Genomic DNA, 54,314 nt, shown 5'->3' on the forward strand with positions numbered 1-54,314 from the left:
ATGGGTCCTGGCTTTCGCCAGGACGACACCGATTATCCAGCGGCATTCCGCCTTTAGTTGCTGGCCGTCGCGATGATGCTCTTGACCTGGCTCAATGTGTAGCTGGCGCCGTCGATGGTCAGCAGCGGCGGCGACTGGGTCAGGTCGACGGACGACACCGTGCCCTGCACCTGCGCGGCGATACCGACATTGTTGTTGGCGACGTCCTTACCCGTGGCCGAGATCGTGTACTTGCCGTCGGGCCATTGCGTGCCGTCATTGCCCATTCCGTTCCAGGTGAACGGCACGTCGGTGCCCGCGCCGGCGGTGTATTTGCCGGTGAACACGGTCTGGCCGCTGGCATTGGCGATGGTGATGTCGACGGTGGCGTCGCTGGGCACGTTGAGATGCCAGGTCGCCGACGAATTCGTCATGGTCCCGGTCGTGCCGTCGACCAGGGCGGTCTTGCCGACGAAGCCGAGCGCCTGGGTCGCCTGCGTGGTCTGTTGCAGGGTGACGAGTTGGGACAGCGAGTCGTTGGTCTTGAGCTGCTGCTCAACGCCGGCGAACTGTACCAGCTGCTGGGTGAACTGGTTGGTGTCGAGCGGATCGAGCGGGTTCTGGTTCTGCAGCTGCGTCGTCAGCAGCGTCAGGAAGGTCTGGAAGTTGCCGGCCAGCGTCGCGCCGGTGTTCGAGCCCAGGCTCGTGTTCGACGAGGATTTCGGCAGGTCGGTCGTGCCCGAGACGACCGAGGGAGCGGTGGTGCCAGTCGTGGTGGTCATGTCTCGATACTCCTCACACTCTGATGTCGACGCCGCTGCTCGATCCGAGCATGCGGCCGTAGCTGCGCCCGACCGGGGCCGCGGGAACTGCGTCCTCGTCGCTGATGATCAGCCGGCGGGCATTGCCGCCATTGTCGTTGTTCTGGCCGGAGTTCTGGCCCGATGAATTCTGGTCGCGCAGGCTGAAGGACAGCCCGTTGCTGCCGGTCTTGAGGCCGGCATCGTCGAGCGCGCGCTGCAATTGCGGCGCGTCCTGCCGCAGCATCTGCAGCGTCTCCGGCTTCTCGACGGTGAGATGCGAGGTGACCTGGCCGTTGCGGTCGACATTGATGCGGACGTCGATGCGGCCGAGGTCGAGCGGATCGAGGCTGATGTCGAACCGGGTCTTGCCCACGCGTGCGGCGGCCGCGATCTCGATCGGCACGCCGCTGAGCGGTATGGCGTTGGCATTTGCCGCGGTCGCCGTGAGCGTCGCGGTCGATGCGGTCGCGGCCGAAGTCGTATTGGTCAGCGGCGCTTGAATGGCGGAGGCCGCCTGCGCGCTGCTGTCGGTGGTGGGGACAGCGGCCTGCGTGCCCGCATGGGCATGCGGTGTTGCCGTCGCCGGTGCCGCATCGGCGGTGCGGTCGGAAGTCCCAGCCTTGGCCTCGGCCTCGGCCGCGTTCGCGTCGATTGTCGGCTTGTCGGCTTGCGGATGCGCCGTGCTGGCGGACGCAGCCGTCGCCGAGGTCTGCGCGGCGTTCGCCTTGCCGGTGTCCTGGCCGATATTGGAGACGTCGCTCCCGCCTTGCGCGAGGGCTGCGGCCTTGAACGAGGTTTTTGGCGTGCCCTGGTCGACGGCGGCGATCAGGCCGCCATTGGTCTTCGCATCCGCCGCGGTCGAATCGGTCGCCCCGGTCGCGGCATCGGCCAGCGTTGCCGAGGTGTCGGCATCGACCTTGGCGCTTGCGGTCTTGGCGCTCTTGTCGCCCGGCGTCGCGGTATCGATCTTGGTGCCGGCGATCTGCGCTGCGATCGACGCACTGGCAGCGATGCCGGCGGCGGCGATCGTCAGCGGCGAGGAGGCGGCGCCGGCGGCCTGGTTCGCAGCCGCGTTCGGATCGACCGGGACGGCCACCACGAGTGCATTCGGATCGGGTAAGGCGGCCAGCGTCGCGTCAATCTGCGCGGCGGCGGCGGTATCGACGGCGGCGGCGGCGAGGCCATCGGTGCCGCCGGCCTCGTCCCCCTTGGTCTCGTCGGACTTGTCCGCAGACTTGTCGGCCGATTTGGCGTCGGACGCCTCCGGCTTGTCCTTGGTCTTGCTATCAGCCTTGGCCGCATCAGCCGTGGCATCGCTCTTGGTGTCGTTTTTGGCGGACGCGGAATTGTCGGCGTCGTCGCTGGCCTTGCTCTGCGAGGACTTGTCGGTCGCCGAACGATCGCGCGGGCCCTTGTCCGAGGCCGAGGACGATGAATCGGTCCGGCGCGGGGAGTCCTGCGCGGCGGACGCCGCGCTGTCGCTGATCGCCTGGGTATTGCTGTCCACTAGCGAGCCGAAGGAATCGTTGGCGGAGCTCTCTTTCGGTGCTTGCGACCGGGCAGGCTTTTGCTGCGCGCTCTGGACTTGCACGCTTGCCACGACATCTGACGTACGACCGACCACAGGCAACCCCTTGGAAACATCTTCGCCATGAGAGGTAGCAAGGAGCGGGCCACCCTCGCGCGCAGCAATTTTATCGAGTAAAATCAAAGTCTTGATGATTTGGCGCTCCGCCGCTGGCCCTTCCCGAGCCCCGCCATTTCTGCCTCCCCGGCAAGAATTGCCGTAAACCTTGCGGGGTCCGTGATTGCTTCACCGGAAGGCCGCCTATATTAAAGAGACAGCTCTCAGCCGCTTTCGACCGGGCAGGCCGCGCCCTTCGGGAACTCTAGGTTCCCGGGGATCGCTTTTGTCCCGCCGGAAGCATCCAAGCGGATCGCCCAACGCGCCGTCCACAACGCTTTAAGGCCCATGCTCAACAGTCTGGATCTCGAAGGCCGTCCTGAGGATACCAGGGTCGTCGTTGCCATGTCGGGCGGCGTCGATTCATCGACGACGGCTGCGCTTTTGAAGGCGGAAGGCTACGACGTCGTCGGCATCACGCTGCAGCTATACGACCATGGTGCTGCGACCCATCGCAAGGGCGCCTGCTGCGCCGGCCAGGACATCCACGACGCCCGCGATGTCGCCGCCAAACTCGGCATTCCCCATTACGTGCTCGACTACGAGGACCGCTTTCGCGAATCCGTCATCGACAATTTCGCCGACAGCTACGCGCTCGGCGAGACGCCGGTGCCGTGCATCGAGTGCAACCGCTCGGTCAAGTTTCGCGACCTCTTGAAGACGGCGCGCGAGCTCGGCGCCACCGCGCTCGCCACCGGCCATTACGTCGCCTCGCGCCGCCGCGACGACGGCTCGCGCGCGCTGGTGTGTGCCGCCGACTCCGATCGCGACCAGAGCTACTTCCTGTTCGCGACCACGCAGGAGCAGCTGGATTATCTGCGCTTTCCGCTCGGCGACATGACCAAGCCCGAGACGCGCGAGCTGGCGCGGCGCTTCGGTCTTGCGGTCGCCGACAAGCACGACAGCCAGGACATCTGCTTCGTGCCCACCGGACGCTACACCGACATCATCACCCGCCTGCGGCCGAACGCGATGGACCCCGGCGACATCGTCGATCTCGACGGCCGCGTGCTCGGCCGTCACAACGGCATCGCCAATTTCACCATCGGCCAGCGCCGCGGCCTCGGCATCGCTGCCGCCGCGCCGCTGTTCGTGGTGCGGCTGGAGGCCGCCAACCGCCGCGTCGTCGTCGGCCCGCGCGAGGCGCTGAAGATGCACCGCATCAGCTTGCGCGACGTCAACTGGATCGGCGGTGGCGACATCGACCGCGCCATCGGCAATGGACTCGAGATGTTCGTGCGCGTGCGCTCGACCCGCGCGCCCCAGCCGGCGTGGCTGCGCGGCCCGAACGGCCATTACGAGGTCGAGCTCGTCGCCGGCGAAGAGGGCGTTTCGCCGGGACAGGCCTGCGTGTTCTACGACGCAGCCGGTGGCCAGGCCCGCGTGCTCGGCGGCGGCTTCATTCAAAGCGCCGCCGCGAAGGCCGCAAGCAGCACGACGAGGCCGCTCGCAGAAGCGGTCCGCGGCTAAAAAATATAATAGGGCAGGGGGCATGGCAGCAGACATCTCGCGGGCCGGGGTCGAGAAGGCCTATGGCCGCTGGGCGCCGGTCTACGATCTCGTGTTCGGCAAGGTGTTCGACGCCGGAAGGCAGTCGACCATCGCGGAGGCCGACCGCATCGGCGGCCGCATCCTCGACGTCGGTGTCGGCACCGGGCTCTCGCTGTCCGATTATGCGCGCACCACCAGGATCTGCGGCGTCGACATCTCCGAGCCGATGCTGCGCAAGGCGCAATCGCGCGTGCGGAGCTTGCGGCTCTCCAATGTCGAAGTGCTCTCGGTGATGGACGCGAAAAACCTCGCCTTCCCCGAAAACTTCTTCGACGCGGTGGTCGCGCAATACGTCATCACCGCCGTGCCCGATCCCGAAGGCACGCTCGACGAGTTCGTGCGCGTTTTGAAGCCCGGCGGCGAGCTGATCCTGGTCAACCACATCGGTGCCGAAAAGGGTTTTCGCAAACTTTCAGAGCTCGCGTTTGCGCCCTTGGCGCGCCGTCTCGGCTGGCGCCCGGAGTTTCCGTGGCAGCGCCTGGTCGACTGGGCCGCCAAACACGGCGGCGTCACGCTGGCCGAGCGCCGCCCGATGCCGCCGATGGGACACTTTTCGCTGATCCGCTACCTCAAATCGTGATCGGGGTCGCGGAACACGCGGCGGCGCCCGCGCGTTTCCCTCCCATGCGCACCACATCAAACATCATTCTGGCCAGCCTCCTGATCGCCGCCTCCGGCAGCGCGATCGCGCAGGCTCCGCCCGCCCCGGCGACGCCGCCGCAACAAACCGCACCGCCGTCCCCGCAACACGCCACCGGTTGCACGCCGCAGGACCGCCCGAACCGCTCCGCCGACGGCACCACCACCGGCCAGTCCCGGGAACCTCTCGGCGACAAACTGGCAAAATCGGACGGCGTGCTTTGCCCGCCCTCCGGCGTCGACCCCGAGATGCACGCCCCGGCGCCTAGCACGAACGGCGCCATGCCCGTGATCCCGCCCCCCGGCAGCCCCGGCGGTGACCCGACGGTGCGGCCGAAATAGCTTGTCGCGCCGAAGCCTTGGCGTAGGCGGAAGCCCTGTTCCGCATCCCCAATCTCGTCGTCATGCCCGGGCTCGTCCCGGGCATCCACGTTCTTGTGGCCGCCTGCAAAGGTCGTGGATGGCCGAGACAAGCCCGGCCATGACGAATGTGGCCCGAGATTCGGCCCAAACACACCCATCCATTCCTGCCCGCGGACTTGTCGCGCCGTAGCCTTGGCGAAGGCGGAAGCTTTAGCCAAAGCGGAAGCAAACTCGGATTGACAGGCCGCCGCCCCCTTCCTTATATGCCGCGCGTTCGCGAGATCGGCTTGTTTCGGCCCTCGCGACCCTGTGGCGGGGTAGCTCAGCTGGTTAGAGCACGGGAATCATAATCCTGGGGTCGGGGGTTCGAGTCCCTCTCCCGCTACCAAAAAATCAGGCACTTCCTGCTAATCTGGGATCCTCGAACTTTCATGGTACCACATTAGTATCAGGAGTTTTTCGCGAAGGCGCGGTGGTACAGCGTTTGACGGTTCGGCGCCCTGAGTTGAAGCGTGGGCGCGCCTCAGCGGGCAGAACCCTTGCGATCTATTCTAAGGATGGGCCAGACCCACCAAGCACCGGGAAGCCAAGCGGGACAGCTATTGGTCCGAGTGTAGGATTTCCGGGAGTTTACGAACTGATCGAAACTTTCCGCGGCCTCTTCGGCCGAGCCGTGCTGCAGCCGAACGCGATCGTGCCAGAGCGCGGAACACGGGACAAACCTCAGCTCTGCCGATTGCGAATCCCTGCTGCGTGCTAACCGCTCGGAACGAGAAGACGGGCAAAAGGATTCGTCCGGGCAGGAGCAGGTTCGATGCTGATGACGAAGGAAAGGCGGCCAGCGATCCGAACGCTGCGCGGATGGGCGCTCAGCGTGCTGCAGGAGGCGGGCGCCATCCACGAATGCGAGGAGCACGGCTGGGCGAAGGACCGGGCCGACCCGCATGCGCGCGAGCACGCATTGGATATCGCCAGGCAGGAACCACCCGAGGGCTTGTCTCCGGATCAGGCCGTCGGGCAAGTGCGCGAGGTTTTGCATTCGATTGGCGATACGTGCCCGGAGTGCCCGCCACGTTCCGATTAGGTCGCCTGCGCTGTCGCGCCGCTCGGATGGCAACGGATGCGTGCGAGCCTCAAAGCCTTCGACGAAGTTGGAGGACGTGAGGGATATCAATTGGCCGCTGCAAAGCCCTTCAAGCGAGCAAGTCTAGTGCGTTCTCGAGTGCTGCCCCGGCGGCGGTGTTGTCGAAGATGCACCAGGTCTCACTCGACAAAGACGCAGCACCGAGCCGCCGCTTCAGGGTTCGAAGGAACGCGCTGTCGTACGCGGAGTAGTAGATGCGCGGCGCTCCATGCAGTCGAAAATAGCACAGGCACGGCCACCCGCCCGGCAGGTCGGCATCGGGCACCCGCGCCGGATCCGCGGCGACGCGGCCAATCTGACGTTCCCTGAGCCAAGCGCCGACCTCGGGCGTGAACCAGCTGACGTGACGCGGCTCGCAAGCGAGAGCGGCTGAGGTCCTTTCCTGCAGTGCGCGGAACAGGAACTCCGCATCGGACTCAACGAACATTCTGCGAGGCGCAAACTGAACGAGCAAAACCCCGAGCTTCGCGCCAAGTCCGGCGCTCTCTTCGATGAATCGATCGAGTTCACCCCGCGCAAGCTGTGACGAATGAGTAACAGACTTCGGCACCTTTACCGAAAAGCGGAAATCATCTGGCGTCGCGTTCGCCCACTTCTCATAGGTCGAACGCCGGTGCGGCTTATGAAATGATGAGTTGATCTCCGTGGCATTCAACACCCGCGCGTAGCGTTCAAGTTGGCTACCTACCCCGCCAACTCTTTCCTTCGAGACTCGCGGAACATTCCATCCCGCTGTGCCGAGCCGCAACTCAGCCCTGACATGCGCGACCTCTTCCATGTCAGTCCGTAACTGCCATCGGGCATCACCGGATGTTCACAAACTCACGCCGACCTCCTCCGCGCGCCTGCTGTCGGCTTCTTCGCCGCTTCCTTACCCGGCTTCTTACCGGCGATCGGCATCAGCATCTCCTTCTGAGCGGCGGCAGCCTTCTTCTTCTTCTTGGCAAACTTTTTCGGAGCCTCGGTCTTGGCTGCTGCCCCGCCGACGCTCTTGCGTAGCGCGTCCATCAGATCGACGACGTTCTCGCCTTTCGGCCGATCCTTCGGCACGATCGGCTTGCCGGCACGCTTCTGGTTTATGAGCTCGATCAGCGCGGTCTCGTAGTGGTCCTCGAACTTCTCCGGCTCGAACGATCCGGCCTTCTGGTTCACGATGTGCTTGGCCAGATCGAGCATGTCCTTGGTGACTTTGACGTCCTGGATCTCTTCGAAGTATTCTTGCTCGCTACGGACCTCGTAGGGATACCGCAGCAAGGTGCCGACCAGGCCCTTGTCCATCGGCTCGAGCGCAATGATGTGCTCTCGGTTGGTGAGCACCACGCGCCCGATCGCAACCTTGTTCATCTCGCGGATGGTCTCGCGGATGACCGCGAAGGCGTCGTGGCCGACTTTTCCGTCCGGACGGATGTAGTAGGGGCGGATTAGGTAGCGCGGATCGATATCGGCCTTGTCCACGAACTCGTCTATCTCGATGGTCCGCGTGGATTCCAGCGCGATCTCCTCAAGCTCCTCCTTGGTCACCTCGATGAACTGGTCCTTCTCGAGCTGGTAGCCCTTGACGATGTCCTCGTTGGACACCTCGTCCCCGGTGTCGGCGTCGACTTTCACGTACTTGATCCGATGACCGGTCTGACGGTTGAGCTGGTTGAAGGAGATCTTCTCACTCTCCGACGTAGCCGGGTAGAGCGCCACGGGACAGGTGACCAACGAGAGACGCAAAAAGCCTTTCCAGTTCGCGCGGGGGGCCATGCTACGCAACACTCCATTACGGGGACTTGGACTCAAGACGAACGGCGCGGCACAGTTCCGACACCGCCCGCAGGTGTCCACCGCAAATTGATGCCACGTCCCGGTCAGGCGCTCGGAATACATGGCGGGCAGCCTTGACCGGCACGAACGAAATAAGAACATACAGCGGTGACCAACCCATGGCAGATCCCTCGGTCATTAGACCTCCGTGGAAATCAGCCAATCCGTTGCTCTAAGGGGAGCGGCACCAGCCCCGTCGGGCAACACACCCCCGTCAACCCCTCTCCATAAAATATTCCACTTTACCGAAATTCGGAATTGGCGTATGTGTCGCTCATCCCGGCTCATTCTTGAGGGGCGATCTTGTGTCGTCACGTTCGCGAGCCGGGCTTGCGGTGGACGCGGCAGCGTTCGGGTGCGAGAGGCGTGGGCAGGGCGGATTGCTCTCCGTGAGCCCAAGGCTTCGTTCCGACGAGCGGCGCTGCTAGGCTTCGTCTCGTCATCAGGTCGGCGGCAACGTGCACAACGTCGTCGAAACCGGTGGCGAAATGACGGGCCGTGCGTACGGCAAAACCGTGTGGTCCTGGCCGTCGTTGCTACGGTCAAGCCCTGGCGAATGCGGCATCCGCGTCAACCGGCGCGATGCCGGTGAATTTCGTTGGGGCGAGGGAGGCCAGCAGGAACTCGGCTCCCGGGAGAGCACGGCATAAGCCGTCCAACCATCGCGCAGGGAAGGCCGAGTGATTGGCTACACCTGTATGCTGCTGTGCGGTTTCCTTGCGCTACATCTTCGCGCAGCGGACCGCGGGTGCCAGCCGGCACCCGGCCTTCCCTGCGCCCTCTTGGCTTTGAGGGCGGAATGACCAGGCAAAGCTCGGGCGAAACGCGCCGCGAGAACGAGAGCTCATGTCCACTGTTGGAAAGGTCGCTCGATCATTTGCAACGTGATTTCCTTTTGGGAAAGTGGTTCGTTCTGCGCCATACCGCTCGTGGATCGCCCCAGCAGCCGGAGACCCGACCAAAGGCGACGGGTGGCCAGGCCAGCAAATTTTCAGATCATTAACAATGTTGAATCACAGGCCGGAGCGGTTGCCCTACCGTGAACCTTTCCGCTGGGGCTTTCCATGATCGATACCGCGACCAAGGCGTTGTTGCGCACCGTTCTCGACGAGGTGTGTGAAGGTGTTCCACGCTGTGAGATTGGCGCCCGGACGCGCGTCGCATCGAAGCTTCTGGAGACTGCAAGCAGGGGTGACATCTGTGCGGATCGCCTCAAACAGGCGGCCCGCAATGCCCTCTCTGAAATCCCGACGATGTGACGATGGTCATGTGGGGGCGGGGGTGAATTTCCACGTGACGGTCCTCAAGATCCTGGTGAGCTACCCGGATGGGTTCGCCGCAATGGAGGATCTCAAGCGGGATATGGCCATTCTGGCGACCAGCGGTCGCGACTGGACGGAGCGTACCCGGCGGCTGGGCGCGCGGGTGCCCGGCCTGGACATCTTTTCGCAAGGGCTGATCGACCGGACAAATGGCGGGTGGCGCATCACGGCCAAGGGCCGCGCGGTGCTCGATCTGATGGAAGCTCGTCCGGACCAAGCCCCTATTGCGGCCGAACAACGCCACTCAGAGCCGGAGCTTGCCCCGGCAATCTCGCGGCACATTCCGGCGGAGAGGGTCCGAGGACGACTCGCGGCGCGCCGTCGCCGACGCAATGCCCGCAAGCAGGCTCGGGCTTCCTAGCGAGGAACGAGCGTCGCTCCCGAAGCTTGAGCAAACGCCTTGTGATGGAAGACGCTCATGCAAAGTTCCGACGCCACCTTGTCGACCGCCCGTCTGTCGCGCGCGACGGACGATATCTGGGTCGTGGACGACGCCCCGATCAGCGCCGCCGGTCTGAAACTCCTGGTGCGCATGACCGTCATTCGGCTGTCGAACGGCGATCTCGTGCTGCATTCGCCGGTGAGATATTCGCCGGCCCTCCGCGGTGAGCTGGAGCGGCTTGGGACGATAAGGTACTTGCTCGCGCCGAATATCGCGCACTGGATGTTCCTGTCCGACTGGCAGAAGGAGCTGCCACAGGTGACGATTTTCGCGGCGCGGGGCCTTTCGGCGCGCAGGCAAGTTCGAGCAGCACGCATCCGCATCGACCGCGAGCTCGGAGACACGACGCCTGAGGAATGGAGGGCCGACCTCGAAGCCGTCTCGGTGAACGCTCCGATGTTCTCCGAGATCGAGCTGTTCGACAAGCGCAGCCGGACACTGATCCTGACGGATCTCGTGCAAAATCTCGATCCCAATGATCTCAGCGCGCCAAACGAGGCCGCGGCGAACCTCCTCGGCATTTCCAAGCCGAACGGCACGGCGCCGGTCTATCTGCGGCTGCTGCTGCGCCTCGGCGGCCGTTCCGTGCGGTCCGCAGCGGAGCGGCTTATTCGGCTGTCTCCGGAGCGGGTGATTTTCGCGCATGGCGACTGGTTCGAAACGCATGGGGGCGAGCGCCTCCGACGATCCCTGAACTGGCTGCTTCCCGCGGGCGGCTCCGGATCTGAGCCGCGCCAAATGACCGGCACGCGCGTCGTCATAACCGGTGCCTCGAGCGGAATCGGGCGTGCTGCGGCCCTGGCCTTCGCCGGCAAGGGCGCAAGCGTGGTCCTGGCGGCACGCCGTGCTGAAGTCCTGACGAGCCTTGCTGCGGAATGCGAGGCGCTCGGAGGCCGCGCGTTGGCGATCGCGACCGATGTCACCGATGCCGAGGCGGTGCAGCGACTGGCCCGAGAGGCCGCCGACGCGTTCGGTGGCATCGACGTCTGGATCAACAACGCCGGTACCGGCGTTTTCGGGGCCTACCAGGATGCGGATATCGCGCTTCATCGCCGAACGATCGAGGTCAATCTCCTCGGCACAATGCATGGCGCTTTCGCGGTGCTTCCGATCTTCCTGCGCCAGAACCGCGGCATCCTGATCAACAACATCTCGCTCGGCGGCTGGGCGCCGACGCCCTTTGCTGCGGCCTATACGGCCAGCAAGTTCGGCCTGCGGGGCTTCACCGCGAGCCTGCGTCAGGAGCTCAGTGCTCACCGCAACATTCACGTCTGCGGCGTCTTCCCGGCCATGGTCGACACGCCGGGCTTCGTCCACGGCGCCAACATGTCCGGCCGGACGCTCGATCCCGGTCCGCTGCTGTATCAGGCGGAGGATGTTGCCGAGACGTTTGTGAGCCTCGTTCGCGCACCCCGAGACGAGGTCGCCGTGGGCTGGCCGGCTCGTGCCGGCCAGATTGCCTATGCGATGGCTCCGCAGATCACCGAGAACATCGTGGGAGCTGCCTTCCGCTACCTGCTGTCGCGCGCGCACCCCGCAAAGAGCAGCGAGGGCACCATGATCGAAGCTGGTCCGCAAGGCACGTCGATCGACGGCGGTTGGCTGTCGCGCAAGCAGCTTCCACCTGCCGGGGTCATCAGTCAGGGGCTCGCGGCGCTGGGACTGGCTGCGGGCGTGGCTCTCCTGGCTTCAGCAGTTGCGCGTCGCGCCGGCAGACCGGGACAAGGCGTGGGCAAGTACAAGCAAGTCCTGCCGAGGCAGATCACGGCAGCGCGTAAGCCCGCACGTAATCGCCGAGTTTAGTTCCGAACGAGCCGTGGCCGCCGTCGACCGTGACGACGTATTGCTTGCCGCCGGCCTCATAGGTCATCGGCGTCGACTGGCCGCCGGCAGGAAGGCGGTCCTGCCAAAGCTGTCGGCCATCGCGAACGTCGAACGCGCGGATGTAGTCGTCCATCGTTCCCGTGATGAAGATGATGCCGCCCGCGGTGACGATCGGACCGCCCAGCATGGGAACGCCGAGCTTGAATGGCAGCGGCAACGGGGCCTGATCGCGGATCGTGCCGATGCGATGCTGCCAGACCACCTTGTGCGTTTTGAGATCGATCGCTGCGATGTTGCCCCATGGCGGCGCAAGGCAGGGGATGCCGAGCGGCGAGAGGAAAATGCCGAGGTCGACGCCGTAGGGCGCGCCGTACATCGGCTGCACGCCAAGCTCGGTTCCCGGCGGATGCGCCGCATTCGGCGCGGTCGGATTGTCCTTCCCGCGCGGCACGAGGCGCGAGACGAAGGGAATCGATTGAGGGTTTGCGATCGCAATCTGGCGCTGCGGATCGACGGCAATGCCGCCCCATTCGAACATGCCGAAGTCTCCGGGAAACACCAGCGTGCCTTGTTCAGACGGCGGCGTGAACGGCCCCTCATAGCGCAGGCGCTTGAACTTGATCCGGCAGGCGAGCTGGTCGAACATCGTGCTGCCCCACATCTGCGCGTCCGTCAGCATGCCGGAGGGGCGGAAGCTCAATTCCGAAAAAGGCTGGGTTGGCGACAGCCGGTCTCCCTTCGCGGCGCCCTGAGGCACCGGCTTCTCCGGTGCGGGCACCAACTGACGCCCATCGCGGCGGTCGAGCACGAAGATGTCGCCGGTCTTTGCGGGGATGTAGATCGCAGGCGTCACGCCGCCGTCAGAGCGCAAATCGACCAGACTGGGCTGCGACGGCATATCCATGTCCCAGAGATCGTGGTGCACGTTCTGGAACGACCAACGCAGTTTTCCGGTCGAGACATCGAGCGCAATCAATGCGGAATCGTAGCGCTCGTTTTCGGGCGAACGGCCGCCGCCCCAGATATCCGGAGAACTCGAGCCGAGCGGCACGTAGACGAGTCCGAGCTTCTCGTCGACCGCCGAAATGCTCCACGAATTGGGTGAACCGGCTGTAAAATAGTGCGAGGCGGATGGCATCTCGTTCGGATCGGAATTGCCGGCATCGAACGCCCAGATCAACCGTCCCGAATAGATATCGAAGCCGCGGATCACGCCCGACGGGACGCGATCGGAATAGTTGTCGATCACCGCTCCGCCGACGATCAGCACCTTATCCGTGACGATGGGCGGCGAGGTGCCCTCGTAGAAGCCGAGTGTCTGGATCTCGCTGCCTTGCTTGAGGTCGATCTGTCCCCGGTTGCCGAAACTCTGGCAAGGCACACCGCTCTGGGCATCGAGCGCGAACATCCGCCCGTCGTTGGTCGGGACGAAGATGCGCCCCGCACAATCGCTCGGCGCCGGCGTGCCGTCGGCAGTGACCGCGCCGGGCCTGGTCGCGTGATAGGACACGCCGCGGCAGGTCATGTGCTGGAACGCCTTGTTGTGCTGGACCTGCGGATCGAACTTCCAGCGCAGCTTTCCGGTCGCAGCTTCGAGCGCGAACACGATCTGGTGCGGCGAGCAAGTGTAGAGCAGATCACCCACCTTGAGCGGCGTTGCCTGGTTGGTGATCTCGTCGGGATCATCAGGGCCCTTGTGGTCGCCGGTGCGGAATTCCCAGGCGAGCTTGAGGTCCTTGACGTTGTCCTTGGTGATCTGGCTCAGCGACGAGAAGCGCGTGCCGAAGCCGCTGCCGCCGTAGGCCGTCCAGTTCTCGCCGGCGTCGGGCCGGGTCGGCTCGGACCAGGCAACAGCGCCCGTCGTTTCGATCTCCGGTATCGTGCCGGCGATATCATGCCGGTCCCTCGTCAGGGAAACGCCGAGCACGACCACGGCTACGATCAGCACGAGGCCGAGCGCCCAACGTGCGGTCCGCATGCGCGGTGCCAGTCGACGCACAATGAAGGGCAACAGCAGCCAGACGCCGAGTGGTGCCAATACGTCGCCCCGCGGGGCGAGCGACCAGAAATCGAATCCGGCTTCCCAGATCGCCCACGCCATCGTCCCGCCCAGCAGCGCCGCATAAATCCAGAGCGCCTCGGCACGACGGCGCGCGAGCAGCCAGCTCGTGAGCAGAAGCATGATGCCCGCGATCAGATAGTAGATGGAGCCACCGAGGGCCACGAGCCAGGCGCCGCCGGCGAGGAGGCCCAGTCCCATGATAGCGACGACCACGACGGTGACGGCCAGCAATGGTGCCTCGCGGAACCAGTTCGTCGAACGGTGTGTCGATGTCATGATGATCACTTCAGCGTATAGAGAAACGCCGCGATGTCCCGCGCGTCCTTCTGCGAAATGCCCATTCGCGGCATGGCATTGCCCGGCAACGCCCGCTGTGGATCCTCGATCCAGTCAGCCATGTTGTCCGGCGAATTGTGGATGTAGCCGGCGATGTAGGTCCGCGTGCCGATCCGATGCAGGGGTGGGCCGACGTTACCTTCGGCGCCGGCAATACCGGGAATATCGTGACAGCCGCCGCACTGGTACTGCTTGACGAGGTCGGCGCCACGACGCGCGTCGCCGATGAAGTTATCCGGGCCCGCAGCCTCGCAGGCGGCGGTAGCGGTAGCCAGGAGTGCGGTGACTAGCAATCTCGTGATCGGATTCACCATCGCTGCTCCGCTCGGCCGATCAGGGCTTCTGGCCGAAATTGAAAGACTTGGTGGCAGACCAGGGATCGGTCGTGGAGACCTGCTCGCTCGGGACCTGCTCGACCTCGGGCGACGGCAGACTCGCCGAAAAGGTGCGGCCCCATTGGTGGCTCGGCTCGTTGCTGATCTTGCCGATATAGGTGACCAGGTCCCAGATCACGCTGTCGGGCAGCACGCCGCCCCAGGCCGGCATTCCGTTTGGCCGCCCCTGGTAGATCGACAGAAAGATGTTCTCGGGCTGCGCGCCGTAAATAAAGATGTTGTTGCTCAGCGCCGGCCCCATGCCGCCACCGCCATTGGGCGCGTGGCAGCCGACGCAGTTGAAGTTGACATAGTAGGTCATCCCACGCTGCTGCGCGTTGGGATCGCCTTGCACGGGATTCTTGATTTGCGGCGGGTCCGGCTGCGCGCCGGGATGGAGGTGGCTGACCGGGACCTGCATGAAGACGCCGGGCCGGCCGTTGCCGACGCTGCCACCGAAATTCAGGCGCGGGGACAGCGTCGGCATCTGCGCCTCCTGGGATTGCGGCAGGGTCTGCTGGGCCAGCGCCGCGCCATTCGGCACGGCCGCCAGCAGCAACGACAGGGCGCTCGCGCGCAGCACTGGAGCAGACATCATTCATGTCCTCCCGACACCGTAACCGGTTGGTCCACCAGCGGAACGCCGTAACTGCGCAGCAGCGACCTGATCTCGGACCGATGCTCGTCGATGAAGGCGTTGAGTCGGTCGCGCAAAACGTCGTCGCCTTTGCGCACGCCCATCGCGATGGCGAACTGGAATTGCTGAGATGGAAAGCGTTCGTAATCCCGGATCGGCGTGACCGTCAGGGGGACGGGAGAGCGCTGGGCGAAATATCCGCCGAGCGGACCCCAGGCTGCGGCGACATCGATCTTGCCGCTTTCGACGGCTTCGATCAGGCGTGCCGGCGGATCGGCCTGGCGATAGTCACCGTAGATGGAGTAGCCGCGGACGTTGTCGACGATGCCTTGGTCGCCGAGCGCCTGCGCGGGCGGCGGATTGTTGCCGTCATCGCCGATCAGATGCACGCCGATCACGAGGTGATGCAAGCGCGGGTCGAGCAGGGACGAAAGCTCGAGGTGCTGGTCCTGCCGCGTGACGAACACGTAGCTCGAGCGATAATAGGGCCTGGTCGTCTCGACGAGTTCATAGCCGGACGGCACGCCCATGACGACGTCGCATCTGCCGGCTTTCAGCGTGTTGCGGATGAAGCCGCGGCGCTGCGCCCACCAGGTGTAGGAGACCTGCTGGCTGAAATGCTCGGCCACCATGGCCGCGAGCCTGTTCTCGAATCCTGCTTCGGCGCTGTTCGAGAACGGCAGATTGTTGGGATCGGCACAGACGCGAAGCTCACCCTCCGACGCCGCCGCTGCTGTTGTCGCGAGCGCGAGGAGAATGCCAAGGGATATGCCGGGACGCTTATTTAGAAGGCGCATGGCTGGTGTCCTCACCATTTGCGCCGCCGAGCTTGAAGACCAGCAGCTCGCTCCCGCCGGCGGTGTAGAACGGCAAATCCTGCGTCGCGCCGGTAAAGCCAAGGGCGCCGTTGCGCACCCGCGGATCGACCTCGGCATTGGCCACCACCCCCGGCCAGCCGCCGACGCCCGACAGGATCGCGATGTATTGCTGTCCGTCGGAGCCGCGATACGAGATCGGCTGGCCGATGAACCCGGATCCGGCGCGGAATTGCCAGAGCACGCGCCCATCCTTGGCGTCGACCACTTTGAAAAGCCGATCCATGGTGCCGTAGAACGCGACGTCGCCAGCCGTCACCAGCGCGCCGCTCCAAACCGGCAGCTTCTCGTGAATCTCCCAGACCTTCTTGCGCGCGATGGGGTCCCACGCCATGAACTCGCCGCGATAGCCGCCGGGGCCGGCATACATGTCGACGTCTGCGCCGACATAGGGCGTGCCGGCGATATAGCCGACTTGAGAAGCCTTGAAGTTCATACAGAGATGCTGATGGGGCACATAGAGGAGTTTTGTGCGCGGTGACCACGCGCTCGGCTGCCAATCCTTGGCGCCCGGCGCGCTCGGGCAGATGTTCTCGACTGTCTTGCCGACAAGCGGAGTCTTCTCCTCGTTCGGGATGATCTTGCCTGTCTTCAGATCGACGCCCTTGTAGCTGTTGACGAAATCATACGCGTCCGCCGAAATCACCTCGCCGGTGGCGCGATCCATCACGTACATGTAGCCGTTGCGGCCGGGGTGGATCAGCACCTTGCGCGGCTGTCCATTCAGCTCGAGGTCGACGAGCACGTTCTCGTTGATCTCGTCGTGGTCGAACAGATCGTGCGGGTTGAGTTGGTAGGCCCATTTCGCCTGGCCTGTGTCTGGATTTCGCGCGAAGATCGACGCGCTCCAGAGATTATCACCGCTGCGCTGGTTCGCGTTCCAGGGACTCGGATTGGCCGTGCCGTAGTAGATCAGGTTCAGATCGGGATCGTAGGAGATCCAGCCCCAAACAGTGCCGCCACCCACTTGCCAGCGATCGGCGGGCCAGCTCTTCACGCCGAGATCCTGGCCTTTGAGATTGTCGTAGAACGGCTTGAAATCGTCGCCGATCAGCACGTCCTTATCGGGCCCTGTTGAATAAGCGCGCCAGGCGATGGCGCCGGTGTTTTCGTCGAGTGCGGTCACCCAGCCGCGCACGCCCAGTTCGCCGCCGCTGTTGCCGACGAGAATTTTCCCCTTCACCACGATGGGAGCCATCGTGATGGTTTCGCCCTTGTTGATCTCCCCGAGCTTCGTGTACCACAGCTCCTTGCCGGACTTGGCGTCTATCGCGACGGTGTGGTTATCGAGCGTGTTGAGGAAGACCTTGCCATTGTCGAAGGCGAGCCCGCGATTGACGACATCGCAGCAGGCGACGCCCGCGGCCGCGGGCTCCGGCTTCGGCGCGTAGGACCATTTCAATTCGCCTGTCGTGGCATCGAGCGCAAATACACGGTTGGGATAGGGCCCTGCATAGGGGCCGACCACATACATGGTGCCGTCCACCACGAGCGGCGCCGCCTCCTGGCCTCGATCGGCGCCCACCGAGAACGTCCATGCAAGCTGGAGGCGCGATGCGTTGGTCGCGTTGATCTGATCGAGTTCGCTGTAGCGTGTGTTGGCGTAGTCACGCGCGGCCATCGGCCATTGGGCCGGGTCTTTCATGCGGCTGGCCAGATCGGTCTGTGCCGAGGCGGGCGACAGCAACGCGCAGGACGCGCACACCACGCTCAGCAACCGCGTGAAGCTACGCACTAACATATGTAAAGACTCCACGGCAGTGATGGGGCCGTGCCGCGTTCGCAGGCCGGTTTGCGAACGTACAAACGTTCCGTCTTTGCTTAGTTCCAAAAAACGGCGAGGAAGCGCTATCTCACGACGTTGCCGGATACGCCGGCGCCGAGGTCGACTGCGATCTGATCTTCCTTGCCGTTACACTTGGGGTGACCAAATCCAGACGGACTTTTGCCGTCAGGGCCGATGTCATAGATGATCGCGTCCTTCATGTTCGGGCTGACTCCGGCGGGCACCCGGTCGAGCCCGAGCTGGTGGCGCACGCGCCAGGCGACGTTGTGATCGGCGCAGGAACTGTCACCGCTCACACCCAGCGCACCGGCCACGCCGTTGCCGTCATAGAGCGCCAGCCCGCCTCCGAACACGATGGTGCCGCCGATCGGCTTGCCCACCATTGGATCCTGGGCCGTGCCGAAGCTGTCCGGAGATCCGGCGTACAAGGCTTCCGGGGACGGCGGGTTGCCGAGTGCCGCGCCGAACAGGAATCCGCCGGGCTGCGCACCGGCATAGAGATTGGCCGTCGCCATGGCTTTGTCCTTCAGGCTGAATGCATTCGCCGTATTGGCCTTCTCGGCTGCGATGGCCCGGCTGCCAAGCCACTGATCATCGGCCTCACTGCCGCTATAGGCGACGGCGCAGACGACACCCTGTCGATTGACGACGGCAGCCCATTCGTTGTTGTCGAGACCTCCGTTGCTCGGGCCGCCGCCCGGCTTGACACTCTTCTTGAGGATATCGGCGAGCTTGTCATGGTCGACCGGGCACGACATCCCTGGCCGGGGTGGGTCCTGCGCGTTCAAGATTGCAGGCATCAAGAATGCCGCGGTGAAGATAGTCGTTGCCGCCATGACGGATCGTTTTTCCATGTGGCCTCCGTGGAGTGTCGCAGTCGACAGGCGAACGTCCGAACAGAAGTTGCGGTTCCTATGCAGCATCGCTCAGCTCGGATGTTGAAGAGAGCGGCAGGTGGGAATGGCCGCCGTTCGCAGTCAGCCACCGATGAGCGAAGAACAACGCCGCGCCGGTATAGAGTATGCCCATGGGCACCCACATCAGGATGCCGGCGAGCTGCTGGTCCTCCAGTGCCGAGAGGCCAAATTCGCCAGCGAGGGCGCCCTGGCCCGGGATCCACAGCCGCGGCGACACCGTCAGCAGAGCCCCGAGGACACCCGAATGCAAAATCGTGATGAACAGACACGCGACAGCGATGCCGTCACGAATTCGGGTGCTACGGCCCTGACCGCGGCCATGCAGCAGCACCCACCAGAACAACAGCGCGGTCGCAAAGAAGCTGATGTGCTGGAGACGATGGATCGCCGTATTCTCTAGCGCCCATGCATATAGCGGCGGTGCATGCCAGACCCAGAGCGCCGCGCCGTGGAGGATGGTCGCGCACATGGGGTGGCTTACAAAACGCCACGGCCACGCCAGGATCGGCAGATTGAGCATGCGACCCGCTGCCGGGCGAAGCCGGCCTGGCAGGCTCCACAGGATCGGCCCATTGATCCGGGCGAACGCCATCAGCGGGGCCGCGACCACCATCAGCAGTTCGTGCTCGACCATGTGCGCGGTGAACAGACGCTCGCCGAGCCAGTGCAGCGGCGAGGTCACGGCAAGTGCGGCCACCAGCCATCCGGTCCAGAACGCGGCCACCTGGCGGAAGCTGACGCCATGACCGCCGCCCGCATGATGCCAGAGCCGCTGCGTTCCGACATAGAAGCCGATGCCGACGGCATAGAGCGGGGCCATGAGCCAGGGATCGTAGCTCCACAGCGAGCCGGGATCGACATCCGATAGTCCGTGCGCATCGGCCGGCGCCGCGAGCAGCGCGAGCAGCAGTGCTGCAAAGCTCAGCGCAGGCATGGGCTGATCATGAGGAAGGCGGCGAACTGGTTCGCAATCACCAACGCAAACAGCACGCCGGAGCCGACGCCGAGCCAGGCCATGAACGTTCGTGGCCCGCCGCCTTGCGCATCCGTCCATTCAGCCCCAGCGCCGCGTTGAACGGCGCGGGCTGAAATGACAGTGCCTGCGAGAGCGACGATAGCTAGAACCGCACTCATGATCGCGCCACTGATCCTGGTCTGTTCGCAGGAGAAGTGCGCGAGCACGTAGACGCCCTGCAAATTGATACCCCAAGCGATGGGTCCGAGCGCAACGCCGGCCCAGTAGAGCAGTCTGGAATGTCGATCGGCTGCGGTCATAGGCGTGGCACCCAATCGAGCAAGACGTAGAGCGGCAGCCAGGCGAGCACGACGAAGTTCCAGTAGAACACGTTGTCGGTCACATCGCTGAACCGGCGCGGTTTCGCATGACGCGTGAACATCAACACCGCCAGCACGACCGTGTCGCCGAGATCGGTGGCAAGGTGAGTCGTGTGCAGCCCCAGAATGAGCCATACGATCGAGCCGTAGGCAGAATTGTCCCAGCGGGTGTTGAGATGCGCGAATTCGAAGCCGCGCAGCACCAGCAGGGCGATGCCGATCAGGGCCATCACGATCAGGCCGATCCGCACCTTCGCGAGATCCTGCCGGTGTGCGGCGCGGTTCGTGAACTCGTTGGGAATGATGCTCAACACATAGATCACCGTCTCGACCGTCCCCGGCCAGAGATCCGGCGGAGAGGCTCCGATCGGCCAGCTCGGGTTGACTGCGTAGAGATAAAGGTACGCGCCGATGGCAACGGCAAAGCCCATGCCTTCGAGGGCCATGAAACCCATGGCGCCCCACCACGGGCCACTGCGCGGACCGTAGCCGTAAGTCGGCAGGTCCGAGACGTCGCGGACGATAGTCTGTCTCACTCCTCGTCCTCCTTGCTGCCGGTCGGCCAGAACCACCCGATCAAAGTCACGGCCATCGGCGGTGTGCCCCAGAGCACCGCCCAGGGGGTGAAGATCGATCCGATGAAGAAGATCGTCGTTGCGATCGCCGCAAGCAGCGGCCAGATGCTTGGGTCGGGCGATGCCTCGCGGATTTGCGGCTCGGCTTCCGCGAGCGAAGTCAACAGAACTTCGCGCCGCTCTGCACTCAGGCCCGCGACCACGGGCAGGCTCTCGCTATCGGCCCACAGCGGATCGCGGTGCTTGACCACCGGAATGCGGTCGAAATTCTGCGGCGGAGGCGGCGACGAGGTCGCCCATTCCAGCGTCGAGGCATCCCAGGGATTGTCGCCGGCAATTGCGCCCTTGCGCAGGCTGTAGATCACATTGACCAGAAGCAACGCGAAGCTGAGCGCGAAAATCAGCGCACCGCCGCTGGACAAGAGGTTCAGGTGCGCCCAGTCCATGTCGGCCGTGTAGGTGTAGACCCGGCGCGGCATCCCAATCAGCCCGAGGATGTGCATCGGGAAAAACGCGACGTTGAAGCCGATGAAGGCGAGCCAGAAATTCCAGCGCCCAAGTCTTTCGCTCAGCATGCGGCCGGCGATCTTGGGAAACCAGTAGTAGACCGCGCCGACCAGCGGGAACACAGCGCCGCCGATCAGGACATAATGGAAGTGGGCGACGACGAAATAGGTGTCGTGCACCTGGGTATCGATCGGGACCGATGCGACCATGACGCCGGACAACCCGCCGAGCACGAAGATCACGATGAAGCCGATCACGAACAGCAGCGGCGTCCGGTAGACCGGACGTCCGTCCCAGAGCGTTGCCAGCCAGCAGAAGATCTGCAGTCCACTCGGCACCGCGATCAGCATGCTGGAGGCGGTGAACAGGGCCGCGCCGAGTTGGGGCAGGCCCGTGACGAACATGTGGTGGACCCAGAGGCCGAACGACAGGAAGCCGGTCGCGATCAGGGAGAGGATCACCACGGGATAGCCGATCACGGGCCGCCGCGCGAACGTCGCGAGGATGGCCGAGACCATTCCCGTGCCCGGGATGAAGATGATGTAGACCTCGGGATGGCCGAAGAACCAGAACAGGTGCTGCCAGAGCAGGGGATGTCCGCCCGATGACGAATCATAGAAGCGGGTATTGACGAGGCGATCCAGGATCAGTGACGTCGATGCGACCATGATCGACGGCATGGCGAACATCACGAGGAATGCCGTCACCAGCATAGCCCAGACGAACAGGGGAATGCGGTCGAGCGTCATGCCGGGCGCGCGGAGCTTGAACACGGTCACGACGATCTCGACGGCGACTGCGAGCGCCGCGACCTCGGTAAAGGTGATCATCTGCGCCCAGACATCGGCCCGCTTGGTCGGTGTGAACTGCAGGCTGGAGAGCGGAACGTAGGAAAACCAGCCGACATCAGGGCCGACGTTGAACAGGAAGGAGATCCAGAGGAAACAGCCGCCGAACAGAAACATCCAATAACTGAAGGCATTCAGGCGCGGAAAGGCGATGTTCCGTGTGCCGACCATCAACGGCACCAGATAAACGGCGAACGCCTCCATCACGGGCACGGCGAACAGGAACATCATCGTCGAGCCGTGCATCGTAAAGACCTGATTGTACTTGTCGGCCGAGAGAAACGTCTTCTCGGGCCCGGCAAGCTGAACACGCATCAGGATTGCAAGAATGCCGCCGAGGAGCAGGAATACGAACGCCGTTACGATGTAACGGCGGCCGACGACTTTGTGGTCGACTGACATCAGCGCACCCATCCACCCGGACGGCGTGCGCCACACTTTCTCCAGCTGTGTGGAAAGCCGAAGGCCATTCAGGACGTCGTCCCGCAATTCATTTGGTTCAGCGGCCATGCTCACTTGAGCTGCTCCAGATAATGAATGATCGCGATCAGCTCATCGGATTGCAGCGGCATCTTCGGCATCAGATTGCCGGGCTTGATGTGCTGGGGATCGGCGATCCAGGCGCCGAGCGTCGCGGGAGTATTCGGCAGCGTTCCCGCCGCGATGGTCGTGCGGCTGCCGATATGCGTGAGATCCGGGCCGAGCTGCCCGCCGGCCAGCGTGCCGCTGATGTTGTGGCACAAGGCGCATCCGCGGCCCCGGAAGAGAGTCTCGCCCTGTTTGCCGAGCTGATCCGCGGGGCTGTTCGCGCTCTGGTTTTCATGGTCGCGCCAGCGGCCGAACTCGTCGGGCGGCAGCGCGATCACCGCGAACGCCATGTGGGCGTGCTGGATCCCGCAGAACTCGGCGCATTGTCCGCGATAGACGCCGGCATTCTTCGCCGTGAATTGCAGCTCGTTCTTCTGCCCGGGGATCAAGTCCATCTTGCCCGTCAGGCTGGGCACCCAGAAGCTGTGGATCACGTCGGCGGATTCCAGCTCGACCTTCACCGGCTGGCCGGTCGGGATCCGGATCTCGTTGGCGGTCACGAAACTCTGGTGCGGACTGTCGGCCTCGTAGCGGACCTCCCACCACCATTGGTGGCCGATGATCTTGAGGGTGTGGGCTTTCTCGTCCTTGGCGAAGACGGTGCGCTGACCGGCATAGCTGACAAGGGAGAGGCCGAGCACGATGATTGTGGTCGCGATCCCGAGCGCGAGGATGACGCGCCCGGAGCGTTCCTCAAACGCCTGGTGAAGATCGAGCGGCCGTTCGGCCGAACGCTTCCGCCGCAACATTCCGATGCCGAGGACGATCACGACAGCGGTCCAGACCATCGCTGCCACGGCGAGAAAGATGAACAGCGTGTGCAAGATCTGACCGGATTGCGGCCCTTGAGGGTCAAGCGCCGACTGCCGGCCGGCGCACGCAGCAAGCGGCCAGGTCATGCACAACACCAGAACCCTTCGCACCCAGACCCGCATTGACGTTTTGTCGCACTCCGCTTCACAGGCGGAACCGGTCAGGCCTACAAAGGTTCCTATGCGCCAATCGGAGCGATCGGCCCAACAGGGATATGTCCGACATCGATCGTCGGGCTAGAATGGCCAGCCCTTCACGGCGATCAAGATCGCCGCGTCGCCAGCGGCCATCAGCAACAGGACGGCAAGGCTGGCGATGATCGCGCCCGGCTGGGCAAGCACGCGCAACTCTCTGAGCATGTGTCGGCTCCAAAAACGCAGCAATGCCTCTATGACCCTGAGGGTTCCTGCGGACAATGCCGGGAGTTGACGTGCGAGCGCCGGAACGAAGGCTCGAGATCGCGCGTTCCTGCGACGAAATTGAGGGTTCACGTGCCGCGCTATCATTTCGATCTGGTCGATTCGAAGACCGTTGCAGACGAGGGGGGTGCTGAATTGCCTGACGACATCATGGCGCTGGATGTTGCCGAGGAGATCGCGAGGAGACTTCTTGCGGAGCGTCCCGAACTCAGGAACCGTCACTTTTCGATCCTGGTCACGAACCATGAGGGTGAGGAGATCGGGAAGGTACCCCTTGATGTCCTGCACTGAAGCCCTGGTCTGACATGGCATTGAGGATCGGAGTGATCTCCGACACGCACGGCCTTCTCAGGCCGGAGGCCGAACGCTGTCTTGCGGGAGTGTCGCATATCATCCACGCCGGTGATATCGGCGCGCCGGAGGTTCTGGAGAGGCTTTGCCGAATAGCGCCGGTCACCGCCATCAGGGGAAACGTCGACGTCGGCAGTTGGGCGATGCGCTATCCCGAAACCGAAACGGTGCACCTCGGCGCTCGTTGCTTCTACCTCCTGCACGATCTCAAGACGCTCGCCATCGACCCCGCAGCGCACGGTGTGAACGTGGTGATATCAGGACATTCGCATCGGGTGCAGGTCAACACGAGAAACGGAGTGCTTTTCCTGAATCCCGGGAGCGCCGGTCCAAGGCGCTTCAAGCTGCCGATCACGCTGGCAACGCTCGAACTGGATGAGGGCGGCGACCTGCGCCCCACCATCCATGAGCTCGACGGGTGAACGAAGTACGTGCGTGCCAGCTAGTGGGTATTCGATTTTTGCCACCGCTCCAGATCAATCGGGGGACGCTTTGGGTCGATCTGCTCCTTCTCGGGATTTCCCTGCCAAGGCTGGTCCGTCTGCCGGTGGGTTGGCAAATCGGTCTGCTGTCGGGGATCGTCGACCGGTGTTTCTCTCGGGTCGTTTTCAGGCGCTTTCGCTTTCGGCATAAGTTGTCCTCTTGACGATCTGTCGATGCGGCGCACGCGATCAGCGAACGCCCGCGATGATTGCCGCGACGCGGCGCGAATGTTGATCCACGATTACGAGATCATTGCCAGCGATCAGATATTGATCGCCCCAGAACCCGTTCAGCACTTGGGTGACTTCGGGCGGCAGGTTGGCCACCTCGGTCTGGCGCGGCACGGCAGTACCGATCATCATCTCGAAATTTGGGCGATCCATCGTCGGGCCGTGCGCCGACGAGATGATGGCGCGGAGCTGTTCGCGCTGCTGATCGTTGAGGCCAGCCGGCTGGGCGGTCTGTTTGACATCCCGCGCACGGGCGCCGGTCGTATCTTCATTGCCAGCCGGGTTTTCCTTGGCCGCTTTGCTGACGGCTTCCCGCTGCGTCGGAACTCCAGTGCCGACCGTCGTGGCAGGGGCACCTTTGTCGGCGCCTGTTGAGGGGCGGCCCAGATAGTCTGTTGCCCCGAACATCTGGGGCACGGCGAACCAGACGATGAAACCTACAAACAGGACGGCTGCCACCGCCGATCCCACCATCATCAGCTTCCGGGTGCCGTCCTTCTCCGCTTCACGCGATAGATCCTGGACCATGAACAAAAGCCTTCGGTATGAACTGCGGGTCAACCCGCGCGGGAATCGTTCGTTCCTACGGGAATATGCATCAGCATCGATCAGGAACGACCGACGCCGCATCTCATTGCCAGCGCATGAGGTCGCGAGACCAAAACAAGGAGCATGCAATGACCAAAATGCCCCCCGTACCGCCAGAGCAGCGCAGCGACAAGGGACCCGGATCTGATCCAAAGATCGAGACGGACGAAAAGGTGCCCGGCCGCGAGAACTTCGACACGCAGGGACGTCACGGCAACATCAAGCAGAACACGACAAACCAAGGCTACCAGCAGGACCGATGAATGCCACACAAGAACTCAGACACTGAACGCTTCGGTGGTCCGGGCTCCTCGCGGCAGGACCGCAAGCACCCCGAAAAGGGAGGTCGCGAGCATGAGCGCCCGGAACGCCCACCAACGACCGCAAATCACACGTCTCGGGAGGCGGTGGTGAGCGCGATCAACATCACACGCACAATGATCGTGAGAGGAGCTGAGCAATGCGTAGGACAAGTTCGAGCTTGATACTGATCGCCTTCCTGGCGAGCGCGTCGATAGGGGCCGCCTCGGCGCAGACTGGCGGTGGCGGCGGTGGCGGTGGCGGCGGTGGTTCGGGCGGAGCAAGCGCGAGCGGCACGAGCGGCGGCGTCGGCGGTGCCTCAAGCCCTGGGTCGGCCGGCGGTGCCTCGAGCCTTGGGTCGGCAAGCCCTGGATCGGCAAGCGCTGGATCGGCAAGCCCTGGGTCGGCAGGCCTTGGCTCTGCAGGAGCTACAAACCAGACGGGGGATGTATCACCCAACCTGGGTAATCCAGCCGACGCGGCCGCGGCTTCGCGCGGCACGACGGCTACCGGCACGAACACCGCTGGAACGGCCCAATCAACCGGTGGCGGTCCGCGAGGATCGACAACCGTCGGGCGGGCCGGCAATCCCGCAGGAGGCACCAGCAGCGGGCGGATTGACGGAACTGCGACACCCGGTCCGTCGATGCCGGGCGACGCCGAAATACGCTCGGAGAACTCTCAGGACTCCCACGTCGATCGAAAGATCAAGAGCATCTGCAAAGGCTGTTAGATCGATGATCAGGACGCCGGGTTTCCCGGCGTCCAATCGAGGTCGTCTTCGCTTCCAGCTTCGGGGTCCGGCGAGCAGGGCTTGATCTGCAGGTCGTCCTCGAGCCGAGGCTTGCCCCCGCTGCTTTCGACCAGACCGGCGTCGTCGGCCTTTTTCAGCGTTTCCTCTTTCGTTGAAAACGTCCGGCTGAGTTTTTCGTCGTCCTTGAACAGGGCATACGCCATATCGGCTCCTCGCGGTTTGGATCATCGACGACTTTGACGGCGGCCGTCACACACGGCCCCGCCGCTCCTTTGTCGCTGGGCAAAGCTCTAGCCGACTTCCCTGAGATTGCTCAGGATCGCCAGGTGACGCTGAATGATCGGCAGCGACATCTGTGCGACCTGCTGTTCGCCGGGGTTGCCACCGGATCGCAAATACGAATTGTTGAGCGCGAGCAATTCACGGTGCCCGCGGATCTGCCCCTGCACATACATCCGGTCGAAGGGACCCGATGGCGTGGCCTGAAGGCGCTGAAAGAGGGCGGCATGATCCGGCCGCAGCGGTGCCGATCCCGGCGCTGCTCCGAGCGCGCTCGCGACCCGGACCTGTTCGGCAATCTCTGCATTCGCGAAGTTGACGATGTCGGGATTGCCGGTGCGCGTCAGGGCGAGCTGACTCGTCTGCATCGCACACGACCCACCCATGAGGTCGGCCGTTCGAAAATCCCGCTGTGGGACTGGTTTGGATTGCGCAGCGTAGGTCGACAGTCCGAGTCCGCCCAAAGCAAGCAAAAACGATCTTCTCAGCATGATGAATCTCCAATGTTGGATTCACAAGACGCTGCTACCGTTTCGAACGTTCCTATCGTTGGCAAGAGCAGCCGAGCGACGCTCCGCAAAGCGTCTTCGCCGTCATGAGATGAGCAGGCAGCTTAACGCAGGTTATTGGCACGGGAGGTGCGTCATGATCATAGGAACGGCAGCGCTGAGGATGGTTTGTCCATCATCCAGATGCCGATCGGCGCACGAGTCAATTTATGCAAGACAACAATTCATCCAGCTTCCCGATTTCCGCGGGTGTCCTTCTCGGGCTTGGTCTGGGCGGATTTTTCGATGGCATCGTGTTTCATCAGCTGCTGCAATGGCATCATATGTTAAGCGGCTGGTACCCGCTCAACTCCATCGACAACATCAAGCTCAATACGACCTGGGACGGTATCTTCCACAGTGCGACCTATCTGCTTGTGCTGCTCGGCCTGTATGTCCTGTGGCAAAGGGCGCGCAGGTCCGACATTCATTTGTCGGGCAGCCGGTGTCTCGGAGCGGTCTTGCTCGGATGGGGCATCTTCAATCTGGTTGAAGGTGTGGTGGACCATGGGATCTTCAACCTGCATCGGGTGAATGAGACAGTCCCCGACGAACAGCGCATCTTCTGGGATCTCGGCTTCCTGCTATGGGGTGCGGCCATGCTGGTTGTCGGCATCGCCATGACGCGTGCCGGCAAGCAAGGGAGGGTAAATGCGGAAAGCAGTCTACAAGCTCGCTAGAGAGACTCCGCCGGCTCTGGTCTATGCCATTTTCACGGTGCTCCTGGTGCTGGCGACAGCACCAGCCTTTCGCATCGTGCTGTTTGGTGTGTCGGTGGATGATCTTCTGCAACTCCGTTGCTTCAATCTCGGCTGATGCGCGGTTCAGCTGCGCAAGTGGAGTTGAACGTCGCGGCCTTTGTCAACGCCTCATGTCCGCCCGGAGATAACATGGTCGAGTTCAGGCTTCCGAAACACTCCCGCGTGGAAAAGGGAAGGATCTGGCCCAAGCCGGACAGCAAATCGTTGCGCGAATTCCAGGTCTATCGCTGGAATCCCGACGACGGTCGCAATCCCCGGCTCGACACCTACTTCGTCGATATGACCGATTGCGGGCCCATGGTGCTGGATGGTCTGATCTGGATCAAGAACAACATCGATTCCACGCTGACGTTCAGGCGGTCCTGCCGCGAAGGCGTGTGCGGCTCCTGCTCGATGAATATCGCCGGCCAGAACACGCTCGCCTGCACCAAGTCCATGATCGAGGACGTCCCGCAAGGCGAGCCGCTGCGCGTCCTGCCTTTGCCGCACCAGCCCGTGGTGAAGGACCTCGTTCCGGACCTGACGAATTTCTACGCCCAGCTCGCATTGATCGAGCCTTGGCTGCAAACCGTGTCGCCCACGCCGCAGAAGGAATGGCGGCAGAGCCATGAGGATCGGGCCAAGCTCGACGGACTTTACGAATGCATCCTATGCGCCTGCTGCTCGACATCTTGTCCAAGCTACTGGTGGAATTCGGAGCGTTTCCTCGGCCCGGCGGCCCTGATCCAGGCGGCCCGCTGGGTCAATGACAGCCGCGACGAGGCGACGGGCGAGCGCCTCGACAAGCTCGAAGACCCCTTCAGGATCTATCGCTGTCACACCATTCTCAACTGCGCGAAGGCGTGTCCCAAGGGCTTGAATCCGGGCGAAGCCATTTCCGGATTGCGTCTCAAGATGGTCGAACGGAAGTTCTGATCGGGGACGGACGCTACTGCGCAGAAGGAACGATGGCTGCGGCGTTGGCTTATCGACCAGACTGGAGGCTCCTGATGGGTAAGAAACAATTCGCCGCGTTGCCGTTCATGCTGAAAAATTCCGAATTGCGCGTGATGCTGATTACGACCAGACGTAAGGGCAGATGGAGTGTCCCGAAGGGATCGCCGATGCGTAAGACGGAGCCGCATCGTACGGCTGCGCTCGAGGCGTACGAGGAGGCCGGTCTTGTCGGGGTCACCGCAAAGCGCGCGCTGGGCTCCTTCAAGCATCGTAAACGGAAGGGCGATCGCAAGCGGACCATGAACGTCGCCGTCTTTCCCATGAGAGTCCACGGGCAGGAGCGCTGGTGGCCGGAAAAGGGTGAGCGCGAAGCAATCTGGGTCTCGCCGAAAACGGCGGGCCGTCTGGTCCACAAAGCGCAGCTTCGGCGTCTGATCGCCCGCTTCGCGGCGCAGACGGAGAAGACCGCTTCCTTACCGCTGGGCGATGGCCCAGGAACCCGCGTCTCGTCCAGCTATTCAAGGTAGATGAACCAGCAACCGACCGGACTAGCATTCGAGGAGCGACCGCCTCACGAGGTCCTGGCCGCTGCGATCAAGCGGCGCTGCGCCATCCTGTTCGTCGGCGCCGGCGTCTCGATGGCTGTCGGCCTGCCGTCCTGGCAATCTCTGATCGACCATCTGCTGGATGACCTTGGACTTGAGCGCGACGTGATCGATGGAATGCACGGCGGCTACCAGATGCTGGCGGAGTACTACCGGCTGAAGCGCGGCGGAATTGGCCCGCTCCGCAGCTGGCTCGATCGCAACTGGCGCGTCGACCCGGACAGGATCGCGGCCTCGCGCCTCCACAAGCTGATCGTGGAGCTCGATTTTCCGACCATTTACACCACGAACTACGACCGTAACCTCGAGACAGCCTTCGAGGTCCTGAAAAAGCCCTACGCCAAGATCAGCAAACGCAAAGGACATTGCAGGCGCCCGTTCCGGCGTCACGCACATCATCAAATTCCATGGCGACTTCGACGACGATGCCTCGCTCGTCCTGACCGAGACCGACTTCCTCAACCGGCTCGCGTTCGATTCGCCGCTCGACATCCGGTTTCGGGCCGATGCTTTGGGAAGCACGTTGCTTTTCATCGGATACAGCATGTCAGATCCCAACATTCGGCTCCTGCTGCACCGTATTTGGCAGAGTTGGGACGAGTCGGGACACCGCCAGGACCGACCGAGGTCCTTCGTTTTCGTCACCCAGCGCAATCCAGTGCAGGAGGCGGTACGAACTGGGGCATCATCACTGTCGCGCCGCCTGACGGCGTCAGCCCGGATGATGGTGTTACCCGCTTTTTGCTGGACATCCGCGAACGTATCGACCGTAAGAAGTGAGGGCCTCGAACGCGCCGCCATGATACGCGCCAAGACCGAGACCGCCGGCGAACACGACGGCCGTGAGCGTTTGCTCTGATGCCATGGGGCGCTCGGCTCAGCGGCGGGATCGGTCAGAACGGGGGTCGATTGCCAGTCCGCAAGCGGGACTGGTCACCGATATCCTCTATAGCGCCGGGCATAGGCATAGCGCGGATTGACGCCGCAATAGGCGTTCGTTCCCGATGCAGTCGCCATGCACTGAGCGTAACTGGCGAACTGGCAGTTGCCCGGATAACCCCAGACGCGGCCCTGAAGGCAGTAGCGGTCTTGTGCGATGGCGGCCGTCGAGGAGCCGAAGCCCGTCACGAGCGCGAGAGACGCGACAGCCAGGAGCAATCGATGCTTCATGGAAAATCTCCAATTCAACATTGAACGTCCCTCGTGAAGCAGGGTTCCAAAGGGCAACGCTCACGGCTCCTTTTCTCCAGTTCGACGCGATCGTTAACCTGTGTGAAGCCGTTCGACGTCGATCGCGATTAAGGTGACCGATGTCCTCGATCGGAAGCGATATGCTTGACCAGTCTCCCAGCTTGAGAAACTTCACCATCAATTTCGATCCCCTGCATCCCGCCGCGCATGGCGTGCTGAGGCTCGTGCTCGAACTGGACGGCGAAATCGTCGCACGCGTCGATCCGCACATTGGTCTTTTGCACCGGGGCACCGAAAAGCTGATCGAGGCCAAGACCTATCTTCAGGCGATCCCCTATTTCGACTGGCTCGACTATGTCGCTGTCGAGGCTCCGAAGGGCGAGTTCGGTGTGTTCCTCATCGCGGACGGCACGAACCGTCCCTACAAGTGCAAGATCAGGTCGCCGGGGTTCGCCCATTTGCAAGCGATGGACTTTCTCTGCAGGGGGCATTTGCTCGCGGACGTCTCCGCGATTCTCGGGTCGCTCGACATTGTCTTCGGCGACGTTGATCGCTGACTGGAAAACCGCACTGGAGGATCAGCATGGATATCAAAGAAAGCTCCGCCATGACCGAAGCATCCGGCCTCGTGGACGATCAGTTCACTGCGCAGAGCGGCTCGCACGCGCCGCACGGTAATACAACAACAGGACTCGATGCGCCTTCCCAAGCGCCCTCGGCGCAATTGGCCGACCAGTTGCGGAAGATGACCAGAGCAGCACCGCTGCAAGCGGTCTTTGCGGCGTTTCTGTTGGGCGTTCTGGTGGCTCGGCGTCGCTAGACGCCGGCCAAGGCCGTCCCTTTATCGGACGACCCCGGCCGGTGCACGAGTATCAAGCCAGCGCGTTCGTCACCGGCGGCTCGTTCATCTGCTCGACCTGTGCGCCGCTATCCGGCCGCGCTGGTCCGAGCAAAGGCTCCTCGCCCAAAGGCTCGAACCCGGCGCGGAAGCTGAACGACCCCTGGCCGTCGAGCGAAGGACCTTCGCAGTAGCGCCCCGGCTGTAGCGGTGCCGCATTGCGTTCGGTGCCCATGAACATGTAGCTGAATTCGGTCGCCTCCTTGCTGCGGTCGAAGCTGTTCGGAATGGGCAGGGCGGCATCCGCGCCCATCTCCTCGATCACCGCGAGCCATTGCTGTTGATGCATGGTGTCGCGCGCAATCAGGTAGCTCAGCATGTCCTGCATGCCGGGATCGCTGGTGGAATTGAAGAGACGCACGGCGAGAGTCCGGCCGGTGGATTCAGCCGCGACGTTGCAATACATGTCGGCGGCCAGATTGCCGCTGGCATAGACATGCGAACAATCGAACGGGACGCCGTCGCAATTGGCAGGGAAGGCGGCCATGCCGGTCGAGAGCAGATGCCGGTGCAGCATGCCCTCGATCACATGCCGCGGCCGCTCGCCGCCGTTCATCACCGCGCCGACGACCGGGTTGGCCTGCAGGCTGGTCTCCTGCATCGTTGCCGGCGCATTCTCCAGGTTCAACGCGACCGCGGTCGCGAGCATCTCGATGTGGCTGATCTCTTCGGTCGCGGTATTGAGCAGGACGTCGCGATATTTGGCCGGCCCCCGCGCGCCCCAGGCCTGGAAGAAATACTGAAGGCAGACGCGGATCTCGCCTTCGACGCCGCCGATGGCTTGCTGCAGTTGGCGGGCGAAGATGGGATCCGGCTTCTCGACCCTGACCGGATATTGCAGTCGTTTGTCGAAATAGTACATGCGCAGCTCCTTTTGTGTTCACGCTATTGCGCAATGAGTGCTGCCGGGTTGCGTTCCTATGGAGTTTCTAGCGACTATTTTGAAAGCCTTTAAATTGAGACGTGAACGCGATGCGGCCCCGGCGAGGAGAGGATCTCGCCGGGGCCGCTCTCATGCACGCAACAGCAAGGAGCGCGCTTTAGAAATTGCGAACCGTGAACCGCTAGCGGCGCGGCATGGTGCCGTTGGACGGTGGGGTCGTCTCGTTGCGCATGCCGGAAGGACTGGAGGCACCTTGTCCGCCCCGCTCGACATGCGTGATGCCGCCGCCACCCGATCCGCCGGCTCCGCCCGAGCCGGCTCCTGCACCGCCAGCTCCAGCACCGCCAGCTCCAGCACCGCCGGCACCTGCGCCGTCGGCACCAGCGCCCGCGCCGCCTCCGGCGCCACCCGCGCCAGCACCGGCGCCGCCGCCTGCGCCACCACCAGCGCCGCCGCCAGCACCTTGCGCGTATGCTGCGCCCACTGAAGCGCCTGCAAGCATCGCGGCCGTGAAGATCGTCAGGATTGTCTTACGCATGTTATTTCTCCTTGAGGTTTCGATGTCGGACAATCACGTGAAGCATCGACCGTTCCTCGCCGTGCCGTGTGATTAAGCTCCACGTCGATATTGCGAAGGCACGGCAACTTCGTCGAACCGTTGGGCGAGAGCATCGAGAGCCGCGCGCATCTGCGGCCCCTGCATGGCCGCGCCGTGCCCGGTGACGACGATCTCCGGGGCGAGCGCGGCAAGTGCGCGCACCGATCTCTTCGCGCTTTCCCAATCGGGCGTGAAATACATCGGGGGCCCGTGCATCTCCGGCGTTTGGGTCACTGCGGCGTAAGCGGATTCCTGCCGCGTCGTGATGAAGGCGTCGCCGGCGATCAGCACGCGATCGCCTTTGCGCCAGAGCGAGATATGTCCTGGGGTATGGCCGGGCGTATGGATCCACTGCCATTCCGGCATGAAGGGTACGCTGTGATCACAGGGAAGATCATAGAGGCGCGATGCGACGTTGACCGGCTTGGTCGGGAATAGCGGAGAGAGCCGAGCGAGCAGCCCGCCACCGACGCTGGGATCGGCCGACGGGTAGGATTGGCTTCCGTCAAGATAGGGATGCTCGGCCGCATGGGCATAAACCGGCACCTCCCACTCACTCGCCAGCGTTTCGAGCACGCCGACGTGATCGAAATGCCCATGCGTCATGATGATGCAGGCGGGCCGGCCGTTTCCTCCAAATCTGGCTTTCGCGGCGGAGCGGATGGCGCCAGCCGATCCGGGAATGCCGGCGTCCACAAGCACCCAATTGCCGTCGCCGGCGTTCTCGAAACCCACGAAAATGACGTTGACGATCGCAAGCTGACGATAGGCGACGTCAGCGACGATCTGCCGCGTGTTGTCGTTGCGGTCGAGGTCGGATTGCGGATGCTCCGCGTCGGCGGAAGAGGGAAGCGAGATCTGCGTCATGTCCATTCGGGTCCGATTTGGTCAGCTCACTAGCGCTCGATCGTGCCGATGCGCCGGATCTTCTTCTGAAGCAGCATCACGCCGTACAGCAGCGCCTCCGCGGTCGGCGGGCAGCCGGGCACGTAGATGTCGACCGGCACGACGCGGTCGCAGCCGCGCACGACCGAATAGGAATAGTGATAATAGCCGCCGCCGTTGGCGCACGACCCCATCGAGATCACGTAGCGCGGCTCAGGCATCTGATCGTAGATTTTGCGGAACGCCGGCGCCATCTTGTTGGTCAGCGTGCCCGCGACGATGATCACGTCGGATTGGCGTGGCGATGCGCGCGGAGCGAATCCGAACCGTTCGGCGTCGTAGCGCGGCATCGACATCTGCATCATCTCGACCGCGCAGCAGGCGAGCCCGAACGTCATCCACATCAGCGATCCGGTCCGCGCCCAGGTGATCAGCTCCTCCGCGGTCGCCGTGAAGAAGCCCTTGTCCGCAAGATCGTCGCGGATACTCATGAAGAACGGATCGGAAGTGTTGTCCGGTCGTCCCTCACCCGGCCGGCCAAGTCCAGGCCTGCCAAGCGAAGGGCCTGAGTTGCTGGCATGCGGAAAGCTGCCTGTCATTCTGGTCCCTGAACGCTGCGGTCGTTTGGAGATGCGACCACATGCTTCGGGAAACAGTCATTTGCATGCCGCGTTCCTGCGGCGGTAGGTGGATTTGTGTTCTGTTATCGCAGGTTAGCTTCGGGTCCGGCCGCCGGAACCCAGCGTTCGCGTCACGGATCACCCTAGGAACGATCCACCAAAACTGCGGTTGGCGGCAACAAGGCCCGTGAAATGGAGAACATGAGATGACGAACGCAGCCCGCGATACATTCGTGATTGGACTACGCAATGCGCATGCGATGGAAGTGCAGGCGCGAGAGTTGATGGAACGTCAGTCGGAACGACTGGACGAATATCCTGAGGTCAAGGCCAAGGTCGCCGCCCACCTTCAGGAGACCAACGAGCAGCTGAAGCGCTTGGAGAGATGCCTGGAAGCCTGCGGCGAGAGTACCTCCAGCCTCAAGGATACGACGCAATCCATGATGGCGAACATGCAAGCCATGGCACACTCGGTGGCCGGCGACGAGATTCTCAAGAATACGTTCGCCAACAATGCCTTCGAGAATTTCGAGATCGCTGCCTACAAGTCTCTGCTCGCCCTCTGCGGCGCCGCCGGGCTTGCGGAGGCCAAGGAGCCGCTCGAGACGTCCCTGAAGGAGGAGCAGCGCATGGCCGCCTGGATCGACTCGAACGTCGAGAAGGTGACGATGGAATATCTGGCGCATCAGCGCCAGGCGGCCTGATCGCACTCCATCCCCACCACGGCGAGATCGCCGGTCCCGCCCGGTGCGAGACCGGCGGGTTCGGCCGCTGAGTCTGCCTGCGCTCTCATATGGGCCCGCAGGACCGAAACCCTCTCATCCGCGTTTTGCTGTCATGGCGCACATCATCTTCAGCGACTACCGCAGTCCTGCTGCCGAACAAGCCTATGAGATCGCATGGGACTTTCTGGCCCGCAGCGGGGCGATCCACGATGAGTTCGATGCGTGCGTATTTCTGGCTCAACGCATCACCATGATGGTCGAGGAAGGCCAGGCAAACCGGATCCGGATGGCCAACCGGGCGATCTCCGAATACGAGTACCATCTCGAAAACCTCTGCAAGCGGGCCCGTGGCGCGGCCGCTTCACGGGCTTGAGGGCTCGCCCGGGTTCCTCGGGCTCGTGGGCTCTTTCTGCCGCTTACTGCCGATCGGCAATTGTCAGCTGGCCGCGTGCCCCGGTACGTCCGTTCCTGCGCGGTGCAATGGCCGGAACGAGTGCCGGCGCTTCCCCGGCGATGCGCATGGCGAAATAGGCGATCGTCGCCTTGAGACCGTCTTTGAGCGCCACGCGCGGGCGCCATCCCAGCGCTCGAACGGCTGTGTCGATCACCGGTTTGCGGCGCTTTGGATCGTCCTTGGGCAACTCCTCGAACCGGAGCGGGGAAACTGACTCCGTGTACGCCAGCACGTCACGCGCAATAGCCTCGATGGTGACCTCGTGGGGGTTGCCCAGATTGCACGGACCGGTAATCGAGGATGGACTCTCCATGAGCAGCTGGAGGCCGCGCACGAGATCGTCGACGAAGCAGAAGCTCCTGGTCTGCGTGCCACCTCCATAAATCGTGATCGGCTCTCCGCGAAGCGCCTGCACAATGAAGTTGGAGACCACGCGCCCGTCGTTCTCCAGCATCCGGGGTCCGTAGGTGTTGAAGATGCGCGCAACCTTGATTTCAACCCCGTACATGCGATGGTAATCGAACATCAGCGTTTCCGCGGCCCGCTTACCCTCGTCGTAGCAGGCCCGGGGCCCGATCGGATTGACGTTGCCGAGATAGGTTTCCGGCTGGGGATGGACCTCCGGATCGCCGTAGACCTCGCTGGTCGATGCCTGCAGCACCCGGGCGCCTTTCCGTTGCGCGAGCTCCAGCATGTTGATGGTGCCGAGCACGCAGGTCTTCATCGTGCCGACCGGATCCTTCTGATAATGACGCGGCGACGCCGGGCAGGCGAGGCTGTAGATCCGGTCGATGTCGCCCTCGATCTCGACGGGATCGCGCACGTCGTGTTCGATGAAGCGAAAATTCGGATGATTGAGCAGCGGCCGGATGTTGTCGATCGTTCCCGTGAACAGGTTGTCGAGGCAGATCACGGTGTGGCCGCGTTGCAAAAGCGCGTCGCAGAGGTGCGATCCGATGAAGCCGGCGCCGCCGGCCACCAGAACGGTGGGAGAGCGGCGGGACGCGTTGATGCGGGTCTGAACTGTCATGGTGCTGCCTTTCAGATTTGAGCGACCTGCATGGGACGCGAGGCGGGAAGTTGCGGGGCTTTCCGGCGGCGACGGACCGATGCCTCGGCGTAGTAGGTCTCCACTTGCCGGGCGCGATGGTCGGAGGTGTGGTCGGCCAGAACGCGGCGCCGTGCGTTTTCCGCGATCGTGCGCCGTCGCTCCTCGGGCATGTCGCGCAGGATCTCCACGACGTCGCGGGGGCTCGATGCGAGCAGGATCTCCCGGGAAGGTTCGAAGACGGTCTCGATGCCAGGCCACCGGTCCGAGATGACGGGCGTGCCGCACGCGGCCGCTTCGAACAGCCGAACGCTGGGAGAGAAGCCGAGCGCGCGCATGTCGGCACGGGTGGCGTTCAGCGTAAAGCGTTGCTCCGCGTAAAATCCCGGATGATGTTTGGGCGTAAGGTGCTCGATCCGGGCGACATTGACGGGCCAGACCACCTCATCGGGATATTGCGCGCCGGCGACGACGAATTGCTCGCGCGACAGAGTGCGAGCGGGGGCGAGCAGCAACTGCTCTAGAACCGGCTGCCGGTCCTCGCTGTAGGTTCCGAGATAGCCTAGTGCCCATTTCTTCGGCGCGCGTTGCGGCGCATAGGTGTCGGTGTCGGCACTGCAATACAGCACCCGAGCCAGCGGACTGCCATAGTTCTCCTCGATCATGCCGGGCACCGGGCCGCCGGCAAAGGACAAATAAAGGTCGAAGCGAGGGATCATCGCCGCGGAAAGGTAGTCCAGGCCCTGCTCGAGCTTGGCAAGCGTGACCGGCGTGTCGATGTCGTAGAAGGCGGTAATCCCCCGGGCGTGGGTCGTGATCCATTCGGAGATCGCGATGCCGTCGGGCACGTAGGAGCCGATGACCACCAGATCGGCATCGCGGATCATCTTTCCAAAACGCTGCGGGATGTCCTTCAAGGATTGATAAAGCTCGACGGTCCAAGCGGAAGGCTTGGCAAGATCACGATGCTCGCGATACCAGGGAACGTCGCGTTCCAGAAACGTGACGTGGTGACCTCGTCGTGCCAGGGCTTCGATCAGGGCGCGATAGGTCGTGGCATGACCGTTGCCCCAGGACGAAGTGACCGAAAGACCGACGACGACGATATTGAGGTTCATTCTGCTGCCTCGATTCGCGAACTGCTTGCGGCAAAGAGATCGTTGAACTGGCGCGCGCGCTGCCGGTAGGTGTGGTGGCTCAGAACGCGCGCACGAGCGCGCGCTGCGATCGCCTGAGCCCGGTCGGGGCGCAGTGCAGCAAGATGCTCTGCGACCTCCGCCCCGGTCGCGGCCACCAGCACCTCGCGATCTGGCTCGAGAAAATGATCGATGCCGTCCCACTGGTCGGTGATCAGGCAGGCTCCGGCACCGATGGCTTCGAACACGCGTGTTGGCGGCGAGAAGCCGTAGCGCGCCATGCTGTCGCGATTGACATTCAGCGTAGCCAGACCGGAGCCGAAGAACGCGTTGTGGTCGCCGGTCCCGACATGCCCGACCTTGTGCAGATTGGCTGGCGTGTCTTTGGAGTCCCACCCCGATCCGCCGAGCACGAACGTCTTGTCCGGCAATTGGCGTGCGACGTCGAGAAAGAACCGCTCGACGCGCTGCTCGCGATCGGGGAGGCGATTTGCCAGCAGGCTCAGGTCGCACGTGAAGTGCGCATTGGGCGGCGCAGGAAAGTGCGTGGCGGGGTCGAGCGCATTGTAGATCGGCACGCAGTCTCGCGCACTGATGCCGCGATAGGCGGATACGACGGCATCGCCGCCGCCATAGGTCAAAACCATGTCGTAGGACCGGATCGCATGGCGTAGATGATGGTCTGGATTGTCCGCCACCGATTCCAGCGTCGCGGGGGCATCGACGTCCCAGTAGATGCGCATCGCATTCGACGGAATTTCGGCGACTGCGTTCTCCAGCTCCTGATCGAAGACGCCGACGCCGCTGGCCTTGACCAGCATGTCGGCCGAGCGGGCGGCTTCCTCAAGCGAGCTTCGCCACCCCTCGGGCGTCGCGGCGTAGACCACCACCTTCGCCCAGTCGGGATCGTCGATGTCGCGATGGGCCTGGCGCTCGAAAGCATCGGGCTCGAAGAATGTGACGTCGTGGCCGAGGGCCGCAATCTCCTTCAGCATGCCGCGGTAATAGGTGGCGGCACCGTTCCAGTAGGATGAGACGAGGCTGGACCCGAAGAAGCAGATCTTCATGCGGAGGCTCCGATGTATCGCTTGGGCTGTGTGGAGTGGCCTGTGGCCCGGAGGTCCTGCGCGATGCCGACAAGCTGCTCCGCCCGATGACGGCAGGTGTGACGCTCCTTGATCGTGCGGAGCCCGGTCTCCACCGTGGCGGACCACAACTCCCGGTCATCGAGCAGCGCACGAAGCGCCCGCTTCATTTCGGTGCCGTCGGAAGCGCTGAGATAGGCACCTTCCGGGAACAGGCCTTCCGCATCGGACCAGGGGGCCGAGACCAGTGGAATGCCGCACGCCATCGCTTCGAAGACGCGAATGGTCGGAATGCCCGGAAGCAAGCGGACATAGGGGCCGCGGGGAACGTGGACAGTCGCGCGTGCGCCGGCGAAAGCAATGGGAGCCCAGTGTGCGGGCAGCCAGCCGCCATACCGAATGCCTGCCGCCTGAATGGTCGCGAGCGCCGCATCTGAATAGCGGACGCCATAGACCCCCGCGCTCAGCTTCAGCTCGGCCACGGGTTCGACCAGAAATTCGTTGAGCTCGGCGCTGCGTTCGCCGTCGCCCCAATTGCCGATCCAGACGACATCGTCGGTGCGCTCGATATCTGGCAGCTGATGGTACAGGGCGATGTCGGCTGCCTCGTGCCAGGTGAAGGCCCGGTCGGCCCAGCCGAGCTTCAGATAGATTTGACGAAGGACCTCGCCGAAGGCGAGCACACCGTCGAAGCCGTCGAGGTCGAACTGCGCAAGCTCGTCCGGCGCGCTGACGGCGCGATGATGGGTGTCGTGGAACAGCAGCGTGAAGGGAGCGCCATGAGCCCGTCTCGATCCGATGTCTGCGATCAGATCAGGCGAATTCCATTCGTGGACGACGACGAGATCGGCACCGTGCAAGGCTTCATCGAGATCAAGGGAGGCGTCGTAGCGGCGGATGCCGATGCCGGGAAACAGCGTTGGAATATCCTCCATCGTCTGACTGCCACCCTCGCGGATCGCATTCAATCGGCTCCAGCCGTCGATCGGCTCGAACACGACGACCTCATGACCGAGCGCGTGAAGTTCGCGGGCATAGCCGCGCAGGAAATGGGCATTGCCGTTGTTCCAGCAGGAGGTGAACGCATGGTAGAACAGAACGCATTTCATGCGCGTACCTCCATGGGGGCGGGCGCGTGGTGGACGGCAAGCAGCTCCTCGTAGAGGCTGAGATAGGCGCTCGTGGTTCGGGTCAGCGAGTAGGTCAGAGAATGCTCAAAGGCGGCACGTTGCAGCCGCACCCGTTCGCGATCGTCGGTGCACAGACCTGCGAGTGCTCGATGCAGCGCCTTGCTGTCGGTGGGATCGACGAACAGCGCGGCCCCGCTCCACAATTCCCTGAAAGTGGGAATGTCGGACAGGACGAGGGCGCATCCCGCGGCCGCGGCTTCCAGAACGGAGAGGCCGAACGGCTCATAGAGCGCGGGGCTGGCGAAGATGGCCGCGTGCTGCAAGTGCGCGCGCATGGCTTCATGAGGCAAATGCCCAAGCCAGGTGACGGAAGCCGAAGGGCACTCATCCGCCGGCCCGGCGACCTGAACGGGCCAGTCCAGCCCAGGCGCCGCGGCCGCCAAGACCTCGATGTTCTTGGCGCGGTCCCAGAGCCGGCCCGCCGCAAAGATCATGTCTTGCTTCCGTCCCGCAAAGCCCTGAGGGCCAATTCCATTCCAGATCACGATGCCGCGCGAGCGAGGCCGATAGATTTCCGCAATGTCATCGTGGAAGGATTGGCTGGGACAAACCCAAGCCTGTGCGGTGTCGAGTGCGGCGATCACCCGTTCGGTGTAGCCACGCCATTTCGGTTCGCCGAGCCAGCTCGTATCGCGGCAGGCGAGCCCCCAGGAGTTGACGCAGGAATGCGCGACGACCACGACCGGAGCGCGCCACGCGAAGGTCGCCTCGCGAAAACTATTGAGGTGAACGACGTCGGGCCCGATTCCGGCTTCGAGCTTCGCAAGGACGCGCCTGGCCTGGGACAGATCTTGTCCTTCCGGATCCTGCCATTCGAGTGCAAGGTCCGTTTCGATCAGGTGGACCCGCGAGCCACGCAGCATCTCAAGCTGGCCGGCCCGCGCGCGGGGGCCCATCGTCACCAGGGTGACGTCGGCCCCCTGTGCAGCAAGGGACGAAGCAAGTGAGGACGAGTAGGTCCAGACGCCTCCGACGGTATCGGTCGTCATCAGGATCCTGAGCTGCGAGCTGCGGCTCATGATGCCACCTGCAGTTCGAGAGCCTCGAGCGGCACCGGACGATCGTTCTGCACGTCGCTGAACTGATCGAACATCGCGAGATAGTGCCGGTGTGCGCGCTCCCAGGCGTAATCGTCGGGCTCGCCCCACAGCTTCCGGTAATCCGGCGAGCCCGGATAGGGATACAGCGGGACCGGATCGTTGGCCCAGATGCCGGCATCCTGCATGGTGCGGCGCCAGCGCTGCACGATGGGGTCATCGTCCTCGGGGACTTCGATCAAATTGGCCTGCACGAAAGGAACGTGACGGCGCGCCTCGACCAGCCGTTCGGCAAGCTGGTCGGTCGTCATCTTGCAGTTCTTGGCGAGCGCGGCGCGGCCCTCGATCGTGAGGCTTTCGATGCCGGCTTCAATCGAGACGCAGCCGGCGCGGCCGAGCAGAGCCAGCATGTCCGGCTTCCAGAGGTCGATGCGGGTCTGCACCCCGAACTTCAGCCCGCGTGTGGTCAGCCCTTCCAGCAGTTCTGCGTTCGGTAGGAAAATCTCGTCGATGAAATAGACATATTCGATGCCGTGATGACGCAGGCCGTCGATCTCTTCGAGAACGATGGAGGCAGGCCGCTTGCGGTAGGCGTTGCGGAAGTTCTCCTTGGCGCAGAACGTGCAATTGTACGGACATCCCCTGGACGACTCGACCTCGGCGCCAGGTGCCTGTGGCTCGGCTTCGAAACGGTGGTGGTGATGGTGATGCCGCCGGATCATCTCCTCCGGCCAGTCAAGCGGCGGCTGATCCTTGAATGCGACCGCCTGCGGGCCGCCATTGACGCGGAGCGATGCGCCATCGGCGAAGCACAGACCCGGAAAGTCCCGTTCGCCATTGGCAAGACGCAACAAGGAGGCCTCGCACTCGCCCATCACGACGATGTCGGTGCCGAGCTTTCGAAGCGCCGCTTTTGGCACGGTCGAGCCGTGGGGGCCCACCGCGACGAGGATCGGAGCCAAGTCGCGCACCGCCATCGCAAGCGCCTGGGGAACGCGGAGCTCGGGAGGGGCACAGCGCCAGAACAGATAGGTCGGTGCCGTCGTGATGACGATCTGGTCGGGGCCGAACGCGCGCAGCTCGGCATCGATATCGGCGAGCGAAAGATCGAACATGTGGGCATCGAGCAGAAGCGTCTTGTGCCCTGCCGCCTTCAGGTAATGCTCGGAGATCCCGAGTTCGAGCGGAAGGTGAGGGGATCGGCAGCCGAAATAGATGCTGCCGCCAAAATCCCAGTTTGGGTTGATGAGGGCAACACGCGTCATGCCAGCGCCTCGCGGTTGCCTTGTGACGATCCGAACCGGCCGTCCAGCCAGCTGTGAAGGGATCGGAGGCCGTCTGCGAACGAAACCTGAGGGGCCCAGCCGAGCGCGCTGGAGAGGGCGCGCGTGTCGGTCACGTACCAGGGCTGATCCCCGGGCCTCCAATCGGCAAAGCGATAGGCCACCTTGCGGCCGGTCAGATCGGTGATGCGGTCGATCAATTCCAGCAGACTGATCGCGTTGGCCGGACCGCCGCCGAGATTGAATACGCGTCCACGGGCGAGCGCGATGCCATCGAGCACGGCGAGCCAGGCCGAGGCCGCGTCGGAGACGTGAAGCGCATCGCGGACCTGATGGCCGTCGCCATAGATCGTCAGCTCTTTGCTGCGGATGGCGCTCAGCAGGAAATGCGCGATCCAGCCCTGATCCTCGGTGCCGAATTGGCGGGGCCCATAGATGCAGCTCATCCGCATCACCACGGTCTGGAGTCCGTAGACCCGCGCATAGTCGTGGACGTATTGATCCGCCGTTCCCTTGGAGCATCCATAGGGGCTGTAGAAGTCGAGCGGCGCATTTTCCGAGATGCCGGCGGCGAGCAGGCCTCTTGTCGGCGTGTAGCGGCGGCCGGTGAGCGCGATGTCGCCATCGTCGATCAGACGTCCGTAGACCTTGTTGGTCGAGGCGAACACGATCGGCGCGGCGTTGTTGTGGAGCCGCACGGCTTCGAGCACGTTCAATGTGCCCCGCGCGTTGATCTCGAAATCGGCGGCCGGATCGCTCACGCTGTCGGTGACGGCGACTTGGGCCGCCAAGTGCAGCACGGCGCGGGCTTCGCGTACGGCGTCGATCACCGGGATCGGCTCGCGGATGTCGGCGACGGCGATTGTGACCCGGTCGCCATGCCGGGACTTCAGCCACTGCGCATTCTCCCGCACGCCGGCGCGGGCGAGATTATCCAGGATCAGCACCGGCTCGCCGCGCTCCGCGAGGCGGTCGGCGAGGTTGCAGCCGATAAACCCGCAGCCGCCGGTGATCAGGACGGGTCTGTTGTCTCGTTCTCTCATCACGCGACCAATCCTCGTTGCTGCAGCTCCTTGGTGGCTCGCTCCGCCTGATCGTCGGCGATCTGGTCGGCGAGATATTCCGCCAGCTCTTCGAGCCCGTCCCTGAATGCGACGCGCGGCTCGAAGCCGAGCACGTCGCGGGATTTTCCCATGTCGGCGAAACAGTGCCGGATATCCCCGGCGCGATATTTCCGCGTCAGCTCGGGCGCAATGTCGCGGCGCCCCATGACTTCGGCCAGATCCTCGGCGACCGATAGAATGGTGCGACTCTGACCCGAGCCGACGTTGAAGACGTCGTGCGCGTGCTCCGCCTCCAGCGCCATCCGGCAGGCGCGGGCGACGTCATGCACATGGACGAAGTCGCGGCGCTGCCGGCCGTCCTCGAAGACGAGGGGAGGACGGCCGTTGAGCAGCCGGGCGGCAAAGATGGCCAGCACGCCGGTATACGGATTGGACAGGGCCTGACGTGGCCCGAACGCATTGAAGAAGCGTAGCGCCACGGTCGGGATGCCATACGCCTTGCCTGTGATCAGGCACATGCGCTCCTGCGCATATTTGTTGAGCGCATAGATCGAGCTCAGCGAAGGCTGCTTTGTCTCCGGCGTGGGAACGGGATCCAGCGGGTTGCCGGTGGCATCGCGCAGCTCCCAATCACCGCGGCGAAGCTGCTCGACCGCTCGCTCCTCGCAGGCGACCACGCTCTGATCGGCGCTCCGGTAGAGGCCTTCGCCGTAAATACTCATGGACGAGGCCACCACGAGCCGCGCGACCGGGCGCTTGGATAGCGTCTGCAACAGCACGGCGGTACCGAGCTCGTTGGTCCTGACATAGGGTTCGATGTCGTACATGCTCTGGCCGACGCCGACCGCTGATGCGAGATGCAGGACCATGTCGGTGCCGCGCAACGCATGATCGACCGCAAGAGCGTCGGTGACGTCACCGACGACGAGCTCCGCGTCGTTGGCAAGATAGGCGGGACGCTGACGGTTGCCTCCGTGGACCTGCGGCGAGAGATTGTCGAGCAGGCGGACTTCATAGCCGGCCGCCAGCAGCGCGTCGGCCGCATGCGATCCGATGAATCCCGCACCTCCAGTGATCAATACTCGCGTCATTCACCGCTCCGTGCCGCCGTGAGATCGATCCTGCGGGATCAATCCGTGATGAGAATGAAAGCGCGCTGCTGTTCTGGTCGGGCGACCGGCGCGCCAGTCACATTTGAAATTAGAAGCGACGCAAGGAATGTTCGTTCCTGCGAAACCTACAAACGAATATTTCTCTAACTTGGATCAATAACCCAGGTGAATCTGACGAGTGCAGCGAGCTAAAAATACACGCCGTGAACCGGCGCCTGCAGTTCGAGATGGCTCGCGACCGTCGCGCCGATGTCCGCAAATCCGGCGCGCTTGCCGATCGGAGAAGTTGACCGCGCGCTCCACGCTAAGATCGGCACTTGTTCCCGCGTATGATCGGTGCCGCTCCAGGTCGGGTCGCAACCATGATCGGCCGTGATGACCAGGAGATCATCGTCGCGCAGGAGGTTCATCAGATCCGGAACGCGCGCGTCGAAGGTTTCGAGCGCCGCCGCATAGCCCGCGACGTCTCGGCGATGGCCGTACAGCGTGTCGAAATCGATGAAATTGGCGAACAACATTCCGCCCTCCGCCAGGGAGGCCAGCCCATCAAGCGTGGCATCGAACAGCGCCTGGTTGCCATCGCCGCGCAAGTTCCTACCTGTCGCGCGATGGGCGAAGATGTCGTCGATCTTGCCGATGGTGACGATGTCACGGCCTGCGCTGTCGGCAAGATCGAGGATCGTCCGCTCCGGCGGCGGGACGGAAAAGTCCTTCCTGTGGGATGTTCGCTTGAAGTCGCCTGCCGACGTGCCGATGAAGGGACGTGCGATGACGCGCCCGATGTTGAGGGGATCGACCAGTCGGAGGGCAACGCGGCAGACCTCATAGAGGCGTTCGAGTCCGAACGTCTCCTCGTGCGCTGCGATCTGAAACACGCTGTCGGCCGATGTATAGCAGATCGGTTCGCCCGTTCTGATGTGACGCTCGCCGAATTCGGCGATGATCTCGGTGCCGGAGGCGTGACAGTTCCCGAGGATGCCTGGCAATCGAGCCTGTTCGCACAGGCGCTCCGTCAGGTCGCGCGGGAAGCACGGCTTGGCTCTTGGAAAATAGCCCCAGTCGAACGGCACCGGCACGCCGGCGATCTCCCAATGACCGGATGGCGTGTCCTTGCCTTTGGAGATCTCGCTCGCGCAGCCAAATCGTGCGTGCTCGGGCCGGCCATCCAGCCCCGGCGGCACGCGCCCGGTGGCGAGATGGCAAGCCTGGCCAAGTCCGAGCGCAACCAGATTGGGAAGCCGAAGCGGCCCCTCCCGGCGGGGTCCGTCGGCATTGCCGGCCATGCACATTTCGGCAATATGGCCGACGGTGTCGGCGCCCTCGTCGCCGTAATTGATGGCATCGGGCGCGCCGCCGATCCCGACGGAGTCCATCACCAGGATCAGGGCGCGCATGTCGGCTCCGAGATGGCCGGGCGCGAAGACGCTGCGGACAGCGCGAGCCCGGTTTTCGCGCAATAGCGTTCGACCATCTGTGCGCAGAAATCCGCGAACTCGTTCACGTCGAGCGGCGGGCTGGTGTGATGAGGCTCGATGCCCCGATGTTCCGGGGTGAAGCAGAAAGTCACCGTGACCTGAAACTCCGCCAGCGCGTCCATCTGCCGATCGAACCAGGCGAGCGCATTGGGACGGAAGCTGTCGGCCCAGGACAGGCCGGTCCTGAGATGCTGCACGCCGAGCCGGCGCATCCAGCACACGGCGTCATCGAGGCGGTGGTCCTCGAAGTGAAACCACTGGCACAGGCCCATCGCAGCTGCATATTGGCTGAACAGGCCCGCGGCAGCTTTCGGCGTGCCGTCCTCGCGCAGCAGCCCCATGTGGAAGTGCCGGTAGTAGGAGGAGCCTTCAGCTTCCTTGTGCCGCGTGGTCGCCTCCCAACTCGAAGGAAGATCGTAGAGGCTGTACCAGTGAATCCGCGGCGCGCGGCCAGTCAACAGCTCGGCGGTCCGCGTCAGTCCCCAGGCCTGCACCTCCTCGGCACCGAAGGACGAGACTCCCACCTCCGTGACCCAGACCGGCAGCGAGGTGACCGCCTTGATCTCGTCGAGCTTGGCCGGCCATTCCGCGATCTGCCACAAGTTCCAGTCGAGCGGAAAGCCGTGCACGGCCACGGCATCGACATGATCGAGCACGCCGCGCGCCTGCATGTTGCGTATGAAGGACGGGTCGATCGGCGATATGCCGCCAAGCACGCGCGGGAGTGTGGGATGCGCGCTGCGGATCGCCTTTCCGGCAGCGAGCGCCAGGCTCGCGAACATGGTCCAATCCGGATCGATCAGGATGTCCCAGTGCGACTTGTTGTTGGGCTCGTTCCAGATTTTGGCGGCTTCGATCATCGGCCGGTCTCCCGCGACGGATAAACCGGACCTTCCGCCTGCGGCCTTGCCACCCGCTTGCAGAGATAGACTTCCTCTTCCGGATGCGCCGCGATCGCAAAGCCGGCGCTGCGCAGCATGGCTTCGGCGCAGGCGCGGTTCGGTACCCACCAATTGGTGGGGTCGTCGGCATATTTGTTCTCGATGAAGTGCAGCTTTGGATAGCCCGGCGAATCGAACTGATCGGTGGTCCAGAAGTCGTAGTTCTTGTCGAGGGAATCCACGCGGCTGTCGCCGCGCTGCATCGATTGGAACAGCAGGAGATCGCCGGCGACGTGCTCGTGGATCAGGTCGAGGGCCAGCAAAGGGTGCCGCAGGTGGTAGAGCACGCCCATGAAGATCACGAGATCGAACTTTTCGCGCAGCTGTCCGACATCATAGGCTGACATCTTGCGGAATTCGATCCTGAGCCCGTTCACCTCGGCCGCGAAGCGGGCTTGCGCGAGATATTCGTCGTCGGTGTCCAGGCCGAGTACGCGCTCGGCGCCGCGCCGCTTCATCTCCATGGCGTAGAAACCGGCATTGCAGCCGATATCGAGCACGGTCTTGCCTTCGAGGCGGTCCGGAATGATCCCGGAAAAGCGGCGCCATTTCACGTTGGGATAGTCGCCGAGAAAATGTGAAGGCGCTGTCGGCACGCCATTCAGGTCCAGATTGTGAAACCATGGCCCGAGCGCATCGACGCGCTGGCGGATTTCCTCGCGCGAGAGGGCGCCTCTGCTCATGCGGTCACTCCATTGTTCATTGCGTGGGCCGGGCGGGCTGCCTCCGACGAACCGCCGGCCAGCAGTCGAGAGCGTCCGTTCCCGGGGGAGCTTTCCGCGAGCAACGCCATTGCCGTCCGGTAGCCGTCGATGGTGCCGACGTCGACATAGGATTCGCCGGCCTTGACGCCGAGACCCTGGCCGCCGGCCGCGATGTAGGCATTGACCAGCGTCCCGAAATATTCATCGCGGCGCTCGCGCTTTGTCCACAGGGACTGGAGCTCGCGAAATCCGTTGCCGGACATCTTGAAGGCGCCCCATATCCATTTCGACGCCGCATCCGGCTGTTTGACCTGGATCTCCGTGACGCGATCGCCGTCGAGCACGACGGCATCGAAGAACTCGGGATGTTCGACCGGAAACAGCAGAAACGACAGGTCAGCGGCCGGCAATGCCTGCAGGGCCGACTTGGGGAACCAGACGGTATCCGGAAGTCCGACCAGGATATCTTCGTCGTGGCCAACGACCGTGCCCGCCCTGAACACGGCATCGCACAGCCCCGACGCATCGGGCTGCACGACATAGGCGAGCTGGGCGCTGCCATAATGATCGCCGAAATATTCGAGGATGTCCGATTTGCCGGGGGAAATCACGAAGCAGATCTTGTCGGCCCCCCCAAGGATCAGCCGCTCCAGCAGATATTCGGAGACGGCGCACGGACGGTCGATGCCGTCGTCCCGTTGGCTTCCGACCGGAAGCAACTCCTTGGAGAAGGCGAGCGGCTGGATGCGGCTGCCGCGGCCCGCGGCCGGAACGATGCCCCACATGATCAGGCCTCCTCGGGTTGCTGTCGGCGCGCGCCGAGGGATGCCGTCTGCTCGAGCAGCGAAATCAGTTCGGCCGCGCGCTTGTCGGATGTGTGCTGATCCATGGTCCGTTCATAGGCGCGTCCGGCGATGTGCTGAAGCTCGGCGTCGGCCATCGTCAACGCAGCAAGCGTGTCTTTCGCATCGCGTGCGATCAGGATCTCCTGTCCGGGTGCAAAGAATTGATCGATTCCCGGCCAGTCGTCGCTGAGCAGCGGGGCCTTGCAGGCGGCAGCTTCGAACAGGCGGCCGGAGGGGCACCAGCCCATCTCCGCCATGGCACGGCGCGTGACGTTGAGTGTCAGTCGGGACGACGCAAAGAACGACGCGTGCTCCGACGGCGGCAAGTGCTGCACGAAGTAGATGTTTGGCGACCAGGGAAAGTCTTCCGGGTATTGTGCACCCCCGATCAGGAAGCGCCGATCCTGCCTGTTACGTGCGGGTTCGACGAAGAGAGCCTCGAGCGCGTGCTGGCGATCCTGCGAATACGTGCCGAGATAGGACAGATCCGCACGGTAATGCGGCTGCGACGGCACTGGTCGATGGATGTCCGTGTCCACATGGCCGTAGAGCGGACGGACATTGCCGGCGCCGAGCCTGTCGCGAAATTCGTTGCAGATGCGGGGACCGCCAGTGAAGCTCAGGATCAGGGCGAAATCCCGCAAGCCGCGCGGCCCGATATAGGGAACGGCCTCGCCGGCCATCAGCTTCGCCAGCGTGACCGGCGTGTCGAGGTCGTAGAACACGGGCACCGCGCGCCCCTCGGACAGGACAAGCTCCGTCGCGGCGATCGCGTCGGGACAATAAGAGGTCACGATCGCGACATCGGCATCTCGAATGTCGCTGCGCGCTAAAGGAAGCACATCGTCCCAGTTCGAGAACAGTCGCAATTGGCCGCCGGGCAGTTCGTGCAAATCCCGCGCGCCGGCGTAATAGGGCACGTCGCGCTCGAAAAAGACGACGCTGTGGCCGGCTCGCGCGAGATGCTTGCAAAGCCCTCGCCACAAGGTGGCGTGACCGTTGCCCCAGGACGAGGAAATTGTCAGGCCGAAAATGACGATCTTCACGCTGGCACCCGCTGATTGATCCCGGTGATCTTGATTCCGCGATTGTCCACGCTGAGGGTGCTGACGCTGCCGGGGTCGATCTCGATCGAGAGGAAGTCGTCGAGCTCTTTCCGGGAATAGTGCAGCAGCGCCGCGCGGATCGGTTCGGCATGGCTGACGGCGACAACGACGGTGCCGCTACCATGATCATTGCGCACCTGTTCCAGATGGGCGACGACGCGCTTCTGGAGCGACCGCATGCTTTCGCCGCCCGGCGGGCGGTTCGTTCCGCGTTGTTCGTTCCAGCGTGACCATCGGGGGTCCCGGGCGAGCGCTTCGAACGGCAGTCCGGTCCATTCGCCGTAGTCGAGTTCGTCGAGTGCCGGCACGATCTCGACCGGCAAGCCGAACCGTGCCGCCAGGATGCAGGCCGACTGCATGCAGCGCCGCTGCGGGCTCGACTGAACCATGCTCGGTGGCGGCGTGAAGGTATCGGCGCATCGCGCGATTTCCTCACAGCCGAGATCATCGAGTTCTACGCCCTTCATCCGGCCACAGAGCGTGCGGCCGAGCAGGGCATGATGCCCGTGGCGGATCAGATGAATGATCTTCGCCATCAGGTGTACGCCTTGTCGTCAATGAAGGCGCGCGTTCGCCGTCCGGCTTCCTCGTCGGTGAACTGCTGAGGCGGCGACTTCATGAAATAGCTCGAAGGGCCCGTCAGCGCGCCGGCCTGCCCGCGGTCCATGGCAAGCTTGGCGCAGCGGACCGCGTCGATCACGACGCCCGCCGAGTTCGGGGAGTCCCAGACCTCGAGCTTGACTTCCGCGCTCAAGGGAACACCGCCGAACGTCGTGCCCTCCAGGCGGATAAAGGCCAGCTTGCGGTCGGTCAGCCACGGCACATGGTCGCTCGGGCCGACATGGATATTGTCGGCATCCATCGGCACGTCGAACTGGCTAGTCACGGCTTGCGTCTTGGAGATCTTCTTTGACGTCAGCCGCTCGCGCTCGAGCATGTTCTTGAAATCGGTGTTGCCGCCGACATTGAGCTGGTAGGTTCTGTCCAGCCGCACGCCGCGTTCGCGGAAAAGGTTGGCGAGCACACGGTGCAGAATGGTGGCGCCGACCTGGCTCTTGATGTCGTCGCCGACGATCGGCAGGCCTGCATCCTCGAAGCGCCGCCGCCAGTCGGGATTCGAGGCAATGAAGACCGGGATGCAATTGACATAGCCGCAGCCGGCCTCGATCGCGCGCGCGGCGTAAAATTCGCTCGCGCGCTGCGAGCCCACGGGAAGATAGGACACAAGTACGTCCGTGCGCGATGTCGCGAGCACTTCGGAGACGTCGGCTTCCGGAACATCCGCAATCGGAACGTCGTCCTTGAGATATTGGCCGACGCCGTCCATGACCGGGCCGCGTTGGACCATGACGCCGGTGGGCGCGACCTCGGAGAAGCGGTGCGTGTTGTTCGGTGCTGCGAAGATCGCCTCGGCCACGTCGCGTCCGACCTTGCCGGCATGGACGTCGAAGGCCGACGAGACCTGAATGTCGCTAATGTGGTAGCCGCCGAGATCGGCGTTCATCAACCCAGGCACCGGCTCATTCGATTTGGCGTCCCGGTAATAGGAGAGCCCCTGAACGAAGGAGCTCGCACAATTGCCGACACCGACGATGCCGACGCGCACGCGCCGCCTGTCCTGAAGACGAGAATGCATGGATCTAGGCCCTCCGGAAGACGTGCAGCGTTAAGGCATGCAGTGTTGAAGGATATGCAGTGTTGAAGACTTGCAGTGTTGACGTAAGTACGTCGGCGAACGTGAGGAACGTATGTTCGTTCCTGAACTCACGGCACTATGTCCGCCTCACGTCAGATTCCGGCCAAAAAAATTTCGCGCCCTTAACCTGGGATAGAATCCCGGGCAGTTTGGCGGGAACGAAAAGCTTCCATGATGAAGATGAAGAAGATGATGCTCCGAGAGAGCCGACACCGCGAAAGAACAAATCCTTCCGTCCGGCGTTCACGGCGAACAGTCTGACGCGACGACCTATTCGTCGCTCGCTCTTTGTCAGCAGTCGAGGTGTCACATGTCAACCAAATCACAAACCAGCGAAGCCCAGCAGACCACCAGCCATAACGTCATCCGGAAATGGGCGGAGGAGCGCGGTGGAAAGCCCGCGACGGTCAAGGCTACGGAGGAGGACGGACACGCCGGCATCCTGCGCATCGATTTCGATCCGCCCGACGAAGGTCTCGACCGGATCAGTTGGGACGAATTCTTCGCGAAGTTCGACGAGACCGGCATTGCGTTCCTTCACCAGGACCGCACCAAGGACGGCAAGGTGAGTCGCTTTCACAAATTCGTGCGTCGTTGATCGGATCGCCGCGCGTGTCGGGCGGTTGGACGGAGGCGATGCGCGCAGGCGATTTCGAACGCGCCTGGGCGATCAGCGACCGCGATCTGATGATGCTTGCCTATCCACCAAAGCACACCGGGCCGCGTCACCTCCAGCGGATCTGGCGCGGCGAGGCCCTGGTGGGCAAGCATGTGCTCGTCCGTTGCTACCATGGGCTTGGCGATACCATCCAGTTCCTGCGCTTCATGCGACCGCTCCGTGATCTCGCGCGCAGCGTCACTGTGTGGTGCCAAGGCGAACTTCTGCCGCTGGTGGAGCGTGTGGCGGGCGTCGATCGTGCGTTTTCGATCCATGATGGTACGCCTGAGATCGACTTCGAGGTCGATATCGAGATTATGGAGGTGCCGCATGCCATAAGGGCGAAACGGGAGCAGGTCGAGATGCGTGCACCTTACGTATCGCTGCCGCCGGTGCTCGAGCTACCACTGCCACAAGGTCTTGCCGTCGGCCTGGTTTGGGAAGTCGGCAATTGGGACAAGCGAAGGACCATCCCGCCGTCCCTGCTAGGGCATCTTGCCGTTCCCGGCGTGACGCTCTGCTCGCTGCAACGAGGGGTCCGAACGTGCGAACTGGCCGAGATCGGCGCGAGGGACGTCAGCACGCCTGACATTACGGTTCTCGGTCATCTGCTCCAGCGGCTCGATCTCCTCATTTGCGTTGACACCATGGTGGCTCATCTTGCGGGCGCACTCGGCTGTGACGCGTGGGTCTTGTTGCATGCGGATTGCGACTGGCGCTGGCCGTCGTCCGAGTCCCATTCCCCTTGGTATCCGAGCCTACGGCTGTTTCATCAGAGGGCACCAGGCAATTGGGATGATGTCATTGGAGAGGCGCGGGAGGCCCTGATTGCACGCTCCGCAAGTCTCCAAGGTGTCGTCGGAAACGGGCTCAAGCGAGCGCAAGATCCGCCGCGAGTGGTCTGAGACGCGAGGACGACGACTCGTCGCGGCTGGACGGAATGCCCAGGTAGGTCGGATCGAATCTTGCGAGCCGCACGAGTCCCGGCCAGTCCGTGATCGTTACCGTCTTACCCTGCCATCGCAGGAGGTTGCATCGTCGCAGTTCCTGAATTGTTCGGTTGGCGTGGACTGGGGAAATGCTGCACGCTGCAGCAAGGTCCGATTGGGTGAAGGGTGATGGCAGCCTGAGATCTCTCGCCAAGCCGACGCTTTGCAGGCGGGTGGTGATCTCGCACAGCAGATGCGCAACACGCGTCAAGGCATCGCGGCTACCCAGGTTCACTGTCCAGTTGCGCTGAATGGCGTGGCTGGTGAGCAGCATCAGCAGCAATGCGCGAGACATGGCGGGCGAACGCGCGGACAAATCGTGAAAGAAGCGGTGTGGCACGAGTGCGACGATGGCAGGGCCGAGCGCGATCAGGTTGCCGTCAACGCGAGGACGATACAGCGTGTGTAGATCGGCGATGTCACCGGGAACATGGAGCGACGTGATCTGCCCGTCCACGCTCTCGGCATCCTGCCAGGACAGATATCCCTGAAGCAGGAGACAGCAGTGGGTGGCATCGTCGCCATGCCGCAAAACGGCCTGACGCGAACTGAGATGCGCGATTGTGCTTGCCATGTCCGCAAGCAGGTGGAGATCGTCGGCCGTTACGGGAGTGAGGCTCGCCAACCGGTCGGCGAGCTTGGAGAACGCAAATCCTGCCTGCATTGGTCGCCTAATAACTCAGAGCCCGTCCCCAATCTGATCGATGAGAACGACCGAACGCATTAAACTTTGATACTTTCGCTCCACGCAGATCGTTGTCGGTCTCGGACGATCCGGGAACCGGAAGCGCGAGAGGCGCTCGAGTGGGCGAACGGCCTACCATCTGCGCCGAACCACGATTTAGTATACTTACTTTCATATACTTAACTCTCGAGCCATCGCGTTTGTTCTGACTCCAAGGCTTTGACGGATGTGATGGCTGCCTGTCGGGCAACACACCCGCAATCCCGTCAACCCCTCCTCACAAAATATTCCGCTTTACCGAAATTCGGAAATGGCGTATGTGTCGCCTATCCCGGCTCATTCTTGAGGGGCGATCTTGTGGTCGTCACGTTCGCGAGCCGGGCTTGCGGTGGACGCGGCAGCGTTCGGGTGCGAGAGGCGTGGGCAGGGCGGATTGCTCTCCGTGAGCCCAAGGCTTCGTTCCGACGAGCGGCGCTGTCAGGCTTCGTCTCGTCATCAGGTCGGCGGCAACGTGCACAACGTCGTCGAAACCGGTGGCG

General features: G+C 63.4%; 61 protein-coding genes, 1 tRNA gene and 1 pseudogene. 22 read left to right on the forward strand and 41 right to left on the reverse strand.

The genetic code is table 11. The features are described from left to right. Window positions 1–53: 53 nt before the first annotated feature. Together AC0L3P_RS30120 and AC0L3P_RS30125 are read right to left on the reverse strand one after the other, a co-directional pair. Window positions 54–761, reverse strand: coding sequence for a flagellar hook assembly protein FlgD (locus AC0L3P_RS30120; protein ID WP_473307560.1), 708 nt, complete (start codon window positions 759–761; stop codon window positions 54–56). Between the two features lie 13 nt (window positions 762–774). Next, the gene (locus AC0L3P_RS30125; RefSeq protein ID WP_473307562.1) at window positions 775–2,406 is read right to left on the reverse strand and encodes a flagellar hook-length control protein FliK; all 1,632 of its coding nucleotides are present in this window, start codon (window positions 2,404–2,406) and stop codon (window positions 775–777) included. Between the two features lie 348 nt (window positions 2,407–2,754). Between AC0L3P_RS30125 and mnmA the strand changes: the two genes are divergently transcribed. The 5 genes from mnmA (at window position 2,755) to AC0L3P_RS30150 (ending at window position 6,103) form a co-directional block, all read left to right on the forward strand. Then, a complete protein-coding gene (gene mnmA / locus AC0L3P_RS30130) occupies window positions 2,755–3,936 on the forward strand; it encodes a tRNA 2-thiouridine(34) synthase MnmA (RefSeq protein WP_473307564.1) in 1,182 nt (393 codons plus the stop codon). Between the two features lie 22 nt (window positions 3,937–3,958). Continuing rightward, a complete protein-coding gene (locus AC0L3P_RS30135) occupies window positions 3,959–4,597 on the forward strand; it encodes a class I SAM-dependent methyltransferase (RefSeq protein ID WP_473307566.1) in 639 nt (212 codons plus the stop codon). 44 nt (window positions 4,598–4,641) lie between these two features. After that, on the forward strand, window positions 4,642–4,998 hold the full coding sequence (locus tag AC0L3P_RS30140; RefSeq protein ID WP_247401193.1) for a hypothetical protein: 357 nt from the start codon (window positions 4,642–4,644) through the stop codon (window positions 4,996–4,998). Window positions 4,999–5,330: 332 nt separating this feature from the next. After that, window positions 5,331–5,407 (forward strand) — tRNA-Met (locus tag AC0L3P_RS30145). Window positions 5,408–5,833: 426 nt separating this feature from the next. Next, window positions 5,834–6,103, forward strand: a complete 270-nt coding sequence (locus tag AC0L3P_RS30150) for a hypothetical protein (RefSeq protein ID WP_275169478.1) — start codon at window positions 5,834–5,836, stop codon at window positions 6,101–6,103. Between the two features lie 109 nt (window positions 6,104–6,212). On the opposite strand, the gene AC0L3P_RS30155 is transcribed toward AC0L3P_RS30150, so the two are convergent. After that, window positions 6,213–6,941 (reverse strand): DUF72 domain-containing protein, encoded by a 729-nt coding sequence (locus AC0L3P_RS30155; RefSeq protein ID WP_473307571.1) that lies wholly within the window; start codon window positions 6,939–6,941, stop codon window positions 6,213–6,215. 44 nt (window positions 6,942–6,985) lie between these two features. Next, complete coding sequence (gene ku, locus AC0L3P_RS30160) at window positions 6,986–7,912, reverse strand: non-homologous end joining protein Ku (protein ID WP_473307573.1); 927 nt, start codon at window positions 7,910–7,912, stop codon at window positions 6,986–6,988. Between the two features lie 1,124 nt (window positions 7,913–9,036). On the opposite strand from ku, the gene AC0L3P_RS30165 reads away from it, so the two are divergent. Genes AC0L3P_RS30165 through AC0L3P_RS30175 form a run of 3 tightly spaced genes read left to right on the forward strand, consistent with a single transcriptional unit; the run spans window position 9,037 to window position 11,539 of the window. Further along, window positions 9,037–9,231 (forward strand): hypothetical protein, encoded by a 195-nt coding sequence (locus AC0L3P_RS30165; RefSeq protein WP_275169475.1) that lies wholly within the window; start codon window positions 9,037–9,039, stop codon window positions 9,229–9,231. 22 nt (window positions 9,232–9,253) lie between these two features. Then, complete coding sequence (locus AC0L3P_RS30170) at window positions 9,254–9,655, forward strand: hypothetical protein (protein ID WP_473307576.1); 402 nt, start codon at window positions 9,254–9,256, stop codon at window positions 9,653–9,655. Window positions 9,656–9,712: 57 nt separating this feature from the next. Beyond that, window positions 9,713–11,539, forward strand: a complete 1,827-nt coding sequence (locus AC0L3P_RS30175) for an SDR family oxidoreductase (RefSeq protein ID WP_473307578.1) — start codon at window positions 9,713–9,715, stop codon at window positions 11,537–11,539. Here the strand turns inward: AC0L3P_RS30175 and AC0L3P_RS30180 are convergent. From AC0L3P_RS30180 to AC0L3P_RS30235, 12 genes are all read right to left on the reverse strand, one after another. Next, window positions 11,499–13,898 carry a glucose/quinate/shikimate family membrane-bound PQQ-dependent dehydrogenase gene (locus tag AC0L3P_RS30180; protein WP_473307580.1) on the reverse strand — a complete coding sequence of 800 codons (2,400 nt, stop codon included), beginning with the start codon at window positions 13,896–13,898 and terminating at the stop codon, window positions 11,499–11,501. The genes AC0L3P_RS30175 and AC0L3P_RS30180 overlap by 41 nt on opposite strands. 5 nt (window positions 13,899–13,903) lie before the next feature. Then, window positions 13,904–14,272, reverse strand: a complete 369-nt coding sequence (locus tag AC0L3P_RS30185; protein WP_473307582.1) for a c-type cytochrome — start codon at window positions 14,270–14,272, stop codon at window positions 13,904–13,906. Window positions 14,273–14,291: 19 nt separating this feature from the next. After that, entirely contained in the window at window positions 14,292–14,927 is a 636-nt protein-coding gene (locus tag AC0L3P_RS30190; RefSeq protein ID WP_473307692.1) for a c-type cytochrome, read from the reverse strand. Then, a complete protein-coding gene (locus AC0L3P_RS30195) occupies window positions 14,927–15,766 on the reverse strand; it encodes a substrate-binding domain-containing protein (RefSeq protein ID WP_473307584.1) in 840 nt (279 codons plus the stop codon). Before AC0L3P_RS30195 ends, AC0L3P_RS30190 begins: the two co-directional genes overlap by 1 nt. After that, a complete protein-coding gene (locus AC0L3P_RS30200; RefSeq protein WP_473307586.1) occupies window positions 15,750–17,585 on the reverse strand; it encodes a methanol/ethanol family PQQ-dependent dehydrogenase in 1,836 nt (611 codons plus the stop codon). The genes AC0L3P_RS30195 and AC0L3P_RS30200 overlap by 17 nt, the downstream gene beginning before the upstream one ends. 107 nt (window positions 17,586–17,692) lie before the next feature. Continuing rightward, window positions 17,693–18,484, reverse strand: a complete 792-nt coding sequence (locus AC0L3P_RS30205; protein ID WP_473307589.1) for a GlcG/HbpS family heme-binding protein — start codon at window positions 18,482–18,484, stop codon at window positions 17,693–17,695. 58 nt (window positions 18,485–18,542) lie between these two features. Continuing rightward, window positions 18,543–19,481 (reverse strand): cytochrome c oxidase assembly protein, encoded by a 939-nt coding sequence (locus AC0L3P_RS30210; protein ID WP_473307592.1) that lies wholly within the window; start codon window positions 19,479–19,481, stop codon window positions 18,543–18,545. Then, entirely contained in the window at window positions 19,469–19,822 is a 354-nt protein-coding gene (locus AC0L3P_RS30215; protein WP_473307596.1) for a hypothetical protein, read from the reverse strand. The genes AC0L3P_RS30210 and AC0L3P_RS30215 overlap by 13 nt, the downstream gene beginning before the upstream one ends. Next, window positions 19,819–20,418 carry a cytochrome c oxidase subunit 3 gene (locus AC0L3P_RS30220; RefSeq protein WP_275169465.1) on the reverse strand — a complete coding sequence of 200 codons (600 nt, stop codon included), beginning with the start codon at window positions 20,416–20,418 and terminating at the stop codon, window positions 19,819–19,821. The genes AC0L3P_RS30215 and AC0L3P_RS30220 overlap by 4 nt, the downstream gene beginning before the upstream one ends. Next, complete coding sequence (ctaD, locus tag AC0L3P_RS30225) at window positions 20,415–22,322, reverse strand: cytochrome c oxidase subunit I (protein WP_473307600.1); 1,908 nt, start codon at window positions 22,320–22,322, stop codon at window positions 20,415–20,417. The genes AC0L3P_RS30220 and ctaD overlap by 4 nt, the downstream gene beginning before the upstream one ends. Window positions 22,323–22,324: 2 nt before the next feature. Beyond that, window positions 22,325–23,299: a cytochrome c oxidase subunit II gene (gene coxB, locus AC0L3P_RS30230; RefSeq protein WP_473307603.1), complete on the reverse strand. Its 975-nt coding sequence runs from the start codon at window positions 23,297–23,299 to the stop codon at window positions 22,325–22,327. A gap of 150 nt (window positions 23,300–23,449) precedes the next feature. Beyond that, window positions 23,450–23,572, reverse strand: coding sequence for a hypothetical protein (locus AC0L3P_RS30235; protein ID WP_473307607.1), 123 nt, complete (start codon window positions 23,570–23,572; stop codon window positions 23,450–23,452). 132 nt (window positions 23,573–23,704) lie between these two features. On the opposite strand from AC0L3P_RS30235, the gene AC0L3P_RS30240 reads away from it, so the two are divergent. Together AC0L3P_RS30240 and AC0L3P_RS30245 are read left to right on the forward strand one after the other, a co-directional pair. After that, window positions 23,705–23,923, forward strand: a complete 219-nt coding sequence (locus tag AC0L3P_RS30240; protein WP_473307609.1) for a DUF6894 family protein — start codon at window positions 23,705–23,707, stop codon at window positions 23,921–23,923. Between the two features lie 14 nt (window positions 23,924–23,937). Beyond that, window positions 23,938–24,405 carry a metallophosphoesterase family protein gene (locus tag AC0L3P_RS30245; RefSeq protein WP_473307612.1) on the forward strand — a complete coding sequence of 156 codons (468 nt, stop codon included), beginning with the start codon at window positions 23,938–23,940 and terminating at the stop codon, window positions 24,403–24,405. 20 nt (window positions 24,406–24,425) lie between these two features. On the opposite strand, the gene AC0L3P_RS30250 is transcribed toward AC0L3P_RS30245, so the two are convergent. Then, entirely contained in the window at window positions 24,426–24,614 is a 189-nt protein-coding gene (locus AC0L3P_RS30250) for a hypothetical protein (protein WP_083926604.1), read from the reverse strand. Window positions 24,615–24,654: 40 nt separating this feature from the next. After that, window positions 24,655–25,224 carry a DUF1236 domain-containing protein gene (locus tag AC0L3P_RS30255; RefSeq protein ID WP_473307614.1) on the reverse strand — a complete coding sequence of 190 codons (570 nt, stop codon included), beginning with the start codon at window positions 25,222–25,224 and terminating at the stop codon, window positions 24,655–24,657. Between the two features lie 149 nt (window positions 25,225–25,373). On the opposite strand from AC0L3P_RS30255, the gene AC0L3P_RS30260 reads away from it, so the two are divergent. Next, window positions 25,374–25,547, forward strand: coding sequence for a hypothetical protein (locus AC0L3P_RS30260; protein WP_354059987.1), 174 nt, complete (start codon window positions 25,374–25,376; stop codon window positions 25,545–25,547). 778 nt (window positions 25,548–26,325) lie between these two features. Here AC0L3P_RS30260 and AC0L3P_RS30265 read toward each other — a convergent pair. Both AC0L3P_RS30265 and AC0L3P_RS30270 read right to left on the reverse strand, forming a co-directional pair. Beyond that, window positions 26,326–26,541: a hypothetical protein gene (locus AC0L3P_RS30265; RefSeq protein ID WP_473307616.1), complete on the reverse strand. Its 216-nt coding sequence runs from the start codon at window positions 26,539–26,541 to the stop codon at window positions 26,326–26,328. Between the two features lie 87 nt (window positions 26,542–26,628). Continuing rightward, the gene (locus tag AC0L3P_RS30270) at window positions 26,629–27,090 is read right to left on the reverse strand and encodes a DUF4142 domain-containing protein (RefSeq protein ID WP_473307618.1); all 462 of its coding nucleotides are present in this window, start codon (window positions 27,088–27,090) and stop codon (window positions 26,629–26,631) included. A 245-nt stretch (window positions 27,091–27,335) separates the two neighbouring features. Here AC0L3P_RS30270 and AC0L3P_RS30275 point away from each other — a divergent pair, with 245 nt between their 5' ends. The 5 genes and pseudogenes from AC0L3P_RS30275 (at window position 27,336) to AC0L3P_RS30295 (ending at window position 30,247) form a co-directional block, all read left to right on the forward strand. After that, on the forward strand, window positions 27,336–27,845 hold the full coding sequence (locus tag AC0L3P_RS30275) for a DUF2243 domain-containing protein (RefSeq protein WP_473307620.1): 510 nt from the start codon (window positions 27,336–27,338) through the stop codon (window positions 27,843–27,845). After that, complete coding sequence (locus tag AC0L3P_RS30280; protein WP_473307622.1) at window positions 27,817–27,981, forward strand: hypothetical protein; 165 nt, start codon at window positions 27,817–27,819, stop codon at window positions 27,979–27,981. The genes AC0L3P_RS30275 and AC0L3P_RS30280 overlap by 29 nt, the downstream gene beginning before the upstream one ends. Before the next feature lie 74 nt (window positions 27,982–28,055). Continuing rightward, window positions 28,056–28,841, forward strand: coding sequence for a succinate dehydrogenase iron-sulfur subunit (locus AC0L3P_RS30285; RefSeq protein WP_473307624.1), 786 nt, complete (start codon window positions 28,056–28,058; stop codon window positions 28,839–28,841). 74 nt (window positions 28,842–28,915) lie between these two features. Continuing rightward, window positions 28,916–29,389: an NUDIX hydrolase gene (locus AC0L3P_RS30290; protein WP_473307626.1), complete on the forward strand. Its 474-nt coding sequence runs from the start codon at window positions 28,916–28,918 to the stop codon at window positions 29,387–29,389. Further along, window positions 29,390–30,247 (forward strand): annotated as a pseudogene (locus AC0L3P_RS30295) (SIR2 family NAD-dependent protein deacylase). 153 nt (window positions 30,248–30,400) lie between these two features. On the opposite strand, the gene AC0L3P_RS30300 reads toward AC0L3P_RS30295, so the two are convergent. Further along, window positions 30,401–30,637 carry a DUF3551 domain-containing protein gene (locus tag AC0L3P_RS30300; RefSeq protein ID WP_473307630.1) on the reverse strand — a complete coding sequence of 79 codons (237 nt, stop codon included), beginning with the start codon at window positions 30,635–30,637 and terminating at the stop codon, window positions 30,401–30,403. A gap of 161 nt (window positions 30,638–30,798) precedes the next feature. Here AC0L3P_RS30300 and AC0L3P_RS30305 point away from each other — a divergent pair, with 161 nt between their 5' ends. Both AC0L3P_RS30305 and AC0L3P_RS30310 read left to right on the forward strand, forming a co-directional pair. After that, a complete protein-coding gene (locus tag AC0L3P_RS30305) occupies window positions 30,799–31,215 on the forward strand; it encodes an NADH-quinone oxidoreductase subunit D-related protein (RefSeq protein WP_473307632.1) in 417 nt (138 codons plus the stop codon). 26 nt (window positions 31,216–31,241) lie between these two features. Then, entirely contained in the window at window positions 31,242–31,478 is a 237-nt protein-coding gene (locus AC0L3P_RS30310) for a hypothetical protein (protein ID WP_275169448.1), read from the forward strand. Window positions 31,479–31,530: 52 nt separating this feature from the next. Here the strand turns inward: AC0L3P_RS30310 and AC0L3P_RS30315 are convergent, their stop codons facing one another. From AC0L3P_RS30315 to AC0L3P_RS30330, 4 genes are all read right to left on the reverse strand, one after another. Beyond that, window positions 31,531–32,418, reverse strand: a complete 888-nt coding sequence (locus AC0L3P_RS30315; protein WP_275169447.1) for a manganese catalase family protein — start codon at window positions 32,416–32,418, stop codon at window positions 31,531–31,533. Window positions 32,419–32,620: 202 nt separating this feature from the next. Beyond that, window positions 32,621–32,977, reverse strand: a complete 357-nt coding sequence (locus AC0L3P_RS30320; protein WP_473307635.1) for a hypothetical protein — start codon at window positions 32,975–32,977, stop codon at window positions 32,621–32,623. Window positions 32,978–33,049: 72 nt separating this feature from the next. Further along, entirely contained in the window at window positions 33,050–33,904 is an 855-nt protein-coding gene (locus AC0L3P_RS30325) for an MBL fold metallo-hydrolase (RefSeq protein WP_354060003.1), read from the reverse strand. Window positions 33,905–33,933: 29 nt separating this feature from the next. After that, window positions 33,934–34,521: a NuoB/complex I 20 kDa subunit family protein gene (locus AC0L3P_RS30330; RefSeq protein ID WP_354060005.1), complete on the reverse strand. Its 588-nt coding sequence runs from the start codon at window positions 34,519–34,521 to the stop codon at window positions 33,934–33,936. A 227-nt stretch (window positions 34,522–34,748) separates the two neighbouring features. Here AC0L3P_RS30330 and AC0L3P_RS30335 point away from each other — a divergent pair, with 227 nt between their 5' ends. Further along, complete coding sequence (locus tag AC0L3P_RS30335) at window positions 34,749–35,246, forward strand: ferritin-like domain-containing protein (protein ID WP_354060007.1); 498 nt, start codon at window positions 34,749–34,751, stop codon at window positions 35,244–35,246. 133 nt (window positions 35,247–35,379) lie between these two features. After that, window positions 35,380–35,640, forward strand: coding sequence for a hypothetical protein (locus AC0L3P_RS30340; protein WP_354060009.1), 261 nt, complete (start codon window positions 35,380–35,382; stop codon window positions 35,638–35,640). Between the two features lie 43 nt (window positions 35,641–35,683). Here the strand turns inward: AC0L3P_RS30340 and AC0L3P_RS30345 are convergent, their stop codons facing one another. The 15 genes from AC0L3P_RS30345 to AC0L3P_RS30415 all read right to left on the reverse strand — a co-directional run bounded on the left by AC0L3P_RS30345 (window position 35,684) and on the right by AC0L3P_RS30415 (window position 51,383). Beyond that, window positions 35,684–36,751: a UDP-glucuronic acid decarboxylase family protein gene (locus AC0L3P_RS30345; RefSeq protein ID WP_473307639.1), complete on the reverse strand. Its 1,068-nt coding sequence runs from the start codon at window positions 36,749–36,751 to the stop codon at window positions 35,684–35,686. An 11-nt stretch (window positions 36,752–36,762) separates the two neighbouring features. Further along, window positions 36,763–37,887 (reverse strand): CgeB family protein, encoded by a 1,125-nt coding sequence (locus tag AC0L3P_RS30350; RefSeq protein WP_473307641.1) that lies wholly within the window; start codon window positions 37,885–37,887, stop codon window positions 36,763–36,765. Next, on the reverse strand, window positions 37,884–38,972 hold the full coding sequence (locus AC0L3P_RS30355) for a CgeB family protein (protein WP_354060015.1): 1,089 nt from the start codon (window positions 38,970–38,972) through the stop codon (window positions 37,884–37,886). Before AC0L3P_RS30355 ends, AC0L3P_RS30350 begins: the two co-directional genes overlap by 4 nt. After that, window positions 38,969–40,099 (reverse strand): CgeB family protein, encoded by a 1,131-nt coding sequence (locus AC0L3P_RS30360; protein WP_473307643.1) that lies wholly within the window; start codon window positions 40,097–40,099, stop codon window positions 38,969–38,971. Before AC0L3P_RS30360 ends, AC0L3P_RS30355 begins: the two co-directional genes overlap by 4 nt. After that, on the reverse strand, window positions 40,096–41,199 hold the full coding sequence (locus AC0L3P_RS30365) for a glycosyltransferase family 4 protein (protein ID WP_473307645.1): 1,104 nt from the start codon (window positions 41,197–41,199) through the stop codon (window positions 40,096–40,098). The genes AC0L3P_RS30360 and AC0L3P_RS30365 overlap by 4 nt, the downstream gene beginning before the upstream one ends. Then, the gene (locus tag AC0L3P_RS30370) at window positions 41,196–42,482 is read right to left on the reverse strand and encodes a TIGR04295 family B12-binding domain-containing radical SAM protein (RefSeq protein WP_473307647.1); all 1,287 of its coding nucleotides are present in this window, start codon (window positions 42,480–42,482) and stop codon (window positions 41,196–41,198) included. Before AC0L3P_RS30370 ends, AC0L3P_RS30365 begins: the two co-directional genes overlap by 4 nt. Further along, entirely contained in the window at window positions 42,479–43,543 is a 1,065-nt protein-coding gene (locus AC0L3P_RS30375; protein ID WP_275169695.1) for a GDP-mannose 4,6-dehydratase, read from the reverse strand. The genes AC0L3P_RS30370 and AC0L3P_RS30375 overlap by 4 nt, the downstream gene beginning before the upstream one ends. Next, on the reverse strand, window positions 43,543–44,655 hold the full coding sequence (locus AC0L3P_RS30380; RefSeq protein ID WP_275169435.1) for an NAD-dependent epimerase/dehydratase family protein: 1,113 nt from the start codon (window positions 44,653–44,655) through the stop codon (window positions 43,543–43,545). The genes AC0L3P_RS30375 and AC0L3P_RS30380 overlap by 1 nt, the downstream gene beginning before the upstream one ends. 209 nt (window positions 44,656–44,864) lie before the next feature. Further along, window positions 44,865–46,070: a phosphopentomutase gene (locus tag AC0L3P_RS30385; RefSeq protein WP_473307651.1), complete on the reverse strand. Its 1,206-nt coding sequence runs from the start codon at window positions 46,068–46,070 to the stop codon at window positions 44,865–44,867. Then, window positions 46,058–47,011, reverse strand: a complete 954-nt coding sequence (locus AC0L3P_RS30390; RefSeq protein WP_473307653.1) for a glycoside hydrolase 5 family protein — start codon at window positions 47,009–47,011, stop codon at window positions 46,058–46,060. The genes AC0L3P_RS30385 and AC0L3P_RS30390 overlap by 13 nt, the downstream gene beginning before the upstream one ends. Then, window positions 47,008–47,775, reverse strand: a complete 768-nt coding sequence (locus tag AC0L3P_RS30395; protein ID WP_275169432.1) for a TIGR04290 family methyltransferase — start codon at window positions 47,773–47,775, stop codon at window positions 47,008–47,010. Before AC0L3P_RS30395 ends, AC0L3P_RS30390 begins: the two co-directional genes overlap by 4 nt. Further along, window positions 47,772–48,581: a nucleotidyltransferase family protein gene (locus AC0L3P_RS30400; RefSeq protein WP_473307655.1), complete on the reverse strand. Its 810-nt coding sequence runs from the start codon at window positions 48,579–48,581 to the stop codon at window positions 47,772–47,774. Before AC0L3P_RS30400 ends, AC0L3P_RS30395 begins: the two co-directional genes overlap by 4 nt. A 2-nt stretch (window positions 48,582–48,583) precedes the next feature. Then, on the reverse strand, window positions 48,584–49,687 hold the full coding sequence (locus AC0L3P_RS30405; protein WP_473307657.1) for a CgeB family protein: 1,104 nt from the start codon (window positions 49,685–49,687) through the stop codon (window positions 48,584–48,586). After that, on the reverse strand, window positions 49,684–50,283 hold the full coding sequence (locus AC0L3P_RS30410) for a histidine phosphatase family protein (RefSeq protein ID WP_473307659.1): 600 nt from the start codon (window positions 50,281–50,283) through the stop codon (window positions 49,684–49,686). Before AC0L3P_RS30410 ends, AC0L3P_RS30405 begins: the two co-directional genes overlap by 4 nt. After that, a complete protein-coding gene (locus AC0L3P_RS30415) occupies window positions 50,283–51,383 on the reverse strand; it encodes an inositol-3-phosphate synthase (protein WP_473307660.1) in 1,101 nt (366 codons plus the stop codon). Before AC0L3P_RS30415 ends, AC0L3P_RS30410 begins: the two co-directional genes overlap by 1 nt. A gap of 370 nt (window positions 51,384–51,753) precedes the next feature. Here AC0L3P_RS30415 and AC0L3P_RS30420 point away from each other — a divergent pair, with 370 nt between their 5' ends. Continuing rightward, complete coding sequence (locus AC0L3P_RS30420; RefSeq protein ID WP_473307662.1) at window positions 51,754–52,041, forward strand: hypothetical protein; 288 nt, start codon at window positions 51,754–51,756, stop codon at window positions 52,039–52,041. Window positions 52,042–52,079: 38 nt separating this feature from the next. Next, window positions 52,080–53,006: a hypothetical protein gene (locus AC0L3P_RS30425; protein ID WP_473307664.1), complete on the forward strand. Its 927-nt coding sequence runs from the start codon at window positions 52,080–52,082 to the stop codon at window positions 53,004–53,006. On the opposite strand, the gene AC0L3P_RS30430 is transcribed toward AC0L3P_RS30425, so the two are convergent. Further along, window positions 52,972–53,754: a Crp/Fnr family transcriptional regulator gene (locus AC0L3P_RS30430; protein ID WP_275169425.1), complete on the reverse strand. Its 783-nt coding sequence runs from the start codon at window positions 53,752–53,754 to the stop codon at window positions 52,972–52,974. The genes AC0L3P_RS30425 and AC0L3P_RS30430 overlap by 35 nt on opposite strands. Window positions 53,755–54,314: the final 560 nt, after the last annotated feature.

This window comes from Bradyrhizobium sp. WSM4874 (assembly GCF_055811835.1).

Coding starts and splice junctions, on each gene's coding strand:
- AC0L3P_RS30120 (WP_473307560.1), bottom strand. CDS start 761: ATGACCACCACGACTGGCACCACCGCTCCCTCGGTCGTCTCGGGCACG.
- mnmA (WP_473307564.1), top strand. CDS start 2,755: ATGCTCAACAGTCTGGATCTCGAAGGCCGTCCTGAGGATACCAGGGTC.
- AC0L3P_RS30135 (WP_473307566.1), top strand. CDS start 3,959: ATGGCAGCAGACATCTCGCGGGCCGGGGTCGAGAAGGCCTATGGCCGC.
- AC0L3P_RS30140 (WP_247401193.1), top strand. CDS start 4,642: ATGCGCACCACATCAAACATCATTCTGGCCAGCCTCCTGATCGCCGCC.
- AC0L3P_RS30150 (WP_275169478.1), top strand. CDS start 5,834: ATGCTGATGACGAAGGAAAGGCGGCCAGCGATCCGAACGCTGCGCGGA.
- AC0L3P_RS30155 (WP_473307571.1), bottom strand. CDS start 6,941: ATGGAAGAGGTCGCGCATGTCAGGGCTGAGTTGCGGCTCGGCACAGCG.
- ku (WP_473307573.1), bottom strand. CDS start 7,912: ATGGCCCCCCGCGCGAACTGGAAAGGCTTTTTGCGTCTCTCGTTGGTC.
- AC0L3P_RS30165 (WP_275169475.1), top strand. CDS start 9,037: ATGATCGATACCGCGACCAAGGCGTTGTTGCGCACCGTTCTCGACGAG.
- AC0L3P_RS30175 (WP_473307578.1), top strand. CDS start 9,713: ATGCAAAGTTCCGACGCCACCTTGTCGACCGCCCGTCTGTCGCGCGCG.
- AC0L3P_RS30180 (WP_473307580.1), bottom strand. CDS start 13,898: ATGACATCGACACACCGTTCGACGAACTGGTTCCGCGAGGCACCATTG.
- AC0L3P_RS30185 (WP_473307582.1), bottom strand. CDS start 14,272: ATGGTGAATCCGATCACGAGATTGCTAGTCACCGCACTCCTGGCTACC.
- AC0L3P_RS30190 (WP_473307692.1), bottom strand. CDS start 14,927: ATGTCTGCTCCAGTGCTGCGCGCGAGCGCCCTGTCGTTGCTGCTGGCG.
- AC0L3P_RS30195 (WP_473307584.1), bottom strand. CDS start 15,766: ATGCGCCTTCTAAATAAGCGTCCCGGCATATCCCTTGGCATTCTCCTC.
- AC0L3P_RS30200 (WP_473307586.1), bottom strand. CDS start 17,585: ATGTTAGTGCGTAGCTTCACGCGGTTGCTGAGCGTGGTGTGCGCGTCC.
- AC0L3P_RS30205 (WP_473307589.1), bottom strand. CDS start 18,484: ATGGAAAAACGATCCGTCATGGCGGCAACGACTATCTTCACCGCGGCA.
- AC0L3P_RS30210 (WP_473307592.1), bottom strand. CDS start 19,481: ATGCCTGCGCTGAGCTTTGCAGCACTGCTGCTCGCGCTGCTCGCGGCG.
- AC0L3P_RS30215 (WP_473307596.1), bottom strand. CDS start 19,822: ATGACCGCAGCCGATCGACATTCCAGACTGCTCTACTGGGCCGGCGTT.
- ctaD (WP_473307600.1), bottom strand. CDS start 22,322: ATGGCCGCTGAACCAAATGAATTGCGGGACGACGTCCTGAATGGCCTT.
- coxB (WP_473307603.1), bottom strand. CDS start 23,299: ATGACCTGGCCGCTTGCTGCGTGCGCCGGCCGGCAGTCGGCGCTTGAC.
- AC0L3P_RS30235 (WP_473307607.1), bottom strand. CDS start 23,572: ATGCTCAGAGAGTTGCGCGTGCTTGCCCAGCCGGGCGCGATCATCGCC.
- AC0L3P_RS30245 (WP_473307612.1), top strand. CDS start 23,938: ATGGCATTGAGGATCGGAGTGATCTCCGACACGCACGGCCTTCTCAGG.
- AC0L3P_RS30250 (WP_083926604.1), bottom strand. CDS start 24,614: ATGCCGAAAGCGAAAGCGCCTGAAAACGACCCGAGAGAAACACCGGTC.
- AC0L3P_RS30255 (WP_473307614.1), bottom strand. CDS start 25,224: ATGGTCCAGGATCTATCGCGTGAAGCGGAGAAGGACGGCACCCGGAAG.
- AC0L3P_RS30260 (WP_354059987.1), top strand. CDS start 25,374: ATGACCAAAATGCCCCCCGTACCGCCAGAGCAGCGCAGCGACAAGGGA.
- AC0L3P_RS30265 (WP_473307616.1), bottom strand. CDS start 26,541: ATGGCGTATGCCCTGTTCAAGGACGACGAAAAACTCAGCCGGACGTTT.
- AC0L3P_RS30275 (WP_473307620.1), top strand. CDS start 27,336: ATGCAAGACAACAATTCATCCAGCTTCCCGATTTCCGCGGGTGTCCTT.
- AC0L3P_RS30280 (WP_473307622.1), top strand. CDS start 27,817: ATGCGGAAAGCAGTCTACAAGCTCGCTAGAGAGACTCCGCCGGCTCTG.
- AC0L3P_RS30285 (WP_473307624.1), top strand. CDS start 28,056: ATGGTCGAGTTCAGGCTTCCGAAACACTCCCGCGTGGAAAAGGGAAGG.
- AC0L3P_RS30290 (WP_473307626.1), top strand. CDS start 28,916: ATGGGTAAGAAACAATTCGCCGCGTTGCCGTTCATGCTGAAAAATTCC.
- AC0L3P_RS30300 (WP_473307630.1), bottom strand. CDS start 30,637: ATGAAGCATCGATTGCTCCTGGCTGTCGCGTCTCTCGCGCTCGTGACG.
- AC0L3P_RS30305 (WP_473307632.1), top strand. CDS start 30,799: ATGCTTGACCAGTCTCCCAGCTTGAGAAACTTCACCATCAATTTCGAT.
- AC0L3P_RS30310 (WP_275169448.1), top strand. CDS start 31,242: ATGGATATCAAAGAAAGCTCCGCCATGACCGAAGCATCCGGCCTCGTG.
- AC0L3P_RS30315 (WP_275169447.1), bottom strand. CDS start 32,418: ATGTACTATTTCGACAAACGACTGCAATATCCGGTCAGGGTCGAGAAG.
- AC0L3P_RS30320 (WP_473307635.1), bottom strand. CDS start 32,977: ATGCGTAAGACAATCCTGACGATCTTCACGGCCGCGATGCTTGCAGGC.
- AC0L3P_RS30325 (WP_354060003.1), bottom strand. CDS start 33,904: ATGACGCAGATCTCGCTTCCCTCTTCCGCCGACGCGGAGCATCCGCAA.
- AC0L3P_RS30330 (WP_354060005.1), bottom strand. CDS start 34,521: ATGACAGGCAGCTTTCCGCATGCCAGCAACTCAGGCCCTTCGCTTGGC.
- AC0L3P_RS30335 (WP_354060007.1), top strand. CDS start 34,749: ATGACGAACGCAGCCCGCGATACATTCGTGATTGGACTACGCAATGCG.
- AC0L3P_RS30340 (WP_354060009.1), top strand. CDS start 35,380: ATGGCGCACATCATCTTCAGCGACTACCGCAGTCCTGCTGCCGAACAA.
- AC0L3P_RS30345 (WP_473307639.1), bottom strand. CDS start 36,751: ATGACAGTTCAGACCCGCATCAACGCGTCCCGCCGCTCTCCCACCGTT.
- AC0L3P_RS30350 (WP_473307641.1), bottom strand. CDS start 37,887: ATGAACCTCAATATCGTCGTCGTCGGTCTTTCGGTCACTTCGTCCTGG.
- AC0L3P_RS30355 (WP_354060015.1), bottom strand. CDS start 38,972: ATGAAGATCTGCTTCTTCGGGTCCAGCCTCGTCTCATCCTACTGGAAC.
- AC0L3P_RS30360 (WP_473307643.1), bottom strand. CDS start 40,099: ATGAAATGCGTTCTGTTCTACCATGCGTTCACCTCCTGCTGGAACAAC.
- AC0L3P_RS30365 (WP_473307645.1), bottom strand. CDS start 41,199: ATGAGCCGCAGCTCGCAGCTCAGGATCCTGATGACGACCGATACCGTC.
- AC0L3P_RS30370 (WP_473307647.1), bottom strand. CDS start 42,482: ATGACGCGTGTTGCCCTCATCAACCCAAACTGGGATTTTGGCGGCAGC.
- AC0L3P_RS30375 (WP_275169695.1), bottom strand. CDS start 43,543: ATGAGAGAACGAGACAACAGACCCGTCCTGATCACCGGCGGCTGCGGG.
- AC0L3P_RS30380 (WP_275169435.1), bottom strand. CDS start 44,655: ATGACGCGAGTATTGATCACTGGAGGTGCGGGATTCATCGGATCGCAT.
- AC0L3P_RS30385 (WP_473307651.1), bottom strand. CDS start 46,070: ATGCGCGCCCTGATCCTGGTGATGGACTCCGTCGGGATCGGCGGCGCG.
- AC0L3P_RS30390 (WP_473307653.1), bottom strand. CDS start 47,011: ATGATCGAAGCCGCCAAAATCTGGAACGAGCCCAACAACAAGTCGCAC.
- AC0L3P_RS30395 (WP_275169432.1), bottom strand. CDS start 47,775: ATGAGCAGAGGCGCCCTCTCGCGCGAGGAAATCCGCCAGCGCGTCGAT.
- AC0L3P_RS30400 (WP_473307655.1), bottom strand. CDS start 48,581: ATGTGGGGCATCGTTCCGGCCGCGGGCCGCGGCAGCCGCATCCAGCCG.
- AC0L3P_RS30410 (WP_473307659.1), bottom strand. CDS start 50,283: ATGGCGAAGATCATTCATCTGATCCGCCACGGGCATCATGCCCTGCTC.
- AC0L3P_RS30415 (WP_473307660.1), bottom strand. CDS start 51,383: ATGCATTCTCGTCTTCAGGACAGGCGGCGCGTGCGCGTCGGCATCGTC.
- AC0L3P_RS30420 (WP_473307662.1), top strand. CDS start 51,754: ATGTCAACCAAATCACAAACCAGCGAAGCCCAGCAGACCACCAGCCAT.
- AC0L3P_RS30425 (WP_473307664.1), top strand. CDS start 52,080: ATGCGCGCAGGCGATTTCGAACGCGCCTGGGCGATCAGCGACCGCGAT.
- AC0L3P_RS30430 (WP_275169425.1), bottom strand. CDS start 53,754: ATGCAGGCAGGATTTGCGTTCTCCAAGCTCGCCGACCGGTTGGCGAGC.